This is a genomic window from Brachybacterium sp., assembly GCF_052095815.1.
In the GTDB taxonomy this organism is placed as follows: domain Bacteria; phylum Actinomycetota; class Actinomycetes; order Actinomycetales; family Dermabacteraceae; genus Brachybacterium.
Window position 1 is genome coordinate 1 of sequence record NZ_JBQDLF010000008.1, and the last position, 56,871, is coordinate 56,871.

Consider the following 56,871-nt stretch of genomic DNA (forward strand, 5'->3'; position numbering starts at 1 on the left):
CGTCAGAGACGATCACGGGGCCACCGCGCTACACCACTATGCGGGACTCAACTCCTGCACTTCCGCTCGGCGCTGGACATGGCCGTGCGGCTAGAGATGATCGGGAAGAATCCCGCCGCCGGGGTCAAGGTTGCGAAGCAGACCAGGACTGCCCTGCACGACGTGGCGCACTGGTCCCCCGATGAGCTGTTCCGGTTCCGGGACCACGCCGACGGGCACCCGCTCGCGGCCGCGTGGCGGCTCACGCTGTGCGGGCTCACACGGGCCGATCTGCTCGGCCTGCGCTGGTCCGACGTGGACCTAGACGCGGGCACCGTGACGATCAGTCGGGGTCGCGTCCAGCTCTCCATGGGCGGGCAGCGAACCGTCGTCGATGACACCAAGAGCGAGGACCGCAAACGCACGGTTCCGTTCGAGGTACTGCACGCCGGGACCACGGCGCTCCTGCGCCGCTATCAGCTCGCCACAGGCGGGCGCGACGATCAGCCGGTGGTCGTCGATGAGGCGGGCCAGCCGCTCCGGCCCGAGCGTTACAGCGATCTGTTTCGTGAGCTGTCCGACGCGGCGGGCGTGCCTCGCATCCGCCTGCACGCGGTGCGACACTCCCTCGCCGGGTGGCTCCATCATGAGGGCGTGGCCCCGGTCGACGCCGCCGCGCTCCTCGGGCACACCAAACAGGTCCACCTCGCCAGCTACGTCCCCCGTGGTGGCACCGCCGGGATCGCGGCCGCGGCGCAGGCCCTCCAGGCGGCACAGCGGCGCATGGCGGACGGCGAGGCCGCGGGTGAGGCAACGGGCACGCTGTGAGGGCGTCGGCACCGTCGGAGGACTAGCCGCCGGTTTCGCCGCCATTTGTGAGAGGCGCTGTGAGAGCGCAAGGTGAGAGGCCCGCCCCCGGGACTAGTCGGGGGCGGGCCTCTCGGCGTGCCTGCCCAGGCCACCGGTCATAAGCGGCCGGGCCGGGCGGAGAGCTGGAGACGGGAATCGAACCCGCAACCACCTGTTTACAAGACAGGTGCGCTACCGTTGCGCCACTCCAGCGGGCGGACCGGCCGACGGATCAGCCGGTCCGAAGCAGTCTAGAGGGAATTGCAGAGCTGCTCGTCCCCCACCGCAGGTCGCTCAGAGGGTCAGCCCTCGCCGCCGTCGGACGCGGGCGCCTCGCCACCGCCGTCGGACGCCGCAGGAGCGCCGCCGGCCGCCAGCACCGCCTCACGCAGCGCACCGGGCTGGGTGAAGCCCTTGAACTCCGTGCCGTCGATCTCGACGTACGGGGTCCCGCCGCCGGTCTCCTCGCCGTACGGGTTCGAGACCCGCTTCACCCACGGCTCGTACGTGCCGGCCTTGATATCGCTGATCGCCTGCTCGGAGGCCCCTGACTCCAGGGCGAACGCCTCGATCTGCTCGTCGGTCAGCCCTTCCGCGCCGGGCTGGTTGGCGAACATCAGGGTCTGGAAGGCCATCGCATTGACCGGATCATCCGCGTAGACCGCGACCAGGGCGTTCGCCGCGCGCGAGGAGTAGTCGCCGGAAGAGGACTGCATGTCCATGAAGTTGCGAGGCACGATGTGCACGATCGCCTCCTCATCCGCGACCATGGTCGAGATGTCCTCGGCGTTGATGTTCTCGAACTCCCCGCAGTGCGGGCACAGGAAGTCCAGGTGAATCTCCACCACAGGTTTCCCGGAGTCCTCCGGGGCGCCGAGGGTGAGGTACGGCTGGTCCGCGCTCATGCCCTCGGGCACCGCGACCGGGCCCTCCGGCTGCATCGAACGGAATATGAGGTAGCCCGCTCCGGCGACGATCACCAGCGCGACCACGGTGATCGCGGCGATCACCACGGTGCGCACGGTGCGCTGGCGCTTGAGCTCCGACTGCCGCTGCTTGCGCAGGACCTCCCGCTGCGCTTCGCGGCGCTCCTGCGCTGACTTTGATGAACCGGTCGCGGCCATGGAATCTCCTCGCCCCCGATGCGGGGCTGCGGTGGGTGATAGATCGATGAGAGTTTAACGGCCTGCAACTGGACGGTGCCGGGAAGGATGGGGCACCTCACGTGCCAGCCCCTGACCGAGCGCGAGCTCAGCGCCGCCAGATGGCGATGTCCTCGAGCCGAGGTCCGCTGGGGAAGGGGAAGTAGTCGACCGCTCCCCCGCGGGCCAGGAGGGTGAAGATCACCGCGCCCAGCAGGAGCAGGAGCAGCACCGCCACCACTGCGCTCCAGAGCAGGTCCGGCGCGGCGGCGTCGACCATCCGGTGCGCACCGTTGCGGGTGGTGCGACTGCCCAAACCCACCCAGGTGATCAGCAGGGTGATCGCCGCCGCGGTCGCGAAGGCGACTCCGTCCGGCGGCGGAGCGCCCTGGAGCAGCGTCCAGGACACATCGAGAGCGATACACACCAGCACCCCGAGGACCAGCGGGAACACTGCCTGCACCGCGATCTCGAGCAGCCCCAGCAGGAAACGGAAGGGACTGGCGAGGCCCGTCCTCCACTGCGGCCCCGCACCGGTGGCTCCGCGCATCCGCTGAGCGGTCACGGACAGATGCGACCGCTCCCAGGTGCGGGCCAACGCCCCCAGCAGCAGCAGCACGGCCAGCGACACATAGGGCGCGATCGCAGCGAGGGACACGATCAGCAGGTGCCCGATCCACACCAGCAGCGGACGGCGCGGCGGCGGCGCCGGCCACGCACCGTACGGCGCCGACGGCTCGGCTGCGGAGGGCGGGTACTGCGCAGGGTGCTGCGGCCGTGCCTCGATCGTCTGCTGAGCCTGACGCTGCGGAGCCGGATGCTGCAGATTCGGATGCTGCGGAGCCAGCTGCTGGGAGTAGGCGTACGGCTGGCCCGGGTGCTCCTGCACCGGAACCTGCTGGCGCGGCAGCTGCTGAGTGGATGGTTGCTGAGGGGGCGGTTGCTGGAAGGACTGCGGCTGAGGGGAAGGCTGCGGGGAGTAGTGCTGCGGCACATGCGACGGCGGCGCGCTGTGCTGCGGCGAGGAGACGACCGGCAGCGCCATGGTGGGGTTCCCGATGACGGGCAGCGCCTCGGTGACCGAATCCGCGGCAGTCGTGATCCGCGGCAGCGCCTCGGTGGGATGCTCCGCTGGGGTGGCGATCATCGGGATCGCCTCGGTGGGCTGGTCCTGGGCGCCTGCGGTCGCCTCCGCGGCAGCGGCCGGTGCCCCGGGCGACGCCCCCTCCGGGGTCCCACCTGTCGGGTCTGCGTCCTCAGCACCGGGCGGGGCCGCTCCGATCACCGGCAGCACCGCGGTCCGAGACCCCGCATCCAGCATCTCCGTGTCCCCGGGGTCCGCATACCGCGTGAGGTCCAGCTCGGCGAGCCGCGCGATCATGTCCTCGGGAGCCGGGCGTTCCGCAGGGACGGAGCGCAGCGCCGCGCGCAGCCAGTCCGCGAGCTCCGTGGGCAGCCCGTCGACGTCGATCTCCCCGCGCTCGGCGCGCAGGAACACCAGGTCGGCACGGCCGCTGCCGAAAGGATCACGGCCGGTGGCCGCGAAGGAGAGCAGCGCGGCCCAGGCCCACCAGTCCCCCGCCTCTCCCGTGTGATCGCTGCGGATCACCTCGGGATCGAGATAGGCGGCGGTGCCCATGACCAGGCCGGTGGAGGTCAGTCGGGATTCCTCGGCCGCGATCGCGATGCCGAAATCGATGATCACCGGATCCAGCCGATCCCCGTCGGGATCGAACCCGGTCAGGTCGCCCTCGGTGGCGCCACGCAGCATCACGTTGCTGGGTTTGAGGTCGCGGTGGATCACCCCGGCACGGTGGATGTCGCGCAGTGTCTCCCCCATCACCAGGCCGATCTCCCGCACCGACTCGGGGTGCAGGCCACCGTGGGAGCGCACCGCATCCTCGAGCGTCGGCCCGGGGATGAACTCGGTGACCACGAAAGCATCCGAGGAGTCGAGCTCCGCGTCGAGGATGCGCACGATGTTGTCGTTGCGCACCAGCTTCTGCGCCGTGACCTCACGCGCCAGGCGCTCGCGCGCCTGCGGGTCGTCCGAGATCTCGTGACGCAGCAGCTTGATGGCCACGTCATTGCCGTCGGCATCGTGCGCACGGTAGACGATCCCCATACCGCCGGCACCGATCCGGCCGAGGATCTCGTAGCCGGAGTCCTCGGCGAGCGCGAGCAGCCGCGGGTCGCGGGCGTCGCGGCGGGAGATGCGGGACTCTGCCATGGTCTCCATGCTACGAGGCCCGTGCCCGGCATCGTGCCCGCTTCACCGCTCCCCCACACTGTCCGCACCTCGGCCGCACCCCGGACACGGGCCTGATGGAGCATTCCTGAGGGGTGACGGCGTGAGACGATCGCCTCGCGGCGCGGTGGGCGCCGTGGTGCGGGGCGGCTGCCGTCCGGCACCCGAGAGCGACCGAAGGACTCCGTGCCATGCGTTCGAACCTGTTCGATGCCTCCAACCAGGAGCGCCAGACCAACGACCGATGGGCGCTGCAGTCCAACAAGATGCTGCGCTGCTCGCTCACTCCGGACGCGCCGGAGATCATCTCCGCCTCCGGGGCGATGGTCGCCTACCAGGGGCAGATGGACTTCTCGTACCAGGGCTCCGGAGGCGGCATGAAGCTGCTGAAGAAGATGGCCACCGGCGAGGGCGGCAACATGATGCGCACCCGCGGGCAGGGCGAGATCTTCTACGCCCGTCAGGCCAATGAGATCTTCCTGATCCAGCTCGAGGGCGAGGCCCTCACCCTGAACACCAAGAACATGCTCGCCTTCGACAGCTCCATCCAGTGGGACATCAAGTCCCTCGGCGGCGCGGGCTTCATGGCCGGGGGCCTGTTCAACCTGTTCCTGCAGGGCCAGGGCATGGTCGCGGTCACCTCCGACGGCCCGCCGATGCTGCTGGACTGCTCCCAGCAGCCCACCTACGTGGATCCCCAGGCCGCGGTGTGCTGGTCGGCGAACCTGCAGCCGCAGATCAAGAACGACTTCAAGATGGGCTCGCTGATCGGCCGCGGCTCCGGCGAGTCCTTCCAGCTCGCCTTCCACGGCCCGGGCTTCGTCGTGGTCCAGCCCTCCGAGGGCATCCCGGTGGTCAGCGGTTCCTGACTGCCCGCACCGCGGCGTCATGTCTACGATGTTCCGGTGATCTCCACCCCGCCTCAGGCCCTGGTCGACGAGCTCGATGCTCTCGGACCACTGGGCCGACGGCGCGCGGCGACGTCGGCGGCGCGCATGTTCGCCGCCGACGTCTCCACCGCCACGCCCGTGATCGATCCCGTGCCGCTGGTCCTGGATGCCGATTCCTGGTCGGTGCTGTCCACGGGCCTGATCCAGCGGGTGCGGCTGCTGGACGCCCTGTACGGGGATCTCTACGGCCCGCGCACCGTGCTCGGCACCGACGTCGCCCCGGCCGCACAGCTCCTCCAGGATCCTGCGTACCTGCGCTCGGCCGTCGGGATCCCCGCTCGCGGGAACCATCATCTCTTCGCGCTGACCAGCACCGTCACCCGCACCGCCGAGGGGTCATGGGTGGTCCTCGAGGACTCCGTGGACGTGCCCGGAGGCGCCGGCACCACCCTCGAGCTGCGGCGGGTCCTCTCCCGCTGCGCGCCCACCCTGTACCGCTCCACGCCGCTGCGCCGCCTGCATCCGTTCTTCGATGCCCTGCGCACCTCGCTGCATCAGCGCACCCGGTCCGACGGCCGCGCCGGCCGCACTGTGGTCCTGACGGATGAGTCCGAGGACCCGATGCGGGGATTCGACCACAGCTGGCTGGCGAACCTGCTGGGCGCCCCGATGGTCTCCGCCGGGGATCTGCGCACCGGCTCCGGCTCCGTCACCCTGCGCCTGCCCGGTCTGGATTCCGATCCCGGTGATGCGGTGGACGCCGTGCTGCGCCTGGTGCCCTCACAGCTGCTGGACCCGTTGGACCTGGGCCCGACCCCGCTGGGCGGGGTGACCGGCCTGGTCGAGGCCGCCCGCTGCGGCGACGTGGAGATCTTCAACCCGCTCGGCGCCGGACTGCTGGAGAACCCGGATCTGCGCTCCGCGCTGCCGGACCTGTGCCGGCAGATGCTCCATGAGGACCTGCTGCTGCGCCCCGCCGATCCGGAGGCCGCTGGTGCCCGGTGGCTGAGCCTGGACCCGCGCGGCGGCGACGCCCTCGTCGAGCGGCCGGTGCGGATCCAGCTGCTGGTGATGGGCACGGAGGACGGCTACGAGGTGCTGCCCGGTGGGATCGCCACGACCTCCGATGACGGACCCCCGGCGCTCAAGGATGTCTGGGTCACGGTCGCGGAGACCTCTCCGGTCGCTGACCCGGCACCGCCCGCGGAGAACGTCGCCGAGCCGCGCACCGCCGCCCGGACCCGCGGGATGCTCAGCGCGTATCCCGCGATGACCCGGTCGATCGGCTCGGACCTGTTCTGGTTCGGCCGCTATCTCGAGCGGGTGGATTCCACCGCCCGCCTGCTGCGGACGGTCCTGGACACCGTCAACGACCTGGATGCGGAGCACAGCCCCGCCGCCCGCACCGCCCAGGCCGTGCTGCTCGAGGCGGTCACCGAGGCCACCACCACGTACCCGGGCTTCCTGGATGTGGAACTGCAGGACCGTGAAGAGGTGCGCACCGAGCTCGAGAGCCTGCTCACCGACCTGGCGCGGCCCGGCTCCCTCGCCCAGTCCTACACCGCGCTCGCCCACACCACCCGCACGCTCAGGGATCTGATCTCGGATGACGTCTGGCCGGTGATCGCCCGCATGCGCCAGGAGGTCCGGGCGCTGGGCGGCCCGGACCGTCCGCCGCTCGAGCAGGGGCTGACGGACATCGTGGACGGCTGCCTGACGCTCTCCGGCGCGGTCGCCGATTCGATGCCGCGGAACCTGGGCTGGGATCTCACCGAGGTGGGGCGCAAGATCGAACGCGCCATGAGCCTGCTGGCGCTGCTGCGGGCCACTCTGGGTCGGCGCCGTGTACGCGCCGCTGAGGTGCGGGTCGCCGGTGCCGTCGCGCTGATCACCGAGTCCGGCGCCTCCTACCGGCGCTCCTACCACGCCGCCGTGCAGCCGGAACTGCTGCTGGAGCTGCTGCTGAACGACCCGACGCTGCCCCGTTCGATCGCCTTCCAGCTCGAGCGGCTGGGGATGGCGCTGGACAGGCTGCCGGAGGTCACCCCGTCTCCCGAGCTGCGGGCCCCGCTGATCGCGCTGCGCTCCCGGATCGGTTCCTGGGAGGCGCGCGAGCTGCTGCGCCCGGTCGCTGACGCCGACGACTCCGCGAGCGCCCCGACCGCGCTGCTGGAGGAGGTCGATGCTGCGATCGACCTGCTGCGGGAGCTCGCGACCGCCCTGGAGAACCGCTTCTTCCGTCCTTCTGAATCCACCTCACGATGGGGTATCGACGATGTCTGAGCATGACCAGGATGCGAAGCGCCTGCGACCGCTGATCCCGTTGCGGGACGACGAGGCGGGCGCTGCCGAGCCCGTCCACTACCGCGTCCACCACCTGACGTCCTATCGGTACGCCAAACCTGTCTCGCGCAACTACGGCCGCGCCCATATCGAGCCGCGCGCCACACCGCATCAGAGGGTGCTCTCGCACGAGGTGGTCGTGGACCCGGCCCCGGCCCGCCTCACCGCACACACCGACTTCTACGGGAACTCCTCGACCTATCTGCTGGTGGACACCCCTCATGCGCAGCTCGACGTCCACTCTCACGCCCGCGTCACCGTCGCGGAGCGCCGCTATCCGATCGAGCCGATGTCGCGCCCCTGGGAGCAGTGCACCCCGGAGCACTGGGGCTCGCTGCTGCCGGATTCCGGCCTCGACTTCGTCCACCCCTCCCCGCGCATCCCCGCAGGCACCGCGGCGCAGGAGATCTCCGCCGAGGTGTTCACCCCCGGCCGCGCGATCGGTGAGTGCCTGTCCGATCTCACGGCGCTGATCCACACCGACTTCACCTACGACTCCGCCGCCACGACCGTCTCCTCGACCCTCGAGGAGGTGCTCGCCGCCCGGCACGGCGTCTGCCAGGACTTCTCTCACGTCGGGCTCGCCGCGGTGCGCGCTGCAGGGCTCGCGGCCCGTTATGTCTCCGGGTATCTGCGGACCGCGCCGTCGGCCGGCGGGGTGCTGGGCACCGAGCCGGTCGGGGAGATGGTCGGCTCCGCCGCCTCCCATGCCTGGCTCAGCGTGCTGGTCCCCGGAACCGGCTGGGTGGACATCGACCCCACCAACCGCGCCTTCGTGGACCAGCGCTTCGTGACCACCGCCTGGGGCCGGGACTACGCGGATGTGCCGCCGCTGAAGGGCATCGTGGTGGGACCGCCCGGCGCCAGCAGCACTCTCGCCGTCGCCGTCGGAGTGGTGCCCGAGGCACCGGGCGCCGGCAGCCCGGAGTGAGTCGCCGGAGTGAGCCTGGCCACCTCTCGCCGCACGACGAGCAGGTCCCGGGATGGCGACTGCCGAAGGAGCGCGCTCGACTGTCCGGTCAGGCGTAGCCTGACCGCCGGTAACCGGACGGTGCACGTCATGCAGGGCCCGGTCGCCGTCCCCTGCCACCTCCTGGAGACCTTCCCATGAACGTGCCCGCGCCCGCGGACCCCACTCCTGCCGCCACGCCCAGCGCGCCGAGCCCCGTGATCCCCACGCCGAAGGCACTGACGACCGCGCTCGAGGATGCGATGTACGCGAAGGCCACCGCACCGTGGAGCCGGATGTTCCTGCAGACCCTCACCGGGGGCGCCTTCATCGCCCTGGGATTCGTCTTCATGGTCACCACCCAGCAGGGGATGGGCGACTGGCCGGTCGGCATCGCCAAGCTCATCGGCGGCACCGTCTTCTCCGTCGGCCTCGGGCTCGTGGTGATCAGCGGCTCCGACCTGTTCACCGGCACCACCCTGACGTTCATGCCTAGGCTGTCCGGACGGATCTCCACCGGTCGGATGCTGGGCCACTGGGGGATGTCCGCAGGCGGCAACCTGCTCGGCGCCCTCCTCATCGCACTGCTGATGCTCGGCGCCGGGACCCATGCGACCAACGGGTCCGCCTGGGGGCTGATCGTCCTGGACACCACCCGGTCCAAGCTCGATCACGACTGGCACCAGGCCTTCTTCCTGGGGGTCCTCGCGAACCTCGCCGTCTGCCTGGCCGTCTGGGTCGCCACCGCCGGCAAGACCGTCACGGACAAGGTCCTCGGCGTGGCCGGGCCCATCGCCCTGTTCGTGGCCACCGGCTTCGAACATTCCGTGGCCAACATGTTCATGCTCCCGATGGGACTGCTGATCAAGACCTTCGCTGGCGACTCCTTCTGGCAGGGCGAGGCGATCCAGGCAGTCGGGACGTCCCTCGAGGACTACTCCTCGATCACGGTCGGCGCCGCGATCTGGGACAACATGATCCCGGTGGTCCTGGGCAACATCGTGGGCGGGGCGGTGCTGGTCGGCGCCTACTTCTGGGCGACCTACCGCCGAGGAGATGCTGACCTGGCCAGGAGCTGACCCGCGACGTCAGGCCGCTCACAGTGGCCCGGGTCCGGGCGAATTTCGCGTATAGAGTGGTGCGGAAATCTGCGCAGAGCGGAGTCGGCGGATGACGTCGCGACCGCTCCGGACCGCATCCGACCCGGCGCCACCGCGCCATGAGACCGAGGTGAGATGTCCTCCTCCCAGCAGCCCTTCCGTCTGGCCGTGATCGGCTCCGGCCCCGCCGGCGTCTATGCCGCTGAGACCCTGCTGCGCTCTGCGCCGGTGAAGAACGGTGAGCTCCAGGTCACGATCGACCTGTTCGATCGCCTCCCCGCTCCCTTCGGGCTGATCCGCTACGGCGTCGCCCCGGATCACCCGCGCATCAAGGGGATCATCACCGCGCTGCATCGGATCCTGGGTCGCGGTGACATCCGTTTCCTCGGCGACGTCGAGTTCGGCACCGATCTGACCATCGAGGACCTGCGGACCCATTACGACGCGGCCATCTTCGCCACCGGCGCGCTCAAGGACGCCGAGCTCTCGGTGCCCGGCGTCGAACTCGCAGGCTCCCACGGCGCCGCAGACTTCGTGGCCTGGTACGACGGCAACCCGGACTATCCCCGCACCTGGGAGCTGGACGCCGAGTCCGTCGCCGTGGTCGGCAACGGGAACGTCGCCCTGGACGTCGCCCGCGTGCTCTCCAAGACCGCGGATGAGCTGCTGCGCACCGAGATCCCCGCCAACGTGTACGAGGGCCTGCAGGCTGCGAAGACCACCGACGTGCACGTCTTCGGCCGTCGGGGACCTGCGCAGACCAAGTTCTCCCCCCTCGAGGCGCGCGAGCTGTCCCACCCGCGGGGTCTCCAGGTCGTCATGGATCCGCGCGACATCGAGCAGATCACCGAGGCCCAGTGGGAGACCATCAAGGCCGACAAGCGCACGGACCAGGTGGTCCAGACCTTCGTGGGCTGGCTCGAGGAGCAGCAGCGCCGCGAGGCCGCCGGTGAGGAGCCGACGGACCGCGAGGGCCGCCCGGTCCAGCGCCGCCTCCACATGCACTTCTGGCACCGCCCCGTCGAGATCCTCGGCGAGGGTGGCGACGGAGGACGAGTCACCGGCATGCGCTTCGAGCGCACCCAGCTGGATGAAGAGGGCAACCTCGAGGGCACCGGCGAGTTCGTGGACTACGAGCTCGGCGCGATCTACCGGGCCGTCGGGTACCACGGCTCCGAGCTGCCCGGCATCCCCTACGACGCGAAGCGCGGCGTGATCAGCAATACCGCCGGCCGTGTCACCGCTGCCGAGGGCGATGTGCTGCCCGGCCTCTACGCCAACGGCTGGATCAAGCGCGGCCCGGTGGGCCTGATCGGCGCGACCAAGTCCGACGCCATCGAGACCATCGCCAGCCTGCTCGAGGACATCGAGTCCGGTGTTCTGCACTCCGCGCCCGAGCGTGACGGCGACGCTGTCCTGCGCCTGCTCGAGGACCGTGGCGTGCCGTACACGACTTGGGACGGCTGGATGGCGCTGGACGAGCACGAGAAGGCGCTCGGCGCCGCCGCGGTCGACGCCGACGGAGAGCCCCGCGCCCGGATCAAGGTCGTCGAGCGCGAGGAGATGGTGCGCGTCTCCCGCGACGCGGTGAACCAGCCCTCGCACGCCTGACCAGCACCACAGCACCACCGGCCACCACGAGGAGCCGGGACCGTCGCCTCGACCCGGCATCGGTCCCGGCTCCTCGTCTCCCACCTCACATGCGCGGGACAGCACCCCTGACGACCCCTATTCTGTAGTGAGCATTCCACTACTGAGAGGTCCCCCATGCGCACCGTGTCCTACGACCGCTTCGGCGAGCCCGCCGACGTCCTGCAGACCCGCGAGGTCGACGCCCCCTCCCCCGCCGCAGGCGAGGTTCTGCTGCGGCTGGTCCTCAGCCCCATCCACCACCACGACCTGTGGACGATCCGCGGCACCTACGGCGTGCGCCCTGAGCTTCCCGCGCAACCCGGCAGCGAGGCCGTCGCGGTCGTCGAGCAGCTCGGCGAGGGCGTGGACACCGTCGCCCCCGGGGACCGGGTGGCGGTCACCGGCGTCCCGTGCACCTGGGCGGAGCTGTTCACCGCGCCCGCCGGGGCCCTGATCCCGCTGCCGGCGGAGCTTCCCGACGAGGCCGCCGCCCAGCTGGTCGCCATGCCGTTCAGCGCCCTGTCCCTGCTCGAGCACCTGGACCTTGCCCCCGGCGAGGTGCTCGTGCAGAACGCCGCGACCGGGGCCGTCGGCCGTCTGGTCGCCCAGTTCGCACGGGGCCGCGACCAGCGGGTGATCAGCCTGGTGCGCCGCAGCAGCGGCATCGAGGAGCTGGCCGCACAGGGCATCGGCGACGTGGTCGCCACCGACCAGGAGGACTGGGAGCAGCAGGCCCGCGCCCTGATCGGCGACGCGCACGTCGCCGCGGGACTGGATTCCGTGGGCGGCGAGGCCGCGGGGCAGGTGGCCTCCCTGCTCGGCGAGGGCGGGCGCCTGGTCGTCTTCGGCGCGATGGGCGGCACCACGATGGCGCTGCCCTCCGGCCCGATCATCTTCCGCGACCTGAAGGTCGAGGGATTCTGGGGCGCGAAGGTCTCCGCGCGAATGAGCCCCGAGATGCGGCGCGGGCTGATCACCGAGATCATCACCCGGCTGCTCACCGGCGAAGTCACGCTGCCCACGGCCGGCACCTTCGCTCTGGACGAGGTGGTCGGCGCCGTGTCGGCGACGCTCACCGATGGCCGACAGGGCAAGGTGCTGCTGCGCCCCTGATCAAGCCATTGCCGGAGCACATCGTCCCGGCCGCACGCAGGAGGCAGGACCCCGACGGGATCGATCCCGTCGGGGCCCTCCGTCACGCATAGGCCGGCACCGAGCCTCCGGCAGGCGACGTTCAGTCGTCGCTGACGGTGACCGTGACCGGGATGTTCCCGCGGGTGGCGTTCGAGTACGGGCACACCTGATGGGCGGCCTCGGCGAGGGCCTGGGCGGCGTCGTGGTCCAGCTCCGGAATGACCACCTCGAGCTCGACGGCGAGCGAGAAGCCCCCATCCCCCTCGGAGCCGATGGTCACGCGGGCGCCGACGCTCGAGCCGTCGATCGCGATCTTCTGCCGGCGCGCGACGGACTGCAGCGCGGAGTGGAAGCAGGCGGAAAAGCCGGCGGCGAAGAGCTGCTCGGGGTTCGCGCCGTTCCCGCTGCCGCCCATCTCGGCGGGGATTGCCAGATCCAGGGCGAGATCGGCGCCGACGACGTCGACGTGTCCGTCGCGGCCGCCGCCGGTGGCGAGAGCTTCGGTGGTGTAGAGCGGCTTCATGGAGTGTCCTTGTTCTCGAGATGGGAGAGGGCGACGTCGAGGGCGGCGAGCGCCGCCCCGTGATCCACCCGGGCCATGGCCAGCGCGCTGATCAGCAGCGAGACGCAGGTCTCCACCAGGCGCTCGCGGTCCGCGGGCGTGCGGTGGGGGCGCTGGGCCGCGGCGCCGCGCGAGAACGCGGCGTGCAGCTCGGCGCGATAGGCGCGCACCACCTCGGCGATGGTCCCGTCGCGGGCGATACCGGAGCAGGCGGTGTTCACCAGCAGGCAGCCGTCGGCGGGGGTGCGGCCGGTCGGGTCCGCGAAACGTTCGCGGGCCGCACGGAAGTAGGCGACGAGAGCATCGGGAGCGATCGCCGGCGCGCGCAGCGGAGCGAGGCCGGGGCGCACCACCTGGTCGAGATAGTCCTCCAGAGCGGCGTCGAAGAGGCCGCGCTTGGAACCGAAGGCGTGGTAGATGCTGCTCGCGCTCAGGCCGGTGGCCTGCTGGAGGGTCGCCATGGAGGCGGGTTCGTAGCCCTCGCGCCAGAACACGTCGCGCGCGGCGCGCACCGCCTCGTCCCGATCGAAAGCTGCCGGTCGCCCCATGATCCCTCCCGAAGTGCTCGCGCCCGTCCGTGCATCCTGTCGCCGATCGCACCGGGAACCGGGGCGACGGGCGACGTGGCACCCACTATAGTGGAGCAATCACTTCACAATGCCCTCGGAGGTTCCTTTGATCATCCTCGGTTCCGTGCTCGCCCTGGCCGCCGCCGCCCTGCACGTCGCGATCTTCGCCCTCGAGTCCCTGCTGTGGGGCACTCCGCGAGCCGCCGCCGTTTTCGGCGAGCAGAGCCCGCAGGAGGTCGCCGCGACGAGGCTGATGGCCCTGAACCAGGGCTTCTACAACCTCTTCCTCGCGGTGCTCGCCGCGCTGGGGGCCGTGCTGCTGCTCGCGGGCACGACGGCGGTCGGGGCGGCGCTGGCCCTCGCGGGCACCGGCAGCATGCTCGCCGCGGCGCTGGTGCTGCTGCTCGCCTCCCCCGCCCATCGCGGGGCGGCGCTCAAGCAGGGCGCCCTCCCGCTGCTCGCGGTCCTCGCCCTGACGGCGGGCCTGGCCCTCTGAACCCCAACCCCGGATCCCCCACCTCCTGACCCCAGGACGCGGCGCAGGCTCGATCGCCCGGTCACACAGGCGAGCGCAGGCTCGAGCGCCCGGTCACGCAGGCGAGCGCAGGATTGAGCGGGGCGAGCGGGCGGTGATCCAGCGCCGAACCGTTCAGCGCCGGATCCCGGCCAGGAAGTCCCCGATCCGGTCGATGGCGTCCGCCAGCACCTCGACGGACGGCAGGGTGACCAGTCGGAAGTGGTCATGCGTGGGGTAGTTGAACCCGGTGCCCTGGGTGACCAGCAGCTTGCGGGCGCGGAGCAGGTCGTAGGCGAACTGCTCGTCGTTGTCGATGCGGTACATCTCCAGATCGAGCTTCGGGAACATGTACAGCGCGCCCTGCGCCTTCTGCACCGAGACGCCGGGAATCGCGCTCAGGCCCCCGTAGGCGACATCGCGCTGCTCGCGCAGCCGTCCGCCGGGCAGGATCAGCTGCTGGATCGACTGCTGACCGCCCAGCGCCGTGGCCACGATGTGCTGCGCAGGAACATTGGGGCACAGGCGCATATTGGAGAGCACGTCCAGGCCCTCGATGAAGCTCGCCGCGTGGTCCTTCGGGCCGTACAGCGCCATCCAACCGGCCCGGAACCCCGCCACCCGATAGGCCTTGGAGAGGCCGTTGAAGGTGATCGAGAGCAGATCCGGGGCGAGCGATGCGATCGGGGTGTGGACGACGTCGTCATAGAGGATCTTGTCGTAGATCTCGTCCGCGAGGATCATCAGCCCGTGCTTGCGGGCGACCTCGAGGATGTCTCGCAGCACATGCTCGGGGTACACCGCGCCGGTGGGGTTGTTGGGGTTGATCACCACGATCGCCTTGGTGCGCTCGGTGACCTTGTCGGCGATGTCGGTGACATCCGGCCACCAGTGCTCGTCCTCGTCGCATCGGTAGTGCACGGCGCGGCCGCCGGCGAGCGAGACCGAGGCGGTCCACAGCGGATAGTCGGGCTGCGGGACCAGCACCTCGTCGCCGTCGTCGACCAGGGCCTGGCACACCATCTGGATCAGCTCGGAGACGCCGTTGCCGAGGTAGACGTCCTCGAGCCCGATGCCGGGCATGTTCCGGGTCTGGTAATACTGCGCGACCGCTCGACGAGCAGAGGGGATGCCCTTGGAGTCGGAGTAGCCCTGTGCGGTGGGCAGGTTCTTGATCATGTCGACGAGGATCTCGTCGGGCGTCTCGAAGCCGAACGGCGCGGGGTTTCCGATGTTCAGCTTGAGGATCTGGTGGCCCTCGGCCTCCATGCGAGCTGCCTCTGCGGGGACCGGTCCTCGGATCTCGTAGCACACGTCGCGCAGTTTCGAGGACTGGGTGAAGATCATTCTGGGGCTCCTGGCCTTCTCGGGTGTGCGACAGCGTAGCGCTCACGATGACAGGAAGTCGGGCGCGGGCACTTGACGAGACGGCTTTAATTTCATAGTTTCAGTAAGGCGGTGTCGCAGAGGACGTCGCACCGTCGCCACGACCGCCCCTGGAGGCCGCAGTTGTCCGCTCATGAGATCCCCGCCGATCACCCGGTGCTCGCTCCCCGCCCCGGTGCGACCCACCGCCTCCACCTCACCGCCTCCGGTGTCTCGGTGGTCCTGGATGTCACCGATGGGCGGGCGCCGACGATCGCCCACTGGGGCGCGGCGCTCGGTGAGCTCGGTGAGGCAGGGCTCGATGCGGTGTGCGAGAGCGCCGTCGACGTCGTCCCCCAGAATGCGGTCGACGTCCCGGTGCGGATCGGGATCATCCCCCAGCAGAGCGACGGCTGGATCGGCCGGCCCGGCCTCAGCGGCTCCCGTCCGGACGGCTCCGGCTGGAACCCCCGGCTCATCACCGAGAGCGTCACCCTCGACGGCACCCCGATAACAGCCGCACACATCGAGAGCGGCGCCGCCACGGTGCGCTTCGTCCTGACCGACGCCCTGTTCGGTCTCGCACTCCGCCTCGAGGTCGAGCTGCTCCCCTCCGGGCTGCTGCGGATGCGCACCACTCTCACCAACACCGCGAAGACCCCGTACTCCCTGGCGGAGCTGACGCTCACCGTCCCGGTCCCGGCAGATGCCGAGGAGCTGCTCGACTTCGCCGGTCGCTGGGCCAAGGAGCGCACCCCGCAGCGCTCCGCGTTCACCGTCGGCACCCACCTGCGCGAGAACCGCCGCGGACGTACGGGACCCGACTCCGCATACGTCCTGCACGCCGGCCGCCCCGGCCTCGGCTTCCGCCACGGCGAGGCGTGGGCCGTGCACACCGCCTTCTCCGGCAACCACCGCCACCTCGCCGAGCAGATCAACACCGGCCGACGGATCCTGGGCGGCGGCGAGCTGCTGCTCCCGGGCGAGCTCCACCTCGCCCCCGGGGAGGAGTACGCGGGCCCCTGGCTCTATGCCTCCTACGGCGAGGGGCTCGATGCCGTCGCCTCCCGCTTCCACCGCCATCTGCGTTCCCGGCCCCAGCACGTGGACACTCGCCGGCCCGTCACCCTGAACGTCTGGGAGGCGGTCTATTTCGATCACGATCTGGATCGGCTCAAAGACCTCGCCGAGCGTGCAGCGGCGCTCGGCGTGGAGCGCTTCGTGCTGGATGACGGCTGGTTCGGCTCCCGTCGCGATGACACCTCCGGGCTCGGCGACTGGGTGGTCTCCGACGACGTCTGGCCCGACGGGCTCGGCCCGCTGATCGACCACGTGCGCGGACTGGGCATGGAGTTCGGCCTCTGGTTCGAGCCGGAGATGGTCAACGAGGACTCCGACGTCGCCCGCGCCCATCCCGAGTGGATCATGGCCTCCTCCCCCGAGCGGATGCCCCTGGAATCACGGCACCAGCAGGTGCTGAACCTGTCTGTCCCCGCCGCCTTCGCCCACGTCCGGGACCAGATGATGGCGATCCTGGACCGGTACGAGATCGGCTACCTCAAGTGGGACCACAATCGTGACCTGCTGGAGGCTGCGACCTCGCAGACCGGCCGGGCCGCGGTGCATGAGCAGACCCTCGCCGCCTACGCCCTGATGGATGCGCTGAAGGCGGCCCATCCGGGCCTGGAGATCGAATCCTGCTCCTCGGGCGGGGCCCGCGTGGACCTCGAGGTGCTCGAGCACACCGACCGGGTGTGGGTCTCGGACTGCATCGACCCGCTGGACCGCCAGCAGATGAACCGCTGGACCTCGCAGCTGATCCCGCTCGAGCTGATGGGCAGCCACATCGCCTCCGGCCGCTCCCACACCACCGGCCGCCTCCACACCCTCGCCTTCCGCGGCCTGTCGGCCCTGTTCGGACATCTCGGCATCGAGTGGGACCTGGCCCGGGCCACAGCCGCGGAGCTGGAGGAGCTGCGGGAGTGGATCGCGCTGTACAAGGAGCGCCGCGAGCTGCTGTTCACCGGTGACCTGGTGCGCGTGGACCGCGGCAGCAGCCCGCTGTGGATGTACGGGGTGGTGGCCCCGGACCAAGCGGAGGCGCTGTTCGCCCTCGCCGCCGTCGGGCGGTCCTCCGAGTCCCAGCACGAACGGCTGCGCTTCCCCGGGCTCGACCCCCGCGCCCGCTATCTCCTCCGACCGCTGCTGATCGGCGAGCGCCCCACGGGCCTGGCCCTGCCGCCCTGGTGGCAGCGAGCAGCGGCGGAAGGCGGACTCGCTCTGCCCGGCGCCGTGCTCACCACCTCCGGCCTGGCCGCACCCCTGATCGATCCCGAGCAGGGCGTGCTGTTCTCCCTCACCCGGCTGCCTGACTCGGCCGCCTGACCCGGCTGCCTGACTCGGCCGCCTGAGGCAGCTACCTGACGCGGCCGCCGCCCGATGACCCCTTTACACCGCGGTCCGGCATCTCCGGACCTCGCTATCTCGCCCCCCATAGGAAGAAGAACGCCATGTCCACCGTGACGACGTCGACACGGTCGGCTCCCACCAGACGCCGCAGGAAGGACGACACGAAGCTCGCGCTGATGTTCATCGCGCCAGCGACCGTCGGCCTGCTGGTGTTCCTCGTGTGGCCTCTGCTGACCGGCATCTATTACTCCTTCACGGAGTACACCACCCTCACCTCGCCGGTCTGGGTGGGGCTGGAGAACTATCAGAAGCTGATCGCGGATCCTGTCTTCTGGAACTCGCTCAAGGTGACGGTCTGGTACGTGCTGATCAACATCGGCGTCCAGACGGTCGTCGCCCTGCTGATCGGGGTGCTCATGCAGCGCCTCACGCAGTCCACGATCCTGCGCTCGCTGGTGCTCACCCCCTACCTGGTCTCCAATGTGGTCGCCGCGATCGTGTTCCTGTGGATCCTGGACACCCAGCTGGGCATCTTCAACATCTTCCTGCAGTGGATCGGCTTCGACCCGGTCTCCTTCTGGGCCAACGAGACCTGGGTGATCCCGACGATCGCGCTGGTCAACGTATGGCGCCACATGGGCTACACCGCGCTGCTGCTGTTCGCGGGCCTGCAGTCCATCCCCGTCTACCTCTACGAGGCGGCGCGCACCGAAGGGGCGGGCGAGATCGCCCAGTTCCGACGCATCACCCTGCCGCTGCTGCGCCCGATCCTGGCACTGGTGCTGATCATGACCATCATCGGCTCCTTCCAAGTGTTCGACACCGTGTCCGTGACCACCCAGGGCGGTCCGGCCGACGCCTCGAAGGTGCTGCAGATGTACATCTACGAGAACGCCTTCGCCCAGTACCAGTTCGGCTACGCCTCAGCCCTGTCCGTCGCACTGCTGGTGATCCTCATGGTCATCACCTTCACGCAGTACTGGCTGACCAAGGCCGGACAGTCGGACCTGGACTGACGGGAGAGAGAACATGACCATCACATCGCAGCCCGTCACGGGCAGCCCCGGCACCGCCGGCAGCACGAACTCCACCGACCCCACGGGTCGCTCGATCCATCGGCCGAAGAAGCCCATCCCCTGGGGGAAGATCGCGGCCTGGGCCGTGATGGTGATCTTCCTGCTGATCACCCTGTTCCCCTTCTACTGGATGCTGCGCACCGCGCTGTCCAGCAACAATGCCCTGGCCACGGATCCGGGCAGCCTGCTGCCGGTGGGCCTGAACCTCGGCGGTTTCGAGCGCGTCTTCGGCATGCAGGATGTCGAGACCGCGATCTCCCAGGGAGGCAGCGGCGCGTCGATCAACTTCTGGCGCTATCTGCTGAACTCCGTCATCGTCGCCACGGTGATCACCGTCGTGCAGACCTTCTCCTGCGCGATGGCCGCCTATGCCTTCTCGCGCCTGCGCTGGCGCGGCCGGGAGACGGTGTTCCTGATCTTCCTGGGCTCGCTGATGATCCCGCAGATCTTCACCCTGCTGCCCAACTTCATCCTCATCAAGAACCTGGGCCTGGTGGACACCCTGGCAGGGATCATGCTGCCGACGCTGTTCATCTCGAGCTTCGCGATCTTCTTCCTGCGGCAGTTCTTCAACAACATCTCGAGGGAGGTCGAGGAGGCCGCCCTGATCGACGGGGCGAGCAAGTCGCGGGTGTTCTTCACCCTCATCCTGCCGATGTCCAGCGCACCGCTGGCCACTCTGGCCCTGCTCACCTACATGGGCGCGTGGAACGAGTACTTCTGGTCGCTGATGGTGTCCTACACCGATCAGTCCCGCGTGCTCACCGTCGCGCTCGGCGTCTTCCGAGCCCAGTCGCCCGGCACCGGCCCCGACTGGTCGGGCCTGATGGCTGCGACGCTGGTCGCCGCCGCTCCCATGCTGATCCTCTTCGCGCTGTTCGCGAAGAAGATCGTCAACTCCATCGGCTTCAGCGGGATCAAGTGAGGTCACCCATGCATACCCACAAGCGCACACTCCCCTCCCCCACGGCTCTGTCCCGGCGCCGCCTGCTCCAGGGCTCTGCCGCCCTCGCGGCGGGCGCCGTCAGCGCCGGTGCCCTCTCCGCCTGCGGTGCGGCCTCTGCCCCGGCAGGTGCCACCGAGATCGACTACTGGCTGTGGGACGCGAACCAGCTGCCCGCGTACTCCGCAGCGATCAATCGCTTCATGGAGCTGAACCCCGACATCTTCGTGCGCGTCACGCAGCTGGGATGGGGTGACTACTGGACGAAGCTGACGGCCAGCTTCGTCGCAGAGGCGGGCCCCGATGCCTTCACCGATCACCTCGCACGCTTCCCCGAGTTCGTGAGCCTCGGGGTGATCGCGCCGCTGGACGGGCTCGCCGCCCTCGAGGACGTCACCGCAGACCATTTCCAGGATGGTCTGCAGGAGCTGTGGAGCGATCAGGAGGGCACCCGCTACGGGATCCCCAAGGACTACGACACGATCGCGATCATGTATGACAAGAACCTGCTCGCCGAGGAGGGGTTCACCCCCGAGGACCTCGAGACGCTGGACTGGAACCCCGAGGACGGCGGCAGCTTCGAAGAGTTGATCGCCCGGCTCTCGCTGGATGCGAACGGTGTGCGCGGCGATGAGGAGGGCTTCGACCCGAAGAACGTGGTGCGCTACGGCATGGCCGCGGACGCCGGGACCGACTACACGGGTCAGACCAGCTGGTCGCCGTTCGCGCTCTCGACAGGTTGGACGTTCACCGATGCGAACACTTGGGGAACGCGCTTCAACTACGACGACGAGCGCTTCGCCGCCACCATGGACTGGTACTTCGGCCTGGTCGACAAGGGGTTCTTCCCACCCTTCGGCATGTTCGGCGACTCCAGCCCCGGCCAGACCCAGCTGCAGTCCGGGAAGGCGGGGATCGCACTCGCGGGCTCCTGGATGATCTCCACCTTCGCGAACATGGAGGGCATGGAGCTGGGGATCGCTCCGCTGCCGACGGGTCCGGTCGGCACCCCGATGTCGATGTTCAACGGCCTCGGGGACTCGATCTCCTCGCAGTCGGAGAAGAAGGAGGAGGCGGCGCGCCTGATCGCGTTCCTCGCCTCCGACGAGGCGCAGCGGATCATCGGCGAGCGCGCACCGTTCTTCCCGGCGACGGATGCCGGCACCGAAGCTGCGATCGAGAGCTACGCCGCCAAGGGGCTCGACGTCACCCCGTTCACCGATCGCGTGGCCAACGGTGAGACCGGTCTGTACCCGCTGGTGGAGAACTCGGCCTCGATCATGCCGCTCATGCAGACGGCCTTCGACCAGTGCTGGATGAGGAAGATCGACGGCGCGGACTTCGCCTCGTTCAACGAACGGGTCAATGCCCTGTTCGAGTGACGCCCTGCTCGAGTGGCGCCCTGCTCGAGTGGCGTCCTGTGTGAATGACAGAGCAGCCGGCGGAGCATCGTCGGGGTCGTGCCTCAGGGCTCGACCCCGACGAACTCCTGCACGGCGATGACGGCGACCCCGCGAGCCCATTCGTCGAAGTCGCCGCTGAGGGTGCGGATCGCCAGTTCCTGCTGTGAGCTGGCGAGACCCCGCCGCAGAATCTCCTCGAAGGTGGGTGCGGCGGCCCGCAGCAGGTCCACGTTCTCCCCGCCGAGCACGATCGCTTCGGGATCCACCACCGCGACCAGGCCGACGGCCGTGACCGCGAGCGCGTGCGCCATCTCCGTCGCGACCGAGAGCGCGCCGTCGTGCCCCGTCGCGAGCAGTCCGCGCAGGTCCTCGATGTCCCCTCCCGCGGGAAGCACGCCCTGGTCGTGGGCGCGACGGACCACGGCCTGCGTGCTGGCGACCTCGCGGATCGCGATCATGTCGCCGCCTGGGCCGACGCCGACGGGAACCAGGCCGGTCAGCCCCGCCATGTGGTGGCGTCCGCGCACGATCCGGCCATCGACCACCGTCGCGATCCCCACCCCGGCGCCGACGGTGAGCACGGCGAAGGAATCGTAGGAACGCCCCATCCCGAACCAGTGCAGGCCGTTGACCATGGCGATCAGGTCGTTCTCGACGACCACGGGAAGCTGGATCTGGGCCTCTAGGGCAGCGGCGAGCTCGACGGGCTCGCGCCAGCCCAGCAGATGCGCGGAGACCACGGTGCGGCGCTCGGTGACCAGTCCTCCGAGACCCACTCCGATCCCGACCACATGGGGATGCGCCGCGATCATCGCCTCGACGGCGATCAGGATCGTCTCCTGGATCGTCGCGGGCGCGGTGTCCTCCAGGGAGAGCGTCAGCTCCTCGAGGACGTTGGCGCGCACCGTGGTGACCACGGCGTGGACCTCGTCGGCCGTGACCTTGACCCCGATGAATCGGGGTCCGCGGTTCTCCTCGACGTCGAGCGGCTCATGGGGACGTCCCTTGGCCTGCTGCACGATGCCGAGCGGATGCAGGAGGTCGCGCTCGAGCAGATCTCGGCTCACGCGGGTGACGGTGGGGGCCGAGAGGCCGAGCCTCTGGGACAGCTCGCTGCGCGAGCGGGGGCCGAACCGCAGCAGGTCCCGGTAGACCGTGCGCGTGCTCTCACCGCCGAGATCCGCCATGGTGGCGGAACTGGTGCCTGTGTGTCCGTCCCCCTGCATGCTGAGAGCCTATCGGGGCGGGCCGATCGTCCCGCGCATCACTGGGGTGCCGGGCAGGGTCACCGTGCGTGCCGGGCCGCCGGCGATGGCCTCTCCCAGCACCTCGACGGAGGCGCGGCCGAGCTCGGTGAACGGAGCGGCGACGGTGGTCAGCCCCGGGGTCATGGTGCGGGCGAGCAGCACGTCGTCACAGCCGACGATGCTGCGGTCGGCGGGGACCCGCTCCCCCCGCTCGCTGAGGCCCGCGATCACTCCGGCGGCCATCAGGTCGTCGAAGGCGAAGACGGCGGTGGCGTCGACATCGATGATCTGCTGCGCCGCGGCGCGGCCGTCCTCGAACTGCGCCTCGAAGGGGCCCAGCTCCACGAGCTCAACCCCGGAGCTCTCGGCCCAGGACCGCACGGCCCGGGCACGGCTGGTCGCAGCCCAGGACGCACTGGGCCCGCGCAGCAGCGCGAAGCGGGAATGGCCGTGCTCGCGGAGATGCTGGGCCAGGCCCTGCAGTGCTTCGGTGTTGTCGCACACCACCGCCGGCAGCGAGCGCACCGCACGGTTGACGATCACGGCGGGGACACCCCGGAGCACGTCATGCAGCTGCTTCGAGGGAAGACGGGCGGAAGCGATGATCAGCCCGTCGACCTGCGGACGGATCCGGGCGACGAGATCCTGCTCCGCGCTCGCGCTGAGCTCGGAGTCGATCAGCAGCAGCTCTGCGTCCTGCTCGCGCGCGGCATCCTGGACCGCGCGGATCAGCGGCGGGAAGAAGGGGTTCTCGACGTCGGGCACCAACATGCCGATCACGCCGGTGCGGCCGGTCGCCAGCCCTCGTGCGGCGCGGTTGGGGGTGTACCCGAGCTCGCGCGCTGTCTCGAGGATCTGCTCGCGCACGGACTGCTTGACCATCTCCGGGCGGGAGAAGGCACGCGAGACCGTCGAGGGCGAGACCCCCAGACTCTCCGCGATCGAGTAGATCGTGGCTCTGCGCATCGCCCACCTCCTGAATACCGGTCACCGCGCAGCGACGGGATCGGTTCCGGCGATGCCGCGGCCCCCGGACACGGTGTCTCTGTTCTCACCCTGCGTGGTCTGGAACCTCATTGTGCCGCACCGGATCCGGTGCGGCGGCCCTGGCCCACCAACGGCCGGTGTCGAGCGGTGAGGGGGTCAGAAGCCCAGCGGCGCTCCCCCGGCCTCCGCGCTCCGCTGCGCCTTGAGTGCGACCTCGGTGGCCTGCAGGCTCGCTGCGGTGGTGACCTCGGGCTCGCGGCCGGCCAGGAGCGCGTCGAAGAAGTACTGGGCTGGGCGGGGCGCCGGCCCCAATGGCTCCTCCCAGGTGGGACGGTCGTGGGTGGTGACCGTGAGGCGGTGGTACGCCCAGTCCAGCTCAGCGGTCCCCTTCCCTCCGGTGATCCTCATCCGGTAGTGGCCGTGGACCTCTGCCGCTTCAGGCGCCAGCCAGTTCGCCTCGATGGTGGCGGGGACTTCCCCGACGCGTATCAAGAGGCTGACGTGGTCGTCGAAGCCGGGATGGTCCTGCGGCCGGGCATTGCCGACGAAGGCGCTCACGCTGCCGTGGAGCGCCGCCAGGCCGGACTGCCCGGCGACCAGGTCCAGGACCAGATCGATGTCGTGGATGGGAAGGTCCCCGGCGATCCCGCCGTAGGTGGCCGGGTCCATGAACCAGGCCGGACGAGCGGACTGGCCGAGCTTGTGCGGGCCGGTGCTCGCGATCATCGCGATCCTGCCCAGCACCCCGTCGGCGAGCAGTCGACGCAGCGCGAGGGTGGCGGGATAGAAGCGCTTCTCGAACACTATCGAGACGTGCCGCTGAGCCCGATCTGCCACGGTCCTGATCTTGTCGAGCTGGTCGAGGGTCGTGCACAGCGGCTTGTCGGCCAGCACATGCGCGCCGGCGTTCAGCGCGGCGATGCTCGCCCGTGCGCGTTCGCTGTAGATCCCGGCCACCAGGGCGACGTCGACGTCGTGGGCGGCGAGCAGCTCCTGCGCGGTGTCGTAGAGGGGAACCTCGACCCCGCCGAGGAAGCGTTCACGCAGGGCGGCATCGGGCTCCGACGCGGCCACCAGCTCGAGCTCCTCGCGGTGCTCGACCTCCGCCAGGGCGTAGTCGACGTGCTGGTGGGCGGCGCCCAGGATGGCGACCTTCATCGCTGCTGCTCCGTCATCGCACTTCCTCCATCATCGCAGTTTTTCGCCATCACACAGATCTCCGTCATCGCAGTTCTTCCATGGTGACCGTGCGGCCTTCAGCCGCCGCGGTGGTGAGGGCATCGAGCAGGCGCACGGTCTCGGCGCCGTCCCCGCCGGAGATCGAGGAGTCGCGTCCCTCCCGCAGCGCCGCGAGGATGTCGGTCCATTGCTGGATGTGCCCGGCGATGCCGATCGCGCCGGGATCCGAGGCGCCGACGCCGATCCCCTCCCCCTCGGCCCGGATCGTCGGGGTCGGGATGCCCTCGACGTCCCAGCGCCGCAGCTCGCCCTGGCCGATCTCGACGACTCCGTGTTCGCAGTGGAGGGTGAGGGTGGCCGGGGTCCCGGGTGGGGTCGCGGTCGAGGTGCTGATCAGTCCCAGGGCGCCGCTGGTGAAGCGCACGGTGGCGACGGTGGTGTCCTCGGCGCCGGGCGCTTGGGCGAGGGTCGCGGATTGCGCGGTGACGGAGTCGATGGGACCCGCGAGCCAGCGCAGGAGGTCGACGTTGTGGGCACCCTGGTTCATGAGGGAGCCACCGCCACCCGCAGCATCGCCGCGCCATGCGGCGGCGGCATAGTAGTCCTCGTCCCGCCACCAGTGGACGTGGGTGGTGGCGAGCCGCACCTTCCCCAGCCGACCGTCCTCGAGCGCGGCCCGCACGGCCTGCACCTCAGGCTCGAGGCGACGCTGGGAGATGACATGGACGCTCAAGCCGGTGCCCTCGGCGAGGGTGACGATCTGATCCGCCTCGGCCGCCGTGAGTGCGAGCGGCTTCTCGACCACGACGTGCTTGCCGCCGTTCAGGGCTGCGAGGACGTTCTCGGCATGGGCGCCGCTGGGGGTGCAGACCGCGATCGCGTCGAGGTCCTCCCGGCGCAGGAGTTCTTCGGGGCTCTGCTTCACCGCCTCCGGCCAGCCGGCGTCCGCCGCCTTCTCGGCGCTGCCTCCGCTGAAGGCCACGAGGGTCACTCGGTCCCGGAGCTGTGCGAGCGCCCGGGCGTGCGAGACGCCGATGGTGCCCAGGCCCAGCAGGCCCACTCGTGGAAGCTCATCGATCTTCTCCATGGCTCGACAGTAGGCCGTCCACCCAGGGAGTGCAATCGGTTGTGGAAGCCGAGAATCAAGCTCCATGGCCGGTGGATACGTTTTCCCCCTTGACGTGCAAGCGATTGCAGTACAGGCTGGAACCCTGTCCCGTCGCCGTGACATCGCAGCCGGCGTTCGGGACCCGACCGCATCCACCGACCAGCCCGGCATCGCCCGGCCACGAGGGGAACAGCAATGCTGCGCATCGGCCTCATTGGCACCGAGAATTCGCACATCACCCACTTCACCCGATTCCTGAACGTCGAGGAACGTCACCCCGGCGCCCGCGCGATCGCCCTGGTGGGCGGCCCCTCGGAGCGGAACCAGGAGCTCGCCGCACTCGGCGGCATCGACCTGATCGTCGAGGAGCCCGGAGAGCTCGGGGACCAGGTGGACGCCGCGATCGTCTCCACCCGCGACGGCGCCAAGCATCTCGAGCACGCTCGGCCACTGCTCGAAGCCGGCAAGGCGGTGCTGGTCGACAAACCGCTCGCCGCCTCCGTGGAGGACGCCCAGGAGCTGCTCGATCTCGCCGCACGCCACAACGCGGTGCTGCTGTCCTGCTCTGCCCTGCGCTTCGTGCCCGAGCTCCCGCACTTCACCCCGACCGCGGAGACCGGTGCACTGCGCCATCTCCACGTGATCGGCGCGGCAGACCCGGACAGCGAGTACTCGGGACTGTTCTTCTACGGCATCCATCATGTCGAGGCAGCCCTTGAGATCCTCGGGAATCCGACGGTCGAGCCGGGCTCCCTCGATGTGCGGACCGTGCGCCGGGGGGACACCGTGGTGGCATCGCTCGAGATCGCGAACACCCAGCTCACCCTCACCTTCGTCATCCCCGGCAAGAGCACCCGAGTGCCCTTCCACGCCACCGGCATCTACGAGAATGCCGTCGTCTCCCACCCGCTGAGCCTGACGAACGACTACAACGCCCCCGCCCTGGCCGAGTTCCTCGGCGCAGTCGACGCGGGCGCCTCCCCTCGTTCTCCGCAGGACCTGCTGTCCCCCGTCGCCGTACTGTCCGCGATCACCGCTTCCCTGGAGAGGAACTCCTGATGACCGAGTCCACCACCGCCCCGCTCGATCAGCTGCGCTTCGGCATCATCGGCGTCGGCATCATCGGCCAGGGCCATGCCAAGCGACTGACCTCCGAGGCCGCTCCCGCCGCGCTGATCGCGGTTGCCGATCAGAACCCTGAGGCGGCCCAGAAGATCGCCGCCGAGCACGGCGTCGAAGCCGCCGCGGACGTCACCGCACTGCTGGCGCGCGAGGACATCGACGCGGTCATCATCGCCGTGCCCTCGGGCCTGCACGCCGCGGTCACGATCCAGGCGCTCGACGCCGGCAAGCACGTGTTCCTCGAGAAGCCGATCGAGGTGACCGTCGAGGCGGCGGACAGGATCCGAGCCGCCGAGCAGCGCTCCGGCAAGACCCTGACCATCGCCAGCCAGCGCCGCTTCGCAGCGGAGAACCAGTTCCTCAAGCAGATCATCGACGAAGGACGGCTGGGCCGCCTCACCTCTGCGACCATCGAGGTCCCGCTCTGGCGAAGCCAGGAGTACTACGACTCCGGCGCCTGGCGCGGCACCTGGAAGCTCGACGGCGGCGGCGCCCTGATGAATCAGGGCGTGCACCTGGTGGATCTGACCCTCTGGCTGCTCGGCGAGGTCGAGGAGCTCTTCGCCTTCACCGGCCTGCTCGCCCACGAGCGGATCGAGGTCGAGGACACCGTCACCATCACCGCCCGACTGAAGAGCGGCGCCCAGCTGACCTTCCAGGCCACCACCGCCGCCTACGGCAACCTCCCGATCCGGATGAACCTGATGGGCGACGCCGGCTCGATCGTCACCGAGAACGAACGGGTCATGCACCTGCACTCCCGCGATGGCCTCGAGCTGCCCGAGTTCACCCCGCGGGACATCCTGCTCGAGGGCTTGAAGGACTTCGTCTCGGCGGTGCAGAGCGGCACCGCGCCGCTGGTCTCCTCGGCCGAGGCCCGCGCCGCGGTCGCCTTCATCGAAGCGGTCTACGAGTCCGGTCGCACCGGAGCGCCGGTCCGTCCGGCCGCCCTGCCTGCGGAGGTCTGAACAGACGATGCCCTCTGAGGAGGACACCCGCCGCTGGTGGCAGCAGCGCCTGGGGGCGGTCGCTGATCCCGGGGGCAGCTGGCGGCCGGGCGGGCGCCGCACCCCTGGGCACCCCGGGGTGCGCGGTGAGATCCATCAGCTCGTGATCCAGAGCTTCGGCAGCGAGCTGGTGTGCGAGCTGCTGCGGCCGACGACGGTCCCATCGTCCGGGGTCGTGGTGGTGGTGCCTTTCTATGACACCGCTCCCCTGTTCGCGGAGCCCTCCCCGCGCACCGAGCTCAGCGGCCGGGACCCTGCCGGCAGCGCCTTCGGCCTGCAGCTGGCACAGGCCGGTCACGCCGTGCTCGCTGTGCCCTGGTGGTTCGAGCAGGTCGCCGCCTCGGACGCCGCGACGGCGAGGGCGGTGGGGCTGGAGGCACGCTACGGCCCTGCCGCCGAGCGCCATCGTCGCGAGCAGTCCATGACCGGCCTCGGCAGGAGCGTCGCGGATCTGATGCTCGCCGTCACCGCGCTGCAGGAGTCCGGGCTCGCCCCTTCGTCCCGGCTGGCGTCCTTCGGTCACTCCCTTGGAGGCAAGCTCTCCCTGCACCTGGCCGCCCTGGATCCTCGTATCGAGGCCGGCGCCGCCCATGAGCCCGGCCTCGGCTTCGCCCACTCCAACTGGAGCGATCCCTGGTATCTGGACGGCGACATCCCCGCCGGCCGGGACCAGGACGAGCTGCTCGGGCTGGTGGCCCCGCGACCCTTCCTGCTGGCCGGGGGCGGGGACGGCGACGGCGTGCACAACCTCGACCTGTTCCGCTCGGCGCGGCGGCGCTGGCCCGAGGAGCAGGGGCTCGAACTCCTGCTGCACGACGGCGGGCATCCGCCGCCCGCTCACGTCATGACAGGTGTCGCCACCTGGCTGCGCGAGCGGCTGAGCTGACCCCTTTTCGTCACCGGAGAACCCGGTCACACCAGTGTGCCGCCTCGTGACCATCGACGCCGTCGGCCGCTCCCCAGCCGCCTCCCGGCCGGCTGCCCGAACGCGCCTCCAGGCACGGAATGAGGGCCTCGCGAGGGACTTCACCCCAATTCTCGATGAGGCATGGACACATGCTGCAATGGGTTGCAGACTGAAGTCCGGACACATCACCCAACGGAGGGCTGACAGATGCCTGCACCACAGATGACTCGACGTCGAGCACTGCAGACCGGACTTCTCACCACGACCGCGGTGGGACTGGCCACCGCCGCACCCGCACTCGCCGCACCCCGGCTCCCCTCAGGATCCGGGGAACTGATCGATCTCGGGATCGCCATGGAGTCGATCAACGTCCGCCTCACGGGCAGCGGCCCTGATGGTGAAGGCGGCACGAACCTCTACGCCCTCTCGGACGGCAGCCCGGTGACCTTCTCCGTCATCAGCCCCGAGACCGGAGAACGACTGTTCTCCTGGTCCTTGCCCGACGACTCCCTGGCCTACGGCGGAGGGGTGTACGGCATCGAGGGCGGCGCCTACTTCACGGCACGCAGCGGCAGTGCCACCGCGCTGAACTTCTACGACCACGCCGCCCAGACCGTCACCCCCATCACCACCAGCGGGACGGGGAAGCCGATCCCGAACACGATGATCCGCAACGTCATCCCCGACGGGGACACGCTCTACCTCTGCTGCTACCCGCGCTCGGAGATCTACGCCTTCGATCTGCCCACCGGCGAGGTCCGGGAGTTCGGACGGGCCAGCGACAACGGAGGCGACTACGCCTGGGGCTTCACCAAGATCGAGGACGTCCTCTACGTCGGCACCGGGATCGGGACCGGCCAGCTGGCCGCCTTCGACACCGCGAGCGGCGAGCGGACCGAGATCGAGCTTCCCCGCACTCCCGCACAGATCGCTGCACTGGGCACTGCCGGGCCCCTGCTGCTGGTCCCGCTGCCGGGAGGCAACGGGGTGTACGACACGACGAGCGGCACCTGGCGCGACGATGCCACGGGGATGGACCAGGCGGCGTCCGCCTTCGCCAGCGGGGGCGACGCGAATCTCAGCTACTTCCGGCGCGATGACGAGTACTGGGTCTTCGACGCCGAGACCCTCGCCGCAACACCACTGGGCTTCGCCGCGCACGGAGTCTCCACCAGCTCACTGCGGGCTCTCGAAGTCTTCCCGGCGAGCGGGCACGACATCATTGCGAACTTCCGCCAGAACGGGGAGGTGGTGATCTTCGACCCGACGGCCGATGAGGTCACCCTCCATGATCCCGCCGTCGAGGGCGCGCCGGTGATCGCCCAGAGCATCGGACTGGGACCGACGGGCGATGTCTGGGTGGGCGCCTATCTCAGCGCCGGGGTGATCGCGACCGTCGACAGGAGCAGCGGAGAGATCACCCAGCTCGAGGGACCGGAGCAGAGCGACACATTCGCAGCGGTGGGACCGTATCTCATGGTCAGCAAGTACCCGAACGGCGTGGTCTATCGCTATGACTCGCGCGTCCCGTGGGACTGGGGCTCGAACCCCGACAAGCTCGCCACCCTGATCTCACCGCACCTGCAGGACCGCATCTTCGAGATGACTGCTGCGGGAGATCTCCTCGCCACGGCGTCGATCCCCGAGTACGGACACCTCGGAGGCGCGCTCACCCTGATCGACCCGGAGACGGGCGACCACGACGTCTATCGCAACATCGTTCCCGAGCAGGGGGTGTGCGCTGTGGTGCACCGTGACGGGGTCGTCTACGGCGGCTCCACCATCCAGGGTGGGATGTCGATCGATCCGACCACCACCGAGGGGCATCTGTTCGAGTTCGATCTGGCCTCCCGCGAGGTCATCTCGACGATCGTCCCGGTCCCGGGCGATGAGACGGTGTCCACGCTGTGCTTCGGTGCCGATGCCTCGACCCTGGTCGGGATGACCTACGAGAACCGCTTCTTCACCTACGACATCACCCGCCATGAGGTGACCTCGGTGGTCGACCTCGGGATCACGCCGACTGGGGCGAAATGGGGCCGCACTCCGACTCTGCGGTATCGCAAGCACGATCAGCACTTCTACGGAGTGGGCGGCCATACCTACTTCCGGGTGTCGGCCGCCGGCGTCCTCACGGTCCTGGACGACGAGCACGGCTGGAAGTCACTGACGATCACCGATCGCGGCGAGATCTACCTGATCGATGACAACCGGGTGTACGTCCACCGCCTCACCTGAACCGGACGAGCAGCACCCGAGGCCAGATGCATCTGGCCTCGGGTGCTGCTCGTCGATCTGCGCGGCTCACCGCGCCAGCAGCATCACCACGCCGGCAGTGTCACCGCGCCAGCAGTGTCACCGCGCCAGCAGTGTCGTCAGGTACTGCACGGCCAGCACCAGCAGGAAGCCGGTGCCGAGCACTGCGAGGGTCGTCTGGGCGACCCCGATCCGAAGGGTTCCTCGCCGGCGGCTGCGGGCCAAGGCCACCAGCACGATGCCGATCAGCGGCACCACGAAGATGGTGACCGCCTGGGCCGTGAGGATCAGCTGGACAGGGATCCCGCCGAAGACGATCGCGACCACCCCGCCCAGGGCGATCACGGCCGTGATGCAGATCTTCACGGCTGCGGAGTCCAGACCGCCCCGGTCGATCCCCAGTGCCCCGGCCAGCATGGAGCCGCCGATCGTGCTGTTGCCGAGCAGGGAGGAGAAGGCCGCCGCCCAGAGACCGAGCGCGAACAGGATGGTCGCCCAGCGGCCAAGGGTCGGCTCCAGGATCACGGCCATATCCGCCGGTGAGCTGACCGTGGCGCCGAGCGGATGCAGCACCGCGGCGGCCGCCACCATGATCACCAGGGAGAGGGCTCCCAGGACCAGCGTCCCCAGCGTCGCATCCCGGCGCGCGTCAGGGAACTGCTCGGCGGTCCATCCCTTCTCCCGCACCAGCTGGATCTGGTAGAACGCCCCGACCACCGAGAACGTGGTCGCCACGGCGCTGACCACCAGGGCATTCGCGCCCGAGGGGATCGACGGGATCAGGCCCCGGAGCACCTCAGGCAGGTCCGGGCGGGTGATCACGGCGGTGGCCACGTAGATCAGCAGCATGAGCACGATGATCACCACCATCGTCCGCTCGAGGTTCCGGTAGAAGCGGGGCAGCCAGAGGAAGCCGATGGCGGCCGCCGTGAAGAGCACGGCGTACAGGCGGGGATCTCCCCCGAGCAGCACCTGCCCGGCGGCGCCGGTCCCGGCGGAGTTCCCCGCCTGGAAGGAGGCGGCAACGAGGAAGGCACCGAGCCCGACCAGGACCCCCACGATCCGGCCGAAGGCAAGGCTCACGGTCGCGACCGGCGAGCGGTCCGTGGTCAGTCCGATCCGCACCGAGAGGTTCACGAAGCAGAGCATCAGGATCGTGGCGAGCACCGGCACCCACACCAGGTCATAGGCGAAGGACGCGCCCAGCGAGCTCGCGGTGGCGATGCTGCCGGGACCGAACACCAGCGCCGCGGTGACGAAGGCGGGGCCGAAGCGACCCCGGGACTCTCTGGGCGCGGGGGCAGTCTTCACGGTCATCTCATTCCTCTCAGAGGTCGAACAGCTCCTGCGCGTTCCGCCGCATGATCAGCTCCTCCTCGGCCGGGCTGAGCTCTGCGGCGCGGAAGGCGCCGATCGCGAGCGCAGGATCGATGAGCGTGGAGTCGGTGCCGAACAGCATCCGCTCGGGGCCCACGCGGTTCAGCACCCAGCGGATCCGGTCCGCTTCGGGCTGGGAGTAGCCGGGCTCGAGCCAGAGCCGATCGGTGCGGGAGACCGCCTCAGGGGCGAGGCGCCAGGCTGGTCCGCCCATGTGCCCGGCGATGACCTTCACCTCAGGGACAGCAGCAACGGTATCGGCGAGCGCGAGCAGCTCCGTGCCCCAGGAGTGGACGAGCACCGGCAGATCATGCTCGGCGCACAGGCGCAGCGCGTCGGCCATCGCCGGAGAGCCCGCCTTGGTGCGTGCGTAATCGGTATGGATCTTCGCGCCGATGAAGAGTCCGCCGGGCAGCAGCTCGGCCAGGTGCGTCCGAGCAGCCTCGAGGTCGCGGGGGTCGATGACGAACATGCCGCGCAGCCGGGGTCGGCCCGTGATGGCGGCGGCGAGGGCGAGGTTGCCGGAGGTCGGGTCGTAGGTGACGGCTTCGACGCCCGAGACCAGCTGGACGTCGATCCCGTGCGCGTCCATCGAGCGCAGATTGTCCTCCGCCGTGCCCTGGTCGGGTCCGAAGAACCACGGTCCCAGATGGGCGTGCACGTCGATGCGTCCGCGGTTCATGACCTCTCCCCTGCCAGGCGCCGGAGGTTGCCGGAGGTGACGAGCGCCCGCTGCTCGGGGCTGAGCCCGCTGGAGTGCAGCCGCTCGAGCACGGAATGCTCCTCGAACCAGCCGGCGCGGGTGCCGAACAGGAGGCGGTCGGCCCCGACCTCGGCGGTGATGGACTCCCAGGCGTCGAGGTTCCCCAGCAGCCGGGTGGAGGCGTGGAAGCCGGGCTCCTCCCTGGCCACCATGATGAACTCACCGGCATCGTAGAAGTGCTGGTCCAGCAGCACCACGGAGGCGCCGAGCCCCATCAGTGCGAGGCCGACGGTGCGGGTCGATCCCTCCACCAGCAGGGTGAGGCCGAGCTCTGTGGCGCGGCGGGCGAGCATGCGCAGTCTGGGGGCGGTGCCGGGGATGTTCTGCCGGGTGGTGGCGAAGCGGACCAGGCGGTGCCCGTCGGCGGCGATCCGTTCCAGGCGGGCGTGGGCGTCCAGGGGGTTGCGCAGCTCCACCCCGGGCACATCGATCCAGCCGTGCTCCGCCGCGGCTCGTGCACCCTCTCGGTTCCCGGATTCCGGGTCGTAGGCGATCGCGCGCAGGCTGGTCACGGCGCCGCCGTCGATCCCGGCTGCAGCCATCCGCTGGGCGAGTTCCGCGGGGGTGCGGCGGCGGCCGCTGGCGATATCACGGCCCACCAGCAGGTCGCAGTCGAGGATCATGCGCCGATCAGCTCCCGATGGACCTTCTCGATCGATGCGGAGATCGCGTCGACCTGGTCATCGGTGTAGTTCTCGTTCCAGGGGATCACCTGCAGGCGATGGTCGATGAGAGCTTCTGCCTGCGGGCAGAGGCCGTCGGGATACTCGATGGTGCCGCACAGCGGGTAGCCGCTGCCGCCGTAGGCGCTGGGGGCGCGCAGCACGGGCTCGGTGTAGAGGGGCCGGCCGATGTACCCGGCGATGCAGGGCACCCCTTCGGCGGAGAGCGCGGCGGCGAAGCGTCGCGCCCCCTCCCGGTCCAGGCCCTCGAGCAGCAGCGGGTAGTACCAGTAGGCGTGCTCGGCGCCGAACGGAGGGACGCTCACACCGGGCAGGGCGCCGATCCGGGCCGAGACCTGTTCGGCGCTGCGGCGCCGGCGAGCGACCACCTCGGGAAGCTTGCGCAGCTGGGCGCGGGCGACCGCGCCGCTCAGTTCCGGCATCCGGTAGTTCAGGGCGAAGGAGAGGTAGGTGCGCTCCCCTGTGTCCCGCGGCCAGGCCTTGTCGGCGAACAGCCGCATCGCGCGTGCGAGCTGTGGGTCGTCGGTGAGCACCAGCCCGCCATCTCCGGTGGTGATGTGCTTGGACTGCTGGAGGCTGAAGCAGCCCAGGTGGCCGACGGCGCCGACCAGCGGCTCCTCGGGCCGTTCCCGGGCGAGGTAGGCCTGGGCGCAGTCCTCGATGAGGAGGATCCCTGATTCGTCGGCGATCTCGCGCAGCTCGCGGACCTTCGCGGCACCGCCGAAGAGGTGGACGACGAGGATCGCTCGGGTGCGCGGCGTGATCCGGCGGCGCACGTCCGCGGGGTCGAGGCAGCCGGTGGCGGGATCCAGATCCGCGAAGATCGGCACCGCGTTCTGCGCGATGATCGGCAGCACCGAGCCCATGTCCGAGATCGGCGGGACGATGATCTCGTCCCCGGGAGCGGGATCGACGGCGGCGACCGCGAGGTGCAGCGCGGCGGTCCCGCTGCTGCAGGAGACCGCGTGCGCAGATCCCATCAGCGCCGCGAATTCGCGCTCCAATGCCGTGACCTCGGTGCCCCAGACCCCGGAGAGCATCCCGGAGCGGAGCACCCGCAGCACGGCCTCCTCTTCTTCGGCGCCGATCGTGCGGCCGGCGGCGTCGTTGGTCGAGGGCAGCGAGCCGGGCGGCAGCACCGGGCTGCCGCCGTTGAGGGCGAGCAGTTCAGAGTGCATCGGCATGCACCGGCAGGACGGCAGAGAGCAGGGTCTTGGTGTACTCCTCGCGAGGGTGGGTGAAGACCTCGAAGGCAGAGCCCTTCTCGACGACCTTCCCCGACTTCATCACCAGCACCTGATCCGCGAAGCGCTCCACGACGGCGAGGTTGTGGGTGATCAGCAGGATCGAGAAGCCCAGCTCCTGGCGCAGGTCCTCCAGCAGCTCCAGCACCTGCAGCTGCACCGAGGCGTCCAGGGCGGAGGTCGGTTCGTCGGCCACCAGCAGTGCCGGCTCGAGGGCGATCGCCCGCGCGATCGCGACGCGCTGCTGCTGTCCCCCGGAGAGCTGACGGGGGTAGAGGTTCTCGAAGTGAGTGGGGAGGTCGACCTTGCTGAGCAGATCGAGCACCGTCGCTCGGCGAGTGGCCTTGGAACCGATGCGGTTGATCCGCAGTGGCTCCTCGATGTTCTCGGCGATGGTGGAGGAGGGCAGCAGTGAGCCGTACGGGCTCTGGAACACCATCTGCATCGCGCGACGCTGCTCCCGCAGCTCCCGGCGGTTCATCGCCAGGACATCCTTGCCGTCGAAGCGGACCTCACCGCTGCTGGGCTCGATGAGGCGCAGCACCAGCCGGGCCAGAGTGGACTTGCCCGAGCCGGACTCCCCCACCACCCCGAGGGTGCTGCCTGCGGGCAGGTCGAAGGAGACCTGGTCCACGGCCCGCACCGGCCCGGTGGCGCCGGGGAAGTCCTTGACCAGGTCTCGCACCGCGACCAGCGGAACCGGCTCCTCGCGCAGCGTCGGCGGATCCGCTGGGGCAGATGGGGCTGATGGGGCCGACGTGGCCGAAGCTGTCGAGGCAGACGACGCTGTGCCCTGGTTCGGCCCGGTGTACTGGTCCGACCCGGTATCGGAACTGATGGTCGTCTCCTCGGGCGGGCGGATGTCCATCGCGGAATCGAGCAGGACGCGCGTGTACGGGCTCTCCGGAGCGGTGAGGAGCTGTCGCATCGGTCCCGCCTCCTGCACCTCGCCGTGGCGCAGCACGACGCCGTCGTCGGAGAGGTACCGGGCCACGCCGAGGTCGTGCGTGATCATCACCAGTGACATCCCGTCCTCGCGCATGCTGCGCAGCAGATCGAGGATCTGTTTCTGGACGGTGACGTCGAGGGCGGTGGTGGGCTCGTCCGCGATGATCAGCCGGGGCCTGGTGATGGTCGACATCGCGATCATGGCGCGCTGGCGCATGCCTCCGGAGAGCTGGAAGGGATACATCGTGATCCGGCGCTCCGGTTCAGGGATCCCCACGTCACCCAGCGCCCTCACGGCGAGCTTGTGCGCCTCCTGCTTGGTGCCCAGGCCGTGCCAGAGGAACGGTTCGGTGAGCTGCCGTGCCAGGGTGAGCGAGGGGTTCAGGGACTCCATCGCGTTCTGGAAGACCATGCCCACCTCGCGGCCGCGCACCCTCCGCAGCTGCTGGTGACCGGCCTGCAGCAGATCGATGGCATCCCCTGAGCCGAGGTCGAGCTTCGCCGATCCGGTCACGCGGGCATTCTTGGGCAGCAGCCCCAGGACCGCCCGCATCGAGACGCTCTTGCCGGAGCCGGATTCGCCGATCACGGCGGTCGAGCCGTTCTCGGCCAGCTGGAGATCGAGGCCGTTGACGGCGTTCACCGTCGAGCCGTCGGGCATATCGAAGGTGACCCGCAGATCGGAGATGTCGAGCAGCATGGGTGGTCCTCTCTCAGGTCTCGTCGACGTCGAAGGCATCGCGGATGCCATCGCCCACGAAGGTGAAGGCGATCATGATCGCGACGAACACGATCGTGGGCCAGAAGATCAGGTACGGGCTGTTGAGCACGAAGGCGTAGCCGTCGACGATCATCGCCCCGAGCGATGGGGTCGGTGGAGCCACCCCGAGGCCGAGGATCGCGAGGCCGGATTCGGCGAGCATGTTCGCCGGTATGCCGAAGCTGACGGTGACCAGCACGGGGCCGAGGGCGTTGGGGAGCATGTACCGCATCACGAGGGTCCAGCCGTTCGCCCCCATGGAGCGTCCGGCCTCGACGTACTCGAGGGTCTTCAGACGCATGATCTGGGCGCGCAGCAGTCGTGACTGACTCACCCAGGAGGCGATGGTGAGGGCAAGGATGATCGCCCATGTCGAACGCCCCATCACCGCGACCAGCAGCACCGCGAAGAGGTAGCCGGGGAAGGCGAACATGACGTCTGTGATCGCCATCAGCACGGCGTCATACTTCCCGCCCTTGTAGCCGGCGATGAGGCCCACGACCATCCCGATGCTCAGCGACAGCATCTCGGCGACGACGGCGATGAACAGGGCGGTGCGGATCGAGTAGATCAGCCGGGAGAAGACGTCGCGGCCGAGCTCGTCGGTGCCCATCACGAAGCCGTCGCTGAAGGACGGCAGCAGCTCCTGCCCGCGGTGGATCGTCGCGAAGTGGTACGGAGCGAGGAGCGGTGAGGCGAGTGCCACCACTGCCACCAGGCCGATGAAGGCCAGGCTCACCACCGAGAGCCGATTACGCAGGAAGCGCGCCCAGCGGCGACCCCACTCGGTGGTCGGCTGGTGCACGGCGGTCCGTGCGGGGGTGGTCTTCGGTTCGTCGAGAGTGGTCATCAGATCGCTCCTCTTGGCGCCTGGGTGCTGAGCGACGTCGAGACGCCGACCGCGGCTCCCGCGCCGTCGCCCGTATCGCCGCGGCCGCGGCGGGGGCCGTGCGAGGCGAGCCCGAGATCGGCCCGCACTCGTGGATCGAGCGCCGCATAGCTGAGGTCGACCAGCAGGTTCATCACCATCAGCAGGGCAGCGAAGAACAGGGTGGTGCCCATCAGCAGCGGCATGTCACGGCTGACGGCAGCCTGGGTGAAGTAGTGCCCGAGCCCCGGGATGCCGAAGATCTTCTCGACGAAGATGGTGCCGGTGGCGAGCCCGGCGAACAGCGGGCCGACGACGGTCACCAGCGGCATCAGCGAGTTGCGCAGCACGTGGGTGACCAGGATGGTCCGCTCCCTGCCTCCTTTGGCGCGGGCCGTGAGCACGTAGTCCTGCCGAAGGTTCTCCAGCATCGAGGAGCGCACATGACGGGCGAGCACCCCGATCGGGGCAATCGCGAGGGCGAGGGTGGGCAGCACCATGTATTCCGGCCCCTTCCACCCGTACAGCGGGAGGACCCCCAGGCCGACGCCGAAGATCAGCACCAGCAGCAGCGCCGCGAGGTAGTTCGGCAGACCGTTGCCGAGGGTGGCCAGGAACATGGTGCCGGTGTCCCAGATGCTCCGGCGCCGCACTGCGGCGAGGATCCCGAGCGGGATCGCTATCGCGACGGCGATGAGGGTGGCGGAGACGGCCAGCGCGGCGGATATCGGGAACGCGGTCGCGATGATCTCCTCGACGGTCCGGCTGGTGAACCTGTAGCTCGGACCCATATCGCCGGTCACCGCGCCGGCCATGAAGGTCGTGTACTGCTGCCAGATCGGCACGTCAGAGCCGTAGCGTGCGCCCAGCTCGGTGCGATTCTCGCTGGTCGCCTGCTGCGCGAGGCTGACGGTGCCACCGCCCGACGCCTGGATCCCGGCGAAGTCGCCGGGAGCCAGCTGCAGCAGGCCGAAGGTCAGGACCGACACCGCGAACATGCACAGTGCCAGCCGGAACAGCCGCCGTCCGATGAACATGGCCAGTCTCATCGATCCACCTCCTCAATCCTCATCGCCGTCGTGATCACTCGCTCGCCGTGAGGTGCTTGTAGTAGTAGCCCTCGGGGGACGGGCGTCCCTGCAGGCCGCTGAGCCGGTCGGAGGTCACCCACATCTGCGCGCCCCACACCAGCGGGATGGTGAAGGCCATCTCGTCCCGCAGCGCGGCGGCCTCGAGGAACGTCTGGGTCCGCTTCGCCTCGTCGAGCTCCGCCGCGGCGGCGCGGGCGAGCTCCGCATATTTCTGTGCCTCCGGGGTGGACTTCGTGGAGAGGATCTCCTCGACCTGCGCGGCGATCTGTGCCCCGTCGAGACTCTCGTCGGAACGGGTGGCCTTGATCTTGTCCCAGGCCGCTACGGGCATCGAGAACTGGCGCACGTGGTCGATGCCGAAGATGTTGAGGATCCAGTTGGGCATCGTCGAGATGCCGGCGAAAGAGCCGTAGTAGAAGCTCATCACCGAGGTGTCCTCGTAGGGCAGCCAGCGGGTGTCTGCATGGACGCCGCCTTCGAGGACCTCGAGGGAGACCGCGAGGCCGAGGGTGTCCTTCAGCTGCTCAGCGAGAATCGCGAACATCGGCGACTCGAAGCCCATCTGGACCCGCATCGGCGGGAGCCCGTCGCCGTAGCCGGCCTCCTCGAGCAGTGCCTTCGCCCCGTCGGGATCGAAGGGGATCATGAGATCCTCGCTCCACTCCGGGACGCTGCTGGGGACCAGGGTCCCGGCGGCTTCTTTCCCCGGATCGTTCTCAGTGAGTGCCCCGCGATCGATGGCCATCGAGAGGGCCTGACGCACTTTCTGATCGCGGATCGCGTCGTGCCCTCCCCACATCGTCTGCAGGTAATGGCAGGCGTAGCCGTCCACCTTGGTCAGCTTCTCCTCGAGCGAGGGGTTCCCGCTGAGCCCCTCCGAGTCCACGCCGATGATGTCCAGCTCCCCGGCGCTGAATGCCAGCACGTTGGTGGGCAGGTCGCCGCCGAGCTGGAGGGTGACGTGGTCGATGTCGACGTTGTCCGCGTCCCAGTACTCGGGGTTCTTCTCCATCTCGAGGACGGTGGTGGGATCCCACTGCGTCATCCGGTAGGGGCCGTTGCTCACCCAGCTGTCGACAGCGGTCCACCCTTCCGGGTCCGCTTCGACCGACGCCTTGTTCAGCACCGTCATCGAGTAGTGCGACATGTTGATCAGGAAGTCGGGGTTCGCGGCCTCCAGCGTGACTTCGACGGTCTTCTCATCCGGTGCGGTGATGCCCACCTCGGCCCAGTCGCTCGAGGCGCCGGACTGGAAATCGGCCGCGCCCTTGATTCCGATGGAGGGCAGGAAGCTCGAGGCGCCGGCCGCGTAGCCGGTGCCCGCCCCGCTCGGGGTGAGCAGCCGCTGGAAGGAGAAGGCCACATCGTCCGAGGTGATGGGCTCACCGTTGGACCACTTCGCCTCACGAAGGTGGAAGGTATAGGTCAGCCCGTCCTCGGATTCATCCCAGCTCTCGGCGAGCGCCGGCACCACGTCGCTGCCGTCCTCGGACTGCATGACCAGGCCTTCGCCGAGGGCCGAGGGGACAATGGTCATGCTGTTGTTCACGTAGTGCGGATCGAGTGCGTCGATCGTGCCGGTGCTGGCGATGGTGATCGACTTCGCGCCGTCCTCGCCGCTACCGCCGCCGCTCCCCCCGGAGCTCGAATCGAAGAGGGAGCAGCCCGAGGCGAGCAGCCCCGCCCCGCCGACTCCCATTCCGAGCAGCACCCGTCTGCTGACCGTTCCGAAATCCTGCGTCTTTGCCATGGAGTTCACCCTTCGGATGCTGTCTGCGTCATCGCCCGGGGCGCCGTCGCCCCGTTGACTGCAAACGCTTTCTATCACAATCGTGACGGTGCTCACGGGTGTTGTCAAGGTGGTTGCGCAATCGGTGTCATTGCGCCGCGCGCAGGCTCCGAGACCGTGTTCCTGCTGTGACCTCCGGGCGCTGCGCGAGAACGCGAGGGCTCAGATGTCGTGCAGTCCGCGGGCCACCGGCTCGACACGGACAGAGCCATCCCGCACGGTCACGAGCTCCGGAGCACGCCGCGCGAGCTCCCCGTTCGCCGCTGCGGCGTACTGCCGGCTGTTGTACTCGACTGCAGGCCAGGAGACCGGCAGCACCGCGGCGAGGCCGAGGGAGTGCTCCAGGGCGAGGTCAACGGTGGTGAGGTCCTGGATCGCGATCCGCATCCCGGCTGCGTGCGCGAGCGCCTGGGTGATCATCGCGTGGCTCTGCCCCTTGACCGCCTTGATCACCACGCCGGACCAGCCCTGGCCCTGCACCGTGGACAGCTGGGTCAGACGGCTGTAGCCCTCGTCGAGCAGCACGGGGATCCGGGCCGAGAGCCTGCGGAGCATCACCGGATCCGGCTCCTGGTCGCGAGGGATCGGCTGCTCCAGGTAGTCGATCGTGGACAGCAGGACCGGGTCCTCACGCTCGAGGGTGTCCAGCAGCTCGGCGAGCGCCGGAAGCGTGTACGCCTCATTGGGGTCCAGGGAGAGTCGCAGGTCGGAATGCAGCGGAGCGGCAACGCGGTGCACGGCCCGCAGCCGCTCGAGATCGGCGGAGAGCTCACCGGAGAGCTTGAGCTTGAGATGGTGCACGCCCTCGACCCGGATCCAGTCCTCAAGGTCGCGCACACCCGGTGCGGCGTCGGCCGCGGTGAGCGGATCACCGACCCCGAGCGCATGCTGGACAGGCAGCTGAGCGTGAGGCGTGCCCAGGGTTTCCCCGGGATACAGCCCCTCCCCCGCCTTGCCATAGCGGCTGAGGTCTTCTCGCAGGTGCTCCGCGGTGTACATCGAGGTGAGCGGAATTCCGGCAGCTCGTGACCAGGCGTCGTGCAGCGCGTTGTCCACCGCGCCGAGGGCGAGCAGACCAGCGAGGCGCGGGATGCGATCAACACCGGCGCGGCGCGCCGCACCGGCGAGCAGATCGTCGAGACCCTCGTACAGCGGGCGCCAGAGCACGAACGGATCACCGCTGAGCGATGACTCGGCCATCTGCGCCGCGAGCTCACGCACCAGCTCGCGCATCACCCGGTCACGGGTCTCCAGGTCGAGGTCCGTCGAGGGCCAGGACCAGGGCGCCGAGAGCATCCCGGCTCCGACTCCTGCGGAGCCCTGCCCAGCGCAGTCGGTGACGTCCACGTGCACGGAGACAGCGGTGATGTGCGTGAGCGGCCGCCCGCTGATCACGAAGGGTGGCTCGAGGGCGACGTCCCGGAAACGGACTTCCGCACCTCTCACCCGGATATCGCTGCGCCGACCATTCTTCATGGCGGAGTTCACCGTCTCCCCTTCGAGCGACACGACTGCTCAGCGTGAGCGCACGGGACCGGTGGACTGGCGCACCATCAGCTCGACGCCGAGACGGCGCTCGATCATGGCGACACCGTCGGCACCGACAGCACCGGCCGCACCGGCCGCACCGGCCGCACCGGCGACATCGTCGGCAGAGCCGTCCGCACCTTCGGCGCCGCCCGGGCTGACGGCGCCCCGCGGCCCGCCGCGGCCCAGCGCGAGATCCAGGGCGATCTTGCCCATCTCCCGCAGCGGCAGCCGCACGGTGGTCAGCGAGGGCGAGAGGTCGCGGGCGACGGCGATGTCGTTGAAGCCGGCGACGGAGACGTCCTCCGGGACACTGCGTCCCTGGTCCCTCAGGTAGGCGAGTGCACCCATCGCCATCTGGTCCGCGGTGCCGAGCAGGGCGGTGAGCTCGGGATGCTCGCGCAGCAGCTCACCGGCGGCGCGGTAGCCCTCGTCCCGGTTCGGCGGGCCGTGGTGGACGATCAGCCGGGCTCCGACTTCGTCGAGGGCTTCTTTCATCCCCTCGTATCGCTCCTGACTGGAGATCAGCGCTTCGGGACCTGAGATCAGTGCGATATCGCGGTGGCCGAGCTCGGTGAGATGGCGGCCGATGAGCCGGCCGCCCTCGCGGTTGTCCACCAGCACCCGGTCCATCTCGACCACCGGGGTGCCGATGCCCACTACGTGCCCGCCCGCAGCTCGGAAGGATCTCACCCGGGTCGCGATCCCCTGCCGGTACGCCTCATCGCTCAGGCCGGAGCCGGCGACGATCACGGAATGCGCACGATGCGACTGCAGCATCCTGAAGTAGCCGAGCTCGCGCTCCGGATCACGCTCGGTATGGCAGATGGTGACCAACAGGTTCTCGGCGGTTGCTCGTTCGTGGATGCCGTTGACGATCTCGGAGAAGTACGGGTCGCCGACGTCTCCCACCAGCACGCCGATGGTGCCGGTGTTGCCGCGCAGAAGCCCCTGCGCCTGGGCGTTGGGGACGTAGTCGAGCTCGAGCGCGACGGCCTTCACTCGCTCACGGAGCTCCTCGACCACCGGGTAGGTGCTCCCGGAGAGCACACGGGACGCTGTCGGGACGGAGACTCCGGCGCGTTGTGCCACGTCTTTGAGGGTCACTGCCATGTTCGGAGGATACTCCCAGCAAACGCTCTCTTGACGGTCCCACGCTGGCGACCTAGGCTCTCTCTCGCGGGGAAATGCTTTTCTCCCACCACCTTCTCTCCACGACGTGAGGACGATCAGTGTCGACCGTGATCACAAACATGCTTCCCACCACCGCCCCTGCCGACGAGCAGGAGCTCGACGAGCTCCTGTCCCGCCCGCTTCCCGGCGTGGGCGAGGCCCTCGCTGCTCTGGGCGGCGACATCGTGCTCCTCGGCGCGGGCGGCAAGATCGGCCCCACCATGTCCCTGATGGCCCGGCGGGCGCTGGACGAGGTCGGCTCCGATGCCCGCGTCATCGCCGTCTCGCGCTTCTCCGACCCCGCCTCGCGCACGCTGCTCGAGGAGGCGGGCATCGTGGTGCACCCCGCGGATCTCGCGCGCTCCGAGTCCTACGCGGACCTGCCGGACGCCGCGGGCATGTTCTACCTCGCGGCGATGAAGTTCGGCACCACGGGCCTCGAGCACCAGACCTGGTGGTCCAACGCCGCGATGCCCGCACTGGTCGCGGACCGGTACCGGGGCGTGCCCTCGCTGGTCTACTCCACCGGCAACGTGTACCCGCTCTCCCCGCTCGGCACCGGCGGCTCCACCGAGGCCGACGAGCCGGCGCCGGTCGGTGAGTACGCCCAGTCCTGCCTCGCCCGGGAGCGGCTGTTCAGCTATGCCTCCCACACCTGGGACACCCCGGTGTCGATCTTCCGCCTGAACTACGCCTGCGAGCTGCGCTACGGGGTGATCGCCGATATCGCCACCAAGATCGCCGCTGGCGAGCCGGTGGATGTCACCATGCCCGCCGTCAACGTCGCCTGGCAGGGCGATATCAACGCCTGGGCGCTGCGGTCGATCGAGCTGGCAGGCACTCCCCCGCGGATCCTCAACGCCACCGGCCCGGAGACCGTCTCCGTGCGCCGGCTGGCCCACTGGCTCGGCGAGGAGATGGGCATCGCACCGAAGATCGTCGGCGAGGAGTCACCCGATGCTCTCCTGAACGATGCCGCCGAGATCCATGAGCTCTACGGCTATCCCTCGGTCCCGCTGCGTCGCCTGGTGCGCTGGGTGGGCCAATGGGTCGGGGGCGGTGGCCGCCAGCTCGGCAAGGCCACCAAATTCCAGCAGCGCGAGGGGAAGTTCTGATGATCGACCTGCACGCGAGGCTCGATTCCGGCGTCGCGATCCCCGCACATCCCCTGGCTCTCGACGACCACGGCGGTGTGGACCTGCGAGCGCAGCGGGCTCTGACCCGCTATCAGCTGGCTGCCGGCGCGCATGGCCTCGCCGTCGGAGTGCACTCCACCCAGTTCGAGCTGCATGACGATCCCGCCCTGCTGCGCACCGTCTGGGAGCAGGCCGCGGCCATCGCTGCGGAGGCCGCCCCGGGCGCCGTCGCCTCGCCGTTGCTGATCGCGGGCCTGGTCGGTGACACCGCCCAAGCCGTCCGCGAGGCGGAGCTCGCCCGCGAGCTCGGATTCCAGGCCGCGCTGATGAGCCCCTGGGGAATGGTCGAACGCAGCGAGCAGTCGCTGCTCGAGCGTGCCGAAGCCGTCGGCGAGGTGCTTCCGACCATCGGCTTCTACCTGCAGGACAGCGTGGGCGGCATGCCCCTGAGCCGAGCCTTCTGGCGCTCTCTGTTCAGCCTCGAGTCGGTGGTGGCGGTGAAGACGGCGCCGTTTGACCGGTACCGCACCAACGACGTGATGCAGGAGCTGCTCGGTCATGAGCGCTGGGACCAGGTCGCGGTGCTGACCGGCAACGACGATGCGATCGTGGCGGATCTGGTGACGCCCTTCCGACGCGAGGTCGACGGGCACCTGCGGGAGGTGCGGGCACGCGGCGGGCTGCTGGGGCAGTGGGCTGTGGGCACTCGCGCCGCGGTCGAGCTGGTCGCTCGGGCGAACGCTGAGGTCGCCGCCGACGCCGTCACCCCCGAGCTGCTCGCACTGGGCAGCGATCTGGTAGAGGTCAACGCGGCCGTCTTCGATGTGCTCCACAATTTCTCGGGCTGCGTCCCCGGTGTCAACGAGGTGCTGCGCCAGCAGGGGCTGCTGAGCAGCACTCGCTGCCTGGGGCCCGATGTCCTGTCCCCCGGGCAGGAGCAGCTGATCCGTGAGGTGCGGGCGCGCTTCCCCGCGCTGCTGGACGAGGAGTTCGTCGCCGCCGGGCGCGAGGGCTGGCTGTCATGAGACCTGCCCTTGTCGGCTGGGGCTCCTCCTCGATGGCGCTGATCGGTCCGGCGCTCGAGGCGGCGCTGGCGCCATCGGGAACCGGCTTCCTCAACGAAGGTCGCGGCGGGGAGACCTCGCACCACACCGCCGCCCGGATCGGGTCGATCCCCCTCCCGATCGCCGTGGCGGGCGGACTCCTCCCGGCGGCGGGGACGGTGAAGCTGCTGCCCACCGAGCTCGACCTGGTCTCCCACGCCCTCAAGCCCTACGCCGGCCACGTCGCCGGCATCCCCGCCGTGGTCCACGGCACCGAGGAGGGTGTCTTCCTGACCCGCCTGCGTCCCGGCGATCCGATCGCAGTCGACGGCGATCCCTTCCTCCCGCTCACCGGGGCGTCCCTGCGCGGCCACGACGCCGTGCTGTGGATGGGCAAGAACGACCTCAACCGTGGGCAGGACGCAGCAGGGGTCCTGGACCGCATCACCACCTCCGCCCGGTATCTCGAGCAGGCTGGGGCGCGCGTCGCCGTCGTCGGCCAGTTCGTCAACAACGGCGCCGAACCCGCGATGCGCGCGCAGGTGCTCGCCGTGAACTCCGGATGCGCGGAGCGCTTCGGCAGCGCCTACCTCGAGGTCCAGGATTTCGTCACCTCCCCGGCGCTGCCGGAGGCCACCGGGATCGATGCCTCCGCAGAGGACCTCGCCGAGCGCCGCGCCGGAGCCAAGCCGCCGTCGATCTCCACGGATCCGGGGCATTTCGACCAGCTCGGCAATGCCGTCGTGGCGGGTCACCTGCTCACCGGTCTGCGCAGGCTCGGCCTGCTCGATGCACCATGACCCCGAAGACCGCCCCGCCCCGAGAAGGAGACCTCATGTCCGTCCCCGCAGAGCCCGCCAGCACTCCCCGCATCTTCGTGGCGATCACCCCTCAAGAGCTCGGAGTCCTCTACTCCGAGGCGGCTCTGGAGCGGCTGCGGGGCGTGGGCGAGGTGGTGCTCCCGCCGGAGAGCGGCGACTCCCGGATCCGCCTCCCCGAGGGCATCGCCGACGACTACGACGTGCTGATCACGTCCTGGAGCACCGCGCCCTTCGATCCCTCGGTGCTGAGCGGGTCACGGCTGAAGTACGCCGCGCACACCGCCGGCACCGTGCGAGGCCTGTTCCCCAAGCAGGTGCTCGAGCAGGGGCTGCGGCTCGTTCAGGGCGGCTCTGCGGCGATGGCCACCGCGGTGGCGGAGCTCGCGCTCACCTTCACCCTTGTACTGCTGCGCGATGTGCACTCGATGGACCGTCGCCTGCAGGCGACGCATGATTGGAGGGCCGGCGGCTCCGGCACCCTCACCCATGGCATCCGGGAGCAGACCATCGGCGTGCTGAGCCTGTCCCGGGTGGGTCGTGAGTACGTCTCGATGGTGCGCGGGCTGGGCGTCCAGGAGGTGCTCGCCCACGACCCCTTCGCCACGGAGGACGACGCCGCAGCGCTCGGGGTGCAGCTGGTGGGACTGGCGGAGCTGTGCGAACGCAGCGATGTGCTCGCGATCCACGCTCCCGTCACCGACGAGACCCGGGGGATGCTCGATGCCGACATGATCGCGCGACTTCGCGACGGTGCGACCGTGCTCAACACCGCCCGCTCCGCCGTGATCGATATGGAGGCGCTGACCACCGAGCTGGTCGCGGGCCGGCTGCGCGCAGGGCTGGATGTGTTCGACGTCGAGGCGTTGGCGGAGAACTCCCCTCTCTACGGGCTCGACAACGTGCTGATCACCCCGCACGTGGCCGGAGGGACCGTCGAGGCGCGACGAGCCCAGGGCGACGGGGTGGTGCAGGAGATCTCGGCATTCCTCTCCGGCGCTCCCCTGCGCTACGAGGTGACGGCGGAGATCTACGACCGGCTCTCCTGAGAAGTCTCGGGCGCGGTGACGTCTCGGGCGCGGGGAGGTCTCGGGCGAGGTCGCGAATCTCGGGCGCGGTCGCGAATCGGTGGAGTGCCTGGCGCACATCTGACATGCTTTCGGTGACACTTCCACCGGACGCCTTCCCGCTGTCCGGATCACGCCACCCAGGGGGACCTATGAGCGAGACCAGCACGACCGACGAGCAGGTCACGATCTACACGGCCTACGAGATCGACTTCATGCTCGGGCTGCGAGACACCGAGAGCGGCAGGATCACCCGCGAGCAGATCGGGCTGCGCTCCGCGCCCGCAGCAGCCCAGGAGTTCGTCACCGCAGCCGTCACCTCCGGGCTCCGCGCCCGGGGGAAGGTCGAGCGCTCGGCGGACGGCCAGTGGCTGCTGGGAGAGGAGGGCCAGGTGGTCGCCACCGCGCTGACCGCCGCCGATCGCTGGCTGGGGATCGCGCTGGCCGAAGGCGAGGCGATGCGCATGGCCTTCATCATCAAGGCCAATGAGGCCATCCTCATGCTCACCCAGGACGAGCTGGATTCGTTCGTGGTCACCGCCCTGCCGAGCAGCGATCAGGTGCCCGCCTCAGTCTCCGACATCGTGCTGGCCTTCCTCGGGGAGGGCAACGAGCGGACCGTCTCGCTGCGCCGCACCGATATCGCCGCCCCGGAGGACCCCACCCCGCTGATGTTCCATGCGGAGGCGGACGGCAGCTGGAAGATCGGGCATCTTCCGTTGGACGACGAGGGCATCCTCGGGGTCTCCGACGTGGACGCGGGCGGGGTGGCGGAGGCGACTCGGGTCCTGTGGGACGACGGCATCAGCCAGGCTCCCGGCACCGTCGCCAGCTGAGAGAACCAGTCGCCGGCGAGAACGCCACCGGAGCCAGACCCCGACGGCGTCGGACCCCCGGTCTCAGACTGCGGGTCCGACGCCGTCCCCGCGCCGCGCCCGGGCCTGCTGCAGCCGTTCCCGCAGTCCTCGATAGGCGCGCCGGATCCGCACCATCAGGTAGATGCCGAGGCCGAGCAGCACGAGGGCGAGCACACCGGCGAGCGCGGGCAGCAGAACAGTGAGCAGCCCCATCACCACCGCGGCGACGTCCTCCCCGGTGGAGACCAGGGCGTTGGAGACCGGCTCCGGCGAGACGTTCACCGCGGCGCGCGCAGTTGCCTTGGCGGCGTGGGAGCCGAAGGCCGCGGCGGCACCGAGCACCGCCATCACGATGGCGGTGCTGGTGTCGGTCTCGCCCCCCAGCAGGAACCCGATCGCCCCGCCGGCGATCGGACGGATCACGGTGTGCAGCTGGTCCCAGAAGGAGTCGAGGAAGGCGATCTTGTCCGCTGCGAAGTCCACCAGCAGCAGGATGGCGGTGATCACCAGCAGATCGGTGCGCTGCAGCACCTCAGGGACCTGTTCGAGGTTCATCAGCCTGCCGGACAGTCCCAGCAGGAAGACCATGAAATAGGGCCGGACCCCGCTGACCCAGCCCGATCCCAGGGTCATCATCAGTGCTTCCATGGCTCTCCTCCGTGGTGCTTCCGCAGGGGTCGATCTCTCGGGCTCGGTGGCTCAGAAGGCGCCGCGAGCGGCCTTCTCCTGCTTCCTCAGCTCGATCCGCAGGGTGCGGATGTCCTGCCCCGATGGCTGGGACCAGGTCCAGACATGCCGGTCGAAGGCGGGCATCAGCACGCGGGAGCCGTCGCGCAGCCGCAGCGCTGCGGTGAGCCAGTGCACCGGATGGACCACCCGCGATTCGATCGCGATGATGTCCCGCCAGGGGACCTCTCGGGAACGGAAGGCGCCCACCACCCGCAGCCCGCGCTCGGTGATCTCCACTCGTGAGCGGGCGGTGCCCAGCGCCACCAGGACGAAGCGCAGCCCCAGCAGCAGCAGGATCAGCCCGATCGCGCCGAGTGCGAGCATCACGATCAGCCGGCCGATCTCCGGCGCATGGCCGTCCTCCACTCCGAGCGAGAGCAGCAGGATACCGACCGCGGCGATGACCGTGCCGCCCAGCAGCAACGCGGCGGCCACCGCACGCAGCAGGGTGTCGCGGGTGGCGGCGACCGGGAACAAGGCCCGAACAGTACCGCCGGTGCCGGGCCGTGCGCTCCCCTGACGGTGACCGCGGCGCAGGTCCGAGACCATGCGCTCGACCGTCGCATTGCTGCGGGTGTAATCGGGCAGGGCGGTGCGCGGACCGGTCTCGGGTCCGATCTGCCGGGGGATGGTCATGCCCTCACAGTAATGCGGCTCGTCGCCGCCTGCGCGTAGTGTGCTGAGCATGTCCTCGAACGGCCCTTCCGCCCCCCGCTTCCGCCGGCCCGCTCCGCTGTACGCGTCGGTCGCCGAGACCATCCCCGGCGAGCCCGACCCCGCCGCCTCGGCGGATCTGGCGCACGATTCCGCGCGGGCGCTGCTGGATGGGGTCTTCCACAGCTCTGATCCCGAGGTCGTGGAGCGGGTCGTGGCGCTGGCCGCCCAGGACGGCCTGACCGACCTCAGCGCCTTGTGGTCCGGAGCTCCTGCTTCGACCCTGCCTGGGGCGCTGTGGCGGCTGTACGTGCTCCACACCTGGGTGCAGCAGGTCGGGGACGAGGTCGTGCTCCGCTACCGCGCGGGATCACGCACGGTTCCCGGGCTGAGGTATCTCTCCGGCTTCGCCGAGCCACCGGACGTTCCGCAGGTCCAGCGGACGATGGACGACATCCTGCGTGGAGCGTTCACCGGGGATCTCGGCCTCGCGCTGCGCAGAGCCGGCGCGGTCGCCACGATCATCGCCCACGGCACCGCCCATCTGGCGGATGAGGACCGGGACGATGCGCGCACCCGACAGGCCGAGCGGCTCCTGCGCACCGGCGAGGAGCTCTCGGCGGCAGGCCGCTACGCCGAGGCAGGCCTGCTGGACTGACGCCGGACGACGGCACGACCGCGCCAGAGGGGCGCACGACGCAGCGGGAGCGAGGCGCGGAAGTTTCGCGCGGGAGTCGCGGGAGTGAGGCGCGGAGTGAGGCGCTCGCCATATCGCGGCGGGCATCCATTTGCCTCATGCCCGGGCCGGTGCCCTACGATGGACAGGCGCCGGGCCGCGGTTGCCCCGGGCTCCAACATTTGCCGCTTCGAGCGGCCTTCGCGCCGACAGGCGCATCCCGGTCCGGCGCCTCATCATCACGAATCCGGTCCGCGCAGCCCCTCCGGGCCGCAGCGACGTCATGCGCCCCAGGCGCGAGGAGGCGACCCGAGGTGATGCAGTTCCTCTCCCGGTTCTTCCCACAGCGCACCGAGCGTCCGCTGTACGACCTCTTCGCGGAGCTCGCCGAGCTGCTGGTGCAGTCCGCCGACACCCATTCGAAGCTGCTCGGCCACGGATACCGGGAGCGCACTCGCATCGCACCGCGGCTGCACGAGCAGTCGACGGTCGCCGAGGAGCTGTGCCGACGCATCGCCGAGCGGCTCGCCCAGTCCCTGATCACCCCCTATGAGGCCGAGCTGCTGTACGACCTCGCGCTCACAATGGCGGATGCGGTGGACTCCATGGAGCACACTGCGGAGCTCCTGGTCATTTCCCGCGTGGGACAGCTGCCCACCCCGCTGCTGGATGCGGCCAAGGGCATTGAGCGTGCTGCCGAGTACACGGTCGCCGCGAGCTGGAAGCTGTCGCGCATCCGGGAGCTGGGCGACTACTACGACCAGGTCCGGAAGCTCACTCGGCAGGGAGAGAGGCTGATCCGCAGGGCGCTCGGCGAGCTGTACTCGCGAGGCGGCTCCGTCCAGGAGCTGATGCCCCTGCATGACGTCTCCGGGTCGATCCGGCACACGATCGCTCTGCAGGAACGTATCGCGCGGCTGACCGATCTGCTGCGGGTCAAGGACGCCTGAGTGACGACGCTGATGCTCGTGCTGGTCGTCGTCCTGGCACTCGCGATGGCGTATATGAACGGCTTCCACGATGCGTCCAACGCCGTCACCACGACGATCACGACCAGAACGCTTCGGGAGTCGACCGCTCTGGCCCTGGCCGCGATCCTCAACGTGCTGGGTGCCCTGCTGGGGATGATGCTGATCGTCGCCTCCGCACCGTGGGCGCTGCGGCTGCTGGGGATGACGCCGCTGACGCAGGAGACCGCCGGGCAGCCGGATGTGCTCGGGCTGGTCCTGATCGCGATCATGCTCGCGACCATCGGCTGGGATCTGCTCACCTGGTGGCTCGGGATGCCCTCGTCCACCTGGCATGCCTTCTTCGGCTCCACGGTGGGGGTCTCGCTCGCGATCGGGGCTCCTGCGGCCTGGGAGCGGCTCGGGCTGCTGCTGGTCGTCTCCCTCGTCGGCCCGGTGCTGTCCGCGGTGATCGCCTACCTGCTGATGCAGCTCGTGCTGGTCCTGGGCCGGCATGAGCGGCTGCTGCGGGGACACCTCCGCTTCGCCCAGACCGTCTCCGCCGGGGCTGTCGCCACGGGTCACGGGCTCAACGACTCCCGGCTGCCCCTCGCGGTGATCGTGATCGCTTTCGCCACCACGGGCGGCCACCCGTCGTACGCAGTCGCCCTCATGGTCGCGGTCGCCATCGCGATCGGATTCGGCACGCTGGTGGGCGGCCACCGCATCATCCGCGTGCTCGGCCGGCACCTGACCGATCTGAACGTGGCGCAGGGTCTCGCGGCGGAGACGTCCGCCGCGGTCACCATGTCGCTGGGACTGTTCGGCCTCGGGTCTCCCGTCTCGACCTCCCATGCCCTGGCCTCGAGCGTGGTCGGTGCAGGTGTCGCGCAGGGGCTGCGGAATGTGCGCTGGCAGGTCGCTGGCAGGATCCTGCTGATCTGGCTGGCAACTCCTCTGGCGTGCGCCGTGGTGGGCGCGGCGCTGGTGGGGACGATGCTGGCGATGAGCTCCCGCTGAACCTGCCCGCCTGCGGAGCGGGGACTCGGTGTCCTCGGAGGATCGACCACTATCCTGTGGCCTTCCGTGCCGTACCCAGAAGGAGCCCCGATGTCCGACGGTGAGTCCACGACGCCTGCGCCGCGCCAGCGCCCCAGCTACGGACTGCCCGGGCCGACGCCGACCTCCGCTCCCAGAGCGGACGCGGCGCCGCAGTTCGGCCCCCAGAACGACGGCGAGCAGAACTACGGCACGCAGGGCTACGGATCCCAGGGCTACGGCAGCCAGAACTACGGCAGCCAGAACTCCGGAACTCAGGGCTACGGCTCCTTCGGCACCGACCCCTACGCGCCGCAGACCGGCCCGCTGCCTGCCTCCGTCCGTTCGGGCCCCGGTGCCCCCGGCGGATCCGGCGCCGCCCCTCGCAGGCGACGCGGGCTGTGGCCGCTGATCATCGGCCTGGTGCTGCTGGTCGTGATCGGTCCCGCCGCGACGATCGGCGGGATCGTATGGTCGGTCGGCTCGCTCGTCGGCGACGCCACCGAGGGCCCGGTCCCGATGCAGGGGGCGACCGCCGACATCGAGGTGCCCGCCAACGAGATGCTGATCGTGTACGTCCCCCTGGCAGATGCGGCCGCCGCTGAATGCACCGCCGAGGGCTCGACGCCCGGCGCGGTGACCACGGTGCCCAGCTCGACCGAGACCACCTTCGGCGACGGGTCGCAGTACGTCCAGGTGCTCGGCGTCGCCGCTCTGGAGGACACCACGGTGACGGTCTCCTGCACCGGGACCGACGCCCCCGCCCACCTCGGCCCGTACAGCATGCTCTCGATGGCGGCCCCGCTGCTGATCGGCCCGGTCATCGGCGTGATCGCGGGCCTGATCGGGCTGGTGCTCACGATCATCGGGATCGTGCTGCTGGTGAAGTCGCGGCGGTCCTGAGGTCTCGGGACCACGAGCCGTCTCAGCCCGCAGTCACACTCGGTGCCGGGAGCGTCGCCCTGACCTAGAGTGTCGTGACGACCCCGAACTCGAGGATGGAGTGGTGATCATGCACCCCCGTGCAGGCCAGAAGGCACTTGAGGAGGATCTCGTCGACGTCGATGCGCTCCTCGACGCGTATTACGACCTCCACCCGGATCCTGCGGACCCCGATCAGGCCGTCTCCTTCGGCACCTCCGGGCACCGGGGGTCCTCGCTCGACACGGCCTTCAACGAGGACCACATCGCCGCGACCACGCAGGCCATCGTCGAGTACCGCGCCGCGGAGGGCATCCGCGGGCCGCTGTTCGTCGGCCGCGACACCCATGCCCTCTCCCGTCCCGCCTTCGACACCGCACTCGAGGTGCTGATCGGCAACGACGTCGCCGCCCAGGTCGACTCGCTGGACGGCTACACCCCCACCCCTGCCGTCTCCCACGCGATCCTCACGCACAACCGAGGTCGGGCTGCGAACGATCCGGGCCGTGCAGACGGCATCGTGATCACCCCGAGCCACAACCCGCCGCGTGACGGTGGTTTCAAGTACAACCCTCCCCATGGCGGTCCCGCGGACACCGACGCGACCTCCTGGATCGCTGACCGGGCCAACCAGCTGCTGACGGAGGGGCTGCGGGGTGTGCGCCGGCATGGCCGACAGAAGGCCCTCCAGGATGCCGGGCGTTACGACTTCCTGCACACCTATGTGGCGGACCTGCCTAACGTGGTCGACATCGAGGCGATTCGTCGCGCCGGGGTGCGGATCGGCGCTGATCCGCTGGGCGGCGCCGCGGTGGACTACTGGGCCGAGATCGGGGAGATGCATGATCTCGACCTGACAGTGGTCAATCCGGAGGTGGATCCCCGCTGGTCCTTCATGACGCTGGACCGCGACGGGAAGATCCGCATGGACTGCTCGAGCCCGTGGGCGATGGCCTCGCTGCTCGAGAAGCGCGACGAGTACGACATCGCCACCGGCAACGACGCGGATGCGGATCGCCACGGCATCGTCACCCCCGATGGCGGGCTGATGAACCCCAACCACTATCTCGCCACCGCGATCCGCTACCTCTTCGCGCATCGCCCGAACTGGCCGGCCACCGCGAAGGTCGGCAAGACGGTCGTCTCCTCGAGCCTGATCGATCGCGTGGTGGCCTCCCTGGGCCGCGAGCTGTACGAGGTGCCGGTGGGCTTCAAGTGGTTCGTGCCGGGTCTGATCGACTCCTCCGTCGGCTTCGGCGGCGAGGAGAGCGCCGGTGCCTCCTTCCTGCGGCGCGATGGCTCGGTGTGGACCACGGACAAGGACGGGATCATCCTGGCGCTGCTCGCCTCCGAGATCCTGGCAGTCACCGGCCGCTCCCCCAGCACGCTGCACGCCGAGCTGGTCGAGGAATTCGGCAGCAGCGCCTACGCCCGGATGGACGCTCCGGCCAACCGCGAGCAGAAGGCGAAGCTCAAGGCGCTCAGCCCCGAGCAGGTCAGTGCGACCGAGCTGGCCGGCGAGCCGATCGTCTCGGCGATCACCGAGGCTCCTGCCGGTGGCGCGATCGGAGGCCTGAAGGTCTCCACGGAGTCGGCCTGGTTCGCCGCGCGACCCTCCGGCACCGAGGACATCTACAAGATCTACGCCGAGTCCTTCAAGGGTGAGGAGCACCTGAGCCAGGTGCAGGACGCTGCGAAGGCCCTCGTCGACGAGGTGCTCGCAGACTGACAGTGCTGTGACGGAGCGCCGGGTCCCCGCAGGGGTCTCGGCGCTCCGTCTTTTCTCCGCTCCGGCCTTTTCGCTTCCCCGACCTTTTCGCTTCCCCGGCCCTTCCTCCGCATCGGCCCTTCCTCCGCATCGGCCTCCGCGGCCGCTTGTCCATGGTGACGACTGGGCAGGTGCCTGTTCGTCTCCGTGCTCCCGTGGTGCTTCCGGAACATTTCTCCGAGGTTCGCCCGGGGCGATCACGATGACCTCAGCGACCGACGCTGCGAGCGCAAATCGACGGCTGACCAGCATCCATGCAGGTCGACGGCAAAGCCTTGGTCAAGCCAAGGTCAACATTGCGTGGATCACGCTGGCGTGGCGCCATGCACAGCACCCTTGCGCCCACCCCGGAGGCGATGAACGATGGGGTCGAAAGTAAAGGTTCGGTAGGGTAATGTGCTCCGTCGGGCCCACCGAAGATGATGCCGACCGCAGCCACCGAGCTCGCGACCATGGAGGAGGGGGACCACGACTATGCGACTGCGCTCACGTCTGTGTGCCTGCTCCGCCGCTCTCGCCATGGCTCTTCCCGTCGCGACGGCACCCGCTCTGGCCGAGATGCTGGACCTCGAGACCACTCAGTCCGCCCCCGCCGAGCCCGACAGCACCCCACCGGAAGGCTCGAACCAGGAGCCCCCCGATGAGGAGAGTGCCGAGACCGAGGAGCTCCCGAGCGAGAAGCCCACCGTGGAGGGCGACGCCCCCGAGCCGCTCCCGGACGAAGAGCCTCCCGAAACATCCGCAGCACCCGAAGAGGATCCGCAGACCGATGACGATCTGCAGCACGACGGCGATCCACAGACCGATGATGACTCGCAGACTGATGACGACTCACAGACTGATGACGACACTCAGCACGAGCCCACGCACCCGGTCGAGGACCCCGTCATCGAGGATGACTGCGAGGACGACTCGGTCATCCCGGCGCTGCTGCTCACCACCCTCGACGATGAGTGCTCCGGCGAGGAGCAGTCACCCCCAGCCGACGGCACGGAATCTGTCACGGACGCCGAAACGTCGAGCAGCACCCCGCCCACGATCAGCACCCCCGGCAGCCTTCCCAGCGGAGGCACCAACGGGAGCGGGACCGGACAGCCATCCCTGACTCCAGGGCCGTCGACATCGCCCAACACCTCACCCTCGACCTCTTTGCCGGCACCCAGCCCGAGTGAGAGCCCGACGGACGGCTCTGACCAGCCCGATCCACCGGACCCCAGCGTTCCCGAACAGCCCACAGAGGATCCCGAGGAGCCGCCGGAGAGCCCGACCCCATCGGAAGAGCCGACGCCCGTGGAGAAGCCCGCCACCGACGACGCCACCGAGGGCACTCCCACCGAGGAGCCCGCCCCCGACGCCAGTGCCGATGCAGAGCCGGAGACGACGCCCACGGATCCCGAATCCGCACCCGTCGAACCCGTCGAACCCGTCGAACCCTCCGCGCAGCCCGAGACCGCTCAGCCAGACAACGCGCAGCGTGACACTGCCCCGCCCGCCCCCGAGGAGCCGTCGGCGCCTCCGACGAGCAGCTCCGCGGTGGAGAGCGAGAGCAACGAGACCACTGAGATCAGCGGCGTCGGCGCCGAGACACCGAGCTCTCCCCCTCCGCCGTCACCGCAGTCCGGCGCCGGCCATGATGAAGGCGGCCCGGTGGTCCGGCTGTTCAACGCGATCTCGGAGGACAGCGGCTCCGGCTTTGGCCAGATGCGCCAGGTGCTGATCGCCGCGCTCGGCATCGGCTTCCTGACCACTGCCGGCTTCGTCGGCGCGACCTGGCATCACCGCGCCAGCACCGGGAAGCACGACACCGACGCGTAACCGAGGCCTGAAAGCCCCGACAAGGCCCCGACGCCCCCGGCTCCCCGAGGTGAACAATGCCGTCGTGGGCTCCACAGCGAGCCCCCAGCAGGTGAGCTCAGCGCTCCTCGAGCAGCTCCCGGGCGCGCGCGATGATGCCCGGCACGCTCTCGCGCATCTCGCGGATCGTGCGGTCGAACGCTCCCTGCCCCTCGTACCAGGGGTCCTCGACGGCAAGCTCCGTGGGCAGCGCCGCCGGGTCCGCGCCCGGCTCGAACCG

At 69.7% G+C, this 56,871-nt stretch carries 49 protein-coding genes and 1 tRNA gene (1 of these 50 only partly in view); 27 read left to right on the forward strand and 23 right to left on the reverse strand.

The features are described 5' to 3' along the window. Window positions 1-78: 78 nt before the first annotated feature. Window positions 79-807, forward strand: a complete 729-nt coding sequence (locus ACTH43_RS04990) for a tyrosine-type recombinase/integrase (RefSeq protein WP_441443823.1) — start codon at window positions 79-81, stop codon at window positions 805-807. A 162-nt stretch (window positions 808-969) separates the two neighbouring features. Here ACTH43_RS04990 and ACTH43_RS04995 read toward each other — a convergent pair. The 3 genes from ACTH43_RS04995 to ACTH43_RS05005 all read right to left on the reverse strand — a co-directional run bounded on the left by ACTH43_RS04995 (window position 970) and on the right by ACTH43_RS05005 (window position 4,200). Beyond that, window positions 970-1,041 (reverse strand) — tRNA-Thr (locus ACTH43_RS04995). Window positions 1,042-1,130: 89 nt separating this feature from the next. After that, complete coding sequence (locus ACTH43_RS05000; protein WP_441443824.1) at window positions 1,131-1,952, reverse strand: thioredoxin domain-containing protein; 822 nt, start codon at window positions 1,950-1,952, stop codon at window positions 1,131-1,133. 127 nt (window positions 1,953-2,079) lie between these two features. Continuing rightward, on the reverse strand, window positions 2,080-4,200 hold the full coding sequence (locus ACTH43_RS05005) for a protein kinase domain-containing protein (RefSeq protein WP_441443825.1): 2,121 nt from the start codon (window positions 4,198-4,200) through the stop codon (window positions 2,080-2,082). 209 nt (window positions 4,201-4,409) lie between these two features. On the opposite strand from ACTH43_RS05005, the gene ACTH43_RS05010 reads away from it, so the two are divergent. The 6 genes from ACTH43_RS05010 (at window position 4,410) to ACTH43_RS05035 (ending at window position 12,245) form a co-directional block, all read left to right on the forward strand. Further along, complete coding sequence (locus ACTH43_RS05010) at window positions 4,410-5,087, forward strand: AIM24 family protein (protein ID WP_441443826.1); 678 nt, start codon at window positions 4,410-4,412, stop codon at window positions 5,085-5,087. Window positions 5,088-5,123: 36 nt separating this feature from the next. Further along, window positions 5,124-7,391, forward strand: coding sequence for a circularly permuted type 2 ATP-grasp protein (locus ACTH43_RS05015; RefSeq protein WP_441443827.1), 2,268 nt, complete (start codon window positions 5,124-5,126; stop codon window positions 7,389-7,391). Further along, the gene (locus ACTH43_RS05020; RefSeq protein WP_441443828.1) at window positions 7,384-8,382 is read left to right on the forward strand and encodes a transglutaminase family protein; all 999 of its coding nucleotides are present in this window, start codon (window positions 7,384-7,386) and stop codon (window positions 8,380-8,382) included. Before ACTH43_RS05015 ends, ACTH43_RS05020 begins: the two co-directional genes overlap by 8 nt. A gap of 176 nt (window positions 8,383-8,558) precedes the next feature. Then, window positions 8,559-9,479 carry a formate/nitrite family transporter gene (locus ACTH43_RS05025; protein WP_441443829.1) on the forward strand — a complete coding sequence of 307 codons (921 nt, stop codon included), beginning with the start codon at window positions 8,559-8,561 and terminating at the stop codon, window positions 9,477-9,479. 156 nt (window positions 9,480-9,635) lie between these two features. After that, a complete protein-coding gene (locus tag ACTH43_RS05030) occupies window positions 9,636-11,111 on the forward strand; it encodes an FAD-dependent oxidoreductase (protein WP_441443830.1) in 1,476 nt (491 codons plus the stop codon). Between the two features lie 156 nt (window positions 11,112-11,267). Beyond that, entirely contained in the window at window positions 11,268-12,245 is a 978-nt protein-coding gene (locus ACTH43_RS05035) for a zinc-binding dehydrogenase (RefSeq protein ID WP_441443831.1), read from the forward strand. A 121-nt stretch (window positions 12,246-12,366) separates the two neighbouring features. Here ACTH43_RS05035 and ACTH43_RS05040 read toward each other — a convergent pair whose 3' ends face one another. Together ACTH43_RS05040 and ACTH43_RS05045 are read right to left on the reverse strand one after the other, a co-directional pair. Further along, window positions 12,367-12,789 carry an organic hydroperoxide resistance protein gene (locus ACTH43_RS05040; protein WP_441443832.1) on the reverse strand — a complete coding sequence of 141 codons (423 nt, stop codon included), beginning with the start codon at window positions 12,787-12,789 and terminating at the stop codon, window positions 12,367-12,369. Next, window positions 12,786-13,376, reverse strand: coding sequence for a TetR/AcrR family transcriptional regulator (locus ACTH43_RS05045; RefSeq protein WP_441443833.1), 591 nt, complete (start codon window positions 13,374-13,376; stop codon window positions 12,786-12,788). Before ACTH43_RS05045 ends, ACTH43_RS05040 begins: the two co-directional genes overlap by 4 nt. Window positions 13,377-13,503: 127 nt before the next feature. Here ACTH43_RS05045 and ACTH43_RS05050 point away from each other — a divergent pair, with 127 nt between their 5' ends. Beyond that, on the forward strand, window positions 13,504-13,893 hold the full coding sequence (locus ACTH43_RS05050) for a DUF1304 family protein (RefSeq protein ID WP_441443834.1): 390 nt from the start codon (window positions 13,504-13,506) through the stop codon (window positions 13,891-13,893). A gap of 153 nt (window positions 13,894-14,046) precedes the next feature. Here the strand turns inward: ACTH43_RS05050 and ACTH43_RS05055 are convergent, their stop codons facing one another. Beyond that, on the reverse strand, window positions 14,047-15,258 hold the full coding sequence (locus ACTH43_RS05055; protein WP_441443835.1) for a pyridoxal phosphate-dependent aminotransferase: 1,212 nt from the start codon (window positions 15,256-15,258) through the stop codon (window positions 14,047-14,049). Window positions 15,259-15,420: 162 nt separating this feature from the next. Here ACTH43_RS05055 and ACTH43_RS05060 point away from each other — a divergent pair, with 162 nt between their 5' ends. The 4 genes from ACTH43_RS05060 (at window position 15,421) to ACTH43_RS05075 (ending at window position 21,086) form a co-directional block, all read left to right on the forward strand. Further along, entirely contained in the window at window positions 15,421-17,661 is a 2,241-nt protein-coding gene (locus tag ACTH43_RS05060) for an alpha-galactosidase (RefSeq protein ID WP_441443836.1), read from the forward strand. A 125-nt stretch (window positions 17,662-17,786) separates the two neighbouring features. Continuing rightward, window positions 17,787-18,701 carry a carbohydrate ABC transporter permease gene (locus ACTH43_RS05065; protein ID WP_441443837.1) on the forward strand — a complete coding sequence of 305 codons (915 nt, stop codon included), beginning with the start codon at window positions 17,787-17,789 and terminating at the stop codon, window positions 18,699-18,701. Window positions 18,702-18,714: 13 nt separating this feature from the next. Further along, complete coding sequence (locus ACTH43_RS05070) at window positions 18,715-19,686, forward strand: carbohydrate ABC transporter permease (protein WP_441443838.1); 972 nt, start codon at window positions 18,715-18,717, stop codon at window positions 19,684-19,686. A gap of 8 nt (window positions 19,687-19,694) precedes the next feature. Then, window positions 19,695-21,086, forward strand: coding sequence for an ABC transporter substrate-binding protein (locus ACTH43_RS05075; protein WP_441443839.1), 1,392 nt, complete (start codon window positions 19,695-19,697; stop codon window positions 21,084-21,086). An 83-nt stretch (window positions 21,087-21,169) separates the two neighbouring features. Here ACTH43_RS05075 and ACTH43_RS05080 read toward each other — a convergent pair whose 3' ends face one another. The 4 genes from ACTH43_RS05080 to ACTH43_RS05095 form a co-directional block, all read right to left on the reverse strand. Beyond that, entirely contained in the window at window positions 21,170-22,333 is a 1,164-nt protein-coding gene (locus tag ACTH43_RS05080) for an ROK family protein (protein ID WP_441443840.1), read from the reverse strand. Between the two features lie 9 nt (window positions 22,334-22,342). Continuing rightward, window positions 22,343-23,320, reverse strand: a complete 978-nt coding sequence (locus tag ACTH43_RS05085) for a LacI family DNA-binding transcriptional regulator (protein ID WP_441443841.1) — start codon at window positions 23,318-23,320, stop codon at window positions 22,343-22,345. Between the two features lie 177 nt (window positions 23,321-23,497). Further along, window positions 23,498-24,499 (reverse strand): Gfo/Idh/MocA family protein, encoded by a 1,002-nt coding sequence (locus tag ACTH43_RS05090; RefSeq protein ID WP_441443842.1) that lies wholly within the window; start codon window positions 24,497-24,499, stop codon window positions 23,498-23,500. Window positions 24,500-24,563: 64 nt separating this feature from the next. After that, window positions 24,564-25,607, reverse strand: a complete 1,044-nt coding sequence (locus ACTH43_RS05095) for a Gfo/Idh/MocA family protein (protein ID WP_441443843.1) — start codon at window positions 25,605-25,607, stop codon at window positions 24,564-24,566. A 216-nt stretch (window positions 25,608-25,823) separates the two neighbouring features. Between ACTH43_RS05095 and ACTH43_RS05100 the strand changes: the two genes are divergently transcribed. The 4 genes from ACTH43_RS05100 to ACTH43_RS05115 all read left to right on the forward strand — a co-directional run bounded on the left by ACTH43_RS05100 (window position 25,824) and on the right by ACTH43_RS05115 (window position 30,902). Continuing rightward, a complete protein-coding gene (locus ACTH43_RS05100) occupies window positions 25,824-26,687 on the forward strand; it encodes a Gfo/Idh/MocA family protein (protein ID WP_441443844.1) in 864 nt (287 codons plus the stop codon). After that, window positions 26,687-27,718 (forward strand): Gfo/Idh/MocA family protein, encoded by a 1,032-nt coding sequence (locus tag ACTH43_RS05105; RefSeq protein WP_441443845.1) that lies wholly within the window; start codon window positions 26,687-26,689, stop codon window positions 27,716-27,718. Before ACTH43_RS05100 ends, ACTH43_RS05105 begins: the two co-directional genes overlap by 1 nt. 7 nt (window positions 27,719-27,725) lie before the next feature. After that, window positions 27,726-28,643, forward strand: a complete 918-nt coding sequence (locus tag ACTH43_RS05110) for a hypothetical protein (RefSeq protein ID WP_441443846.1) — start codon at window positions 27,726-27,728, stop codon at window positions 28,641-28,643. Window positions 28,644-28,871: 228 nt separating this feature from the next. Then, on the forward strand, window positions 28,872-30,902 hold the full coding sequence (locus ACTH43_RS05115; RefSeq protein WP_441443847.1) for a hypothetical protein: 2,031 nt from the start codon (window positions 28,872-28,874) through the stop codon (window positions 30,900-30,902). A 117-nt stretch (window positions 30,903-31,019) separates the two neighbouring features. Here ACTH43_RS05115 and ACTH43_RS05120 read toward each other — a convergent pair whose 3' ends face one another. The 10 genes from ACTH43_RS05120 to ACTH43_RS05165 all read right to left on the reverse strand — a co-directional run bounded on the left by ACTH43_RS05120 (window position 31,020) and on the right by ACTH43_RS05165 (window position 43,083). Continuing rightward, window positions 31,020-32,237: an Nramp family divalent metal transporter gene (locus ACTH43_RS05120; protein ID WP_441443848.1), complete on the reverse strand. Its 1,218-nt coding sequence runs from the start codon at window positions 32,235-32,237 to the stop codon at window positions 31,020-31,022. Between the two features lie 10 nt (window positions 32,238-32,247). After that, the gene (locus tag ACTH43_RS05125; RefSeq protein ID WP_441443849.1) at window positions 32,248-32,979 is read right to left on the reverse strand and encodes an amidohydrolase family protein; all 732 of its coding nucleotides are present in this window, start codon (window positions 32,977-32,979) and stop codon (window positions 32,248-32,250) included. Further along, on the reverse strand, window positions 32,976-33,683 hold the full coding sequence (locus ACTH43_RS05130; protein ID WP_441443850.1) for a hypothetical protein: 708 nt from the start codon (window positions 33,681-33,683) through the stop codon (window positions 32,976-32,978). Before ACTH43_RS05130 ends, ACTH43_RS05125 begins: the two co-directional genes overlap by 4 nt. Next, window positions 33,680-34,921 (reverse strand): DegT/DnrJ/EryC1/StrS family aminotransferase, encoded by a 1,242-nt coding sequence (locus ACTH43_RS05135; protein WP_441443851.1) that lies wholly within the window; start codon window positions 34,919-34,921, stop codon window positions 33,680-33,682. The genes ACTH43_RS05130 and ACTH43_RS05135 overlap by 4 nt, the downstream gene beginning before the upstream one ends. Continuing rightward, window positions 34,911-36,635 (reverse strand): dipeptide ABC transporter ATP-binding protein, encoded by a 1,725-nt coding sequence (locus ACTH43_RS05140; RefSeq protein ID WP_441443852.1) that lies wholly within the window; start codon window positions 36,633-36,635, stop codon window positions 34,911-34,913. Before ACTH43_RS05140 ends, ACTH43_RS05135 begins: the two co-directional genes overlap by 11 nt. A gap of 13 nt (window positions 36,636-36,648) precedes the next feature. After that, on the reverse strand, window positions 36,649-37,545 hold the full coding sequence (locus ACTH43_RS05145) for an ABC transporter permease (RefSeq protein WP_441443853.1): 897 nt from the start codon (window positions 37,543-37,545) through the stop codon (window positions 36,649-36,651). Then, entirely contained in the window at window positions 37,545-38,612 is a 1,068-nt protein-coding gene (locus tag ACTH43_RS05150; protein WP_441443854.1) for an ABC transporter permease, read from the reverse strand. The genes ACTH43_RS05145 and ACTH43_RS05150 overlap by 1 nt, the downstream gene beginning before the upstream one ends. A 34-nt stretch (window positions 38,613-38,646) precedes the next feature. Then, window positions 38,647-40,404 carry a peptide ABC transporter substrate-binding protein gene (locus tag ACTH43_RS05155; RefSeq protein WP_441443855.1) on the reverse strand — a complete coding sequence of 586 codons (1,758 nt, stop codon included), beginning with the start codon at window positions 40,402-40,404 and terminating at the stop codon, window positions 38,647-38,649. A gap of 201 nt (window positions 40,405-40,605) precedes the next feature. Next, window positions 40,606-41,931 (reverse strand): enolase C-terminal domain-like protein, encoded by a 1,326-nt coding sequence (locus ACTH43_RS05160; RefSeq protein WP_441443856.1) that lies wholly within the window; start codon window positions 41,929-41,931, stop codon window positions 40,606-40,608. A 27-nt stretch (window positions 41,932-41,958) separates the two neighbouring features. Then, window positions 41,959-43,083 carry a LacI family DNA-binding transcriptional regulator gene (locus ACTH43_RS05165; protein WP_441443857.1) on the reverse strand — a complete coding sequence of 375 codons (1,125 nt, stop codon included), beginning with the start codon at window positions 43,081-43,083 and terminating at the stop codon, window positions 41,959-41,961. Window positions 43,084-43,202: 119 nt separating this feature from the next. On the opposite strand from ACTH43_RS05165, the gene ACTH43_RS05170 reads away from it, so the two are divergent. From ACTH43_RS05170 to ACTH43_RS05190, 5 genes are all read left to right on the forward strand, one after another. Then, window positions 43,203-44,258, forward strand: a complete 1,056-nt coding sequence (locus tag ACTH43_RS05170; protein ID WP_441443858.1) for an NAD-dependent epimerase/dehydratase family protein — start codon at window positions 43,203-43,205, stop codon at window positions 44,256-44,258. Further along, a complete protein-coding gene (locus tag ACTH43_RS05175) occupies window positions 44,258-45,304 on the forward strand; it encodes a dihydrodipicolinate synthase family protein (RefSeq protein WP_441443859.1) in 1,047 nt (348 codons plus the stop codon). Before ACTH43_RS05170 ends, ACTH43_RS05175 begins: the two co-directional genes overlap by 1 nt. Further along, window positions 45,301-46,122 carry a hypothetical protein gene (locus ACTH43_RS05180; protein WP_441443860.1) on the forward strand — a complete coding sequence of 274 codons (822 nt, stop codon included), beginning with the start codon at window positions 45,301-45,303 and terminating at the stop codon, window positions 46,120-46,122. Before ACTH43_RS05175 ends, ACTH43_RS05180 begins: the two co-directional genes overlap by 4 nt. A 35-nt stretch (window positions 46,123-46,157) precedes the next feature. Further along, window positions 46,158-47,189 (forward strand): hydroxyacid dehydrogenase, encoded by a 1,032-nt coding sequence (locus tag ACTH43_RS05185; RefSeq protein WP_441443861.1) that lies wholly within the window; start codon window positions 46,158-46,160, stop codon window positions 47,187-47,189. 170 nt (window positions 47,190-47,359) lie between these two features. Continuing rightward, window positions 47,360-48,043 (forward strand): hypothetical protein, encoded by a 684-nt coding sequence (locus tag ACTH43_RS05190; RefSeq protein WP_441443862.1) that lies wholly within the window; start codon window positions 47,360-47,362, stop codon window positions 48,041-48,043. 63 nt (window positions 48,044-48,106) lie between these two features. Here ACTH43_RS05190 and ACTH43_RS05195 read toward each other — a convergent pair whose 3' ends face one another. Beyond that, window positions 48,107-48,712, reverse strand: a complete 606-nt coding sequence (locus tag ACTH43_RS05195; RefSeq protein ID WP_441443863.1) for a DUF4126 domain-containing protein — start codon at window positions 48,710-48,712, stop codon at window positions 48,107-48,109. A gap of 51 nt (window positions 48,713-48,763) precedes the next feature. Next, complete coding sequence (locus ACTH43_RS05200; protein ID WP_441443864.1) at window positions 48,764-49,429, reverse strand: PH domain-containing protein; 666 nt, start codon at window positions 49,427-49,429, stop codon at window positions 48,764-48,766. A 49-nt stretch (window positions 49,430-49,478) separates the two neighbouring features. Here ACTH43_RS05200 and ACTH43_RS05205 point away from each other — a divergent pair, with 49 nt between their 5' ends. The 6 genes from ACTH43_RS05205 (at window position 49,479) to ACTH43_RS05230 (ending at window position 56,612) form a co-directional block, all read left to right on the forward strand. Next, on the forward strand, window positions 49,479-50,105 hold the full coding sequence (locus tag ACTH43_RS05205; RefSeq protein ID WP_441443865.1) for a hypothetical protein: 627 nt from the start codon (window positions 49,479-49,481) through the stop codon (window positions 50,103-50,105). Window positions 50,106-50,440: 335 nt separating this feature from the next. Further along, window positions 50,441-51,073, forward strand: coding sequence for a DUF47 family protein (locus ACTH43_RS05210; RefSeq protein ID WP_441443920.1), 633 nt, complete (start codon window positions 50,441-50,443; stop codon window positions 51,071-51,073). Then, window positions 51,074-52,090, forward strand: a complete 1,017-nt coding sequence (locus ACTH43_RS05215) for an anion permease (RefSeq protein WP_441443866.1) — start codon at window positions 51,074-51,076, stop codon at window positions 52,088-52,090. It begins immediately after the preceding gene. Window positions 52,091-52,180: 90 nt separating this feature from the next. Beyond that, window positions 52,181-53,011: a hypothetical protein gene (locus ACTH43_RS05220; protein WP_441443867.1), complete on the forward strand. Its 831-nt coding sequence runs from the start codon at window positions 52,181-52,183 to the stop codon at window positions 53,009-53,011. Between the two features lie 109 nt (window positions 53,012-53,120). After that, entirely contained in the window at window positions 53,121-54,758 is a 1,638-nt protein-coding gene (gene pgm, locus ACTH43_RS05225; protein WP_441443868.1) for a phosphoglucomutase (alpha-D-glucose-1,6-bisphosphate-dependent), read from the forward strand. Between the two features lie 558 nt (window positions 54,759-55,316). Then, window positions 55,317-56,612, forward strand: coding sequence for a hypothetical protein (locus ACTH43_RS05230; RefSeq protein ID WP_441443869.1), 1,296 nt, complete (start codon window positions 55,317-55,319; stop codon window positions 56,610-56,612). A 97-nt stretch (window positions 56,613-56,709) separates the two neighbouring features. On the opposite strand, the gene ACTH43_RS05235 is transcribed toward ACTH43_RS05230, so the two are convergent. Then, on the reverse strand, window positions 56,710-56,871 hold the 3' end of the coding sequence (locus tag ACTH43_RS05235; protein WP_441443870.1) for an arsenate reductase/protein-tyrosine-phosphatase family protein. Its footprint extends 357 nt past the window's final position; the window shows 162 of its 519 coding nt (coding positions 358-519); its start codon lies off the right edge, out of view — the gene reads right to left on this strand; it ends in the stop codon at window positions 56,710-56,712.

Excerpts from the sequence above, each read along its gene's own strand:
- ACTH43_RS05205 (WP_441443865.1), top strand. The coding sequence starts at position 49,479 with ATGTCCTCGAACGGCCCTTCCGCCCCCCGCTTCCGCCGGCCCGCTCCG.
- ACTH43_RS05110 (WP_441443846.1), top strand. The coding sequence starts at position 27,726 with ATGCCCTCTGAGGAGGACACCCGCCGCTGGTGGCAGCAGCGCCTGGGG.
- ACTH43_RS05145 (WP_441443853.1), bottom strand. The coding sequence starts at position 37,545 with ATGACCACTCTCGACGAACCGAAGACCACCCCCGCACGGACCGCCGTG.
- ACTH43_RS05140 (WP_441443852.1), bottom strand. The coding sequence starts at position 36,635 with ATGCTGCTCGACATCTCCGATCTGCGGGTCACCTTCGATATGCCCGAC.
- ACTH43_RS05085 (WP_441443841.1), bottom strand. The coding sequence starts at position 23,320 with ATGCGCAGAGCCACGATCTACTCGATCGCGGAGAGTCTGGGGGTCTCG.
- ACTH43_RS05165 (WP_441443857.1), bottom strand. The coding sequence starts at position 43,083 with ATGGCAGTGACCCTCAAAGACGTGGCACAACGCGCCGGAGTCTCCGTC.
- ACTH43_RS05070 (WP_441443838.1), top strand. The coding sequence starts at position 18,715 with ATGACCATCACATCGCAGCCCGTCACGGGCAGCCCCGGCACCGCCGGC.
- ACTH43_RS05200 (WP_441443864.1), bottom strand. The coding sequence starts at position 49,429 with ATGACCATCCCCCGGCAGATCGGACCCGAGACCGGTCCGCGCACCGCC.
- ACTH43_RS05190 (WP_441443862.1), top strand. The coding sequence starts at position 47,360 with ATGAGCGAGACCAGCACGACCGACGAGCAGGTCACGATCTACACGGCC.
- ACTH43_RS05150 (WP_441443854.1), bottom strand. The coding sequence starts at position 38,612 with ATGAGACTGGCCATGTTCATCGGACGGCGGCTGTTCCGGCTGGCACTG.
- ACTH43_RS05045 (WP_441443833.1), bottom strand. The coding sequence starts at position 13,376 with ATGGGGCGACCGGCAGCTTTCGATCGGGACGAGGCGGTGCGCGCCGCG.
- ACTH43_RS05005 (WP_441443825.1), bottom strand. The coding sequence starts at position 4,200 with ATGGCAGAGTCCCGCATCTCCCGCCGCGACGCCCGCGACCCGCGGCTG.
- ACTH43_RS05030 (WP_441443830.1), top strand. The coding sequence starts at position 9,636 with ATGTCCTCCTCCCAGCAGCCCTTCCGTCTGGCCGTGATCGGCTCCGGC.
- ACTH43_RS05010 (WP_441443826.1), top strand. The coding sequence starts at position 4,410 with ATGCGTTCGAACCTGTTCGATGCCTCCAACCAGGAGCGCCAGACCAAC.
- ACTH43_RS05080 (WP_441443840.1), bottom strand. The coding sequence starts at position 22,333 with ATGCAGGGGGACGGACACACAGGCACCAGTTCCGCCACCATGGCGGAT.
- ACTH43_RS05035 (WP_441443831.1), top strand. The coding sequence starts at position 11,268 with ATGCGCACCGTGTCCTACGACCGCTTCGGCGAGCCCGCCGACGTCCTG.
- ACTH43_RS05055 (WP_441443835.1), bottom strand. The coding sequence starts at position 15,258 with ATGATCTTCACCCAGTCCTCGAAACTGCGCGACGTGTGCTACGAGATC.
- ACTH43_RS05210 (WP_441443920.1), top strand. The coding sequence starts at position 50,441 with ATGCAGTTCCTCTCCCGGTTCTTCCCACAGCGCACCGAGCGTCCGCTG.
- ACTH43_RS05000 (WP_441443824.1), bottom strand. The coding sequence starts at position 1,952 with ATGGCCGCGACCGGTTCATCAAAGTCAGCGCAGGAGCGCCGCGAAGCG.
- ACTH43_RS05065 (WP_441443837.1), top strand. The coding sequence starts at position 17,787 with ATGTCCACCGTGACGACGTCGACACGGTCGGCTCCCACCAGACGCCGC.
- ACTH43_RS04990 (WP_441443823.1), top strand. The coding sequence starts at position 79 with ATGGCCGTGCGGCTAGAGATGATCGGGAAGAATCCCGCCGCCGGGGTC.
- ACTH43_RS05025 (WP_441443829.1), top strand. The coding sequence starts at position 8,559 with ATGAACGTGCCCGCGCCCGCGGACCCCACTCCTGCCGCCACGCCCAGC.
- ACTH43_RS05020 (WP_441443828.1), top strand. The coding sequence starts at position 7,384 with ATGTCTGAGCATGACCAGGATGCGAAGCGCCTGCGACCGCTGATCCCG.
- ACTH43_RS05115 (WP_441443847.1), top strand. The coding sequence starts at position 28,872 with ATGCCTGCACCACAGATGACTCGACGTCGAGCACTGCAGACCGGACTT.
- ACTH43_RS05180 (WP_441443860.1), top strand. The coding sequence starts at position 45,301 with ATGAGACCTGCCCTTGTCGGCTGGGGCTCCTCCTCGATGGCGCTGATC.
- ACTH43_RS05130 (WP_441443850.1), bottom strand. The coding sequence starts at position 33,683 with ATGATCCTCGACTGCGACCTGCTGGTGGGCCGTGATATCGCCAGCGGC.
- ACTH43_RS05040 (WP_441443832.1), bottom strand. The coding sequence starts at position 12,789 with ATGAAGCCGCTCTACACCACCGAAGCTCTCGCCACCGGCGGCGGCCGC.
- ACTH43_RS05135 (WP_441443851.1), bottom strand. The coding sequence starts at position 34,921 with ATGCACTCTGAACTGCTCGCCCTCAACGGCGGCAGCCCGGTGCTGCCG.
- ACTH43_RS05105 (WP_441443845.1), top strand. The coding sequence starts at position 26,687 with ATGACCGAGTCCACCACCGCCCCGCTCGATCAGCTGCGCTTCGGCATC.
- ACTH43_RS05175 (WP_441443859.1), top strand. The coding sequence starts at position 44,258 with ATGATCGACCTGCACGCGAGGCTCGATTCCGGCGTCGCGATCCCCGCA.
- ACTH43_RS05155 (WP_441443855.1), bottom strand. The coding sequence starts at position 40,404 with ATGGCAAAGACGCAGGATTTCGGAACGGTCAGCAGACGGGTGCTGCTC.
- ACTH43_RS05095 (WP_441443843.1), bottom strand. The coding sequence starts at position 25,607 with ATGGAGAAGATCGATGAGCTTCCACGAGTGGGCCTGCTGGGCCTGGGC.
- ACTH43_RS05195 (WP_441443863.1), bottom strand. The coding sequence starts at position 48,712 with ATGGAAGCACTGATGATGACCCTGGGATCGGGCTGGGTCAGCGGGGTC.
- pgm (WP_441443868.1), top strand. The coding sequence starts at position 53,121 with ATGCACCCCCGTGCAGGCCAGAAGGCACTTGAGGAGGATCTCGTCGAC.
- ACTH43_RS05220 (WP_441443867.1), top strand. The coding sequence starts at position 52,181 with ATGTCCGACGGTGAGTCCACGACGCCTGCGCCGCGCCAGCGCCCCAGC.
- ACTH43_RS05100 (WP_441443844.1), top strand. The coding sequence starts at position 25,824 with ATGCTGCGCATCGGCCTCATTGGCACCGAGAATTCGCACATCACCCAC.
- ACTH43_RS05125 (WP_441443849.1), bottom strand. The coding sequence starts at position 32,979 with ATGAACCGCGGACGCATCGACGTGCACGCCCATCTGGGACCGTGGTTC.
- ACTH43_RS05120 (WP_441443848.1), bottom strand. The coding sequence starts at position 32,237 with ATGACCGTGAAGACTGCCCCCGCGCCCAGAGAGTCCCGGGGTCGCTTC.
- ACTH43_RS05185 (WP_441443861.1), top strand. The coding sequence starts at position 46,158 with ATGTCCGTCCCCGCAGAGCCCGCCAGCACTCCCCGCATCTTCGTGGCG.
- ACTH43_RS05075 (WP_441443839.1), top strand. The coding sequence starts at position 19,695 with ATGCATACCCACAAGCGCACACTCCCCTCCCCCACGGCTCTGTCCCGG.
- ACTH43_RS05230 (WP_441443869.1), top strand. The coding sequence starts at position 55,317 with ATGGCTCTTCCCGTCGCGACGGCACCCGCTCTGGCCGAGATGCTGGAC.
- ACTH43_RS05090 (WP_441443842.1), bottom strand. The coding sequence starts at position 24,499 with ATGAAGGTCGCCATCCTGGGCGCCGCCCACCAGCACGTCGACTACGCC.